51 protein-coding genes and 1 pseudogene (2 of these 52 cut by a window edge) are annotated in these 56679 nt (G+C 65.7%); 30 read left to right on the top strand and 22 right to left on the bottom strand.

Translation table 11 applies throughout. The features are described 5' to 3' along the window. The 3 genes from GGR13_RS10585 to GGR13_RS10575 all read right to left on the bottom strand — a co-directional run. A protein-coding gene (locus tag GGR13_RS10585; protein WP_183213490.1) for a TonB-dependent receptor crosses the window boundary here: on the bottom strand, positions 1 to 2306 show its 5' portion. 646 nt of this gene lie to the left of the window's left edge; only the first 2306 of its 2952 coding nucleotides appear in the window; it begins with the start codon at positions 2304 to 2306; its stop codon lies off the left edge, out of view. A 78-nt stretch (positions 2307 to 2384) separates the two neighbouring features. Continuing rightward, the gene (locus GGR13_RS10580; RefSeq protein ID WP_246347795.1) at positions 2385 to 3389 is read right to left on the bottom strand and encodes a FecR family protein; all 1005 of its coding nucleotides are present in this window, start codon (positions 3387 to 3389) and stop codon (positions 2385 to 2387) included. Between the two features lie 7 nt (positions 3390 to 3396). Continuing rightward, on the bottom strand, positions 3397 to 3882 hold the full coding sequence (locus tag GGR13_RS10575) for an RNA polymerase sigma factor (protein WP_183213489.1): 486 nt from the start codon (positions 3880 to 3882) through the stop codon (positions 3397 to 3399). Between the two features lie 402 nt (positions 3883 to 4284). Here GGR13_RS10575 and GGR13_RS10570 point away from each other — a divergent pair, with 402 nt between their 5' ends. Beyond that, entirely contained in the window at positions 4285 to 4599 is a 315-nt protein-coding gene (locus GGR13_RS10570; protein ID WP_246347794.1) for a helix-turn-helix domain-containing protein, read from the top strand. Positions 4600 to 4769: 170 nt separating this feature from the next. On the opposite strand, the gene GGR13_RS10565 is transcribed toward GGR13_RS10570, so the two are convergent. After that, on the bottom strand, positions 4770 to 5486 hold the full coding sequence (locus tag GGR13_RS10565) for a hypothetical protein (protein ID WP_183213488.1): 717 nt from the start codon (positions 5484 to 5486) through the stop codon (positions 4770 to 4772). Positions 5487 to 5671: 185 nt separating this feature from the next. Here GGR13_RS10565 and GGR13_RS10560 point away from each other — a divergent pair, with 185 nt between their 5' ends. From GGR13_RS10560 to GGR13_RS10540, 5 genes are all read left to right on the top strand, one after another. Beyond that, a complete protein-coding gene (locus GGR13_RS10560; RefSeq protein WP_183213487.1) occupies positions 5672 to 6454 on the top strand; it encodes a hypothetical protein in 783 nt (260 codons plus the stop codon). 12 nt (positions 6455 to 6466) lie between these two features. Then, positions 6467 to 7591 carry an NAD(P)-binding domain-containing protein gene (locus GGR13_RS10555; protein WP_183213486.1) on the top strand — a complete coding sequence of 375 codons (1125 nt, stop codon included), beginning with the start codon at positions 6467 to 6469 and terminating at the stop codon, positions 7589 to 7591. A 162-nt stretch (positions 7592 to 7753) separates the two neighbouring features. Next, a complete protein-coding gene (locus GGR13_RS10550) occupies positions 7754 to 8308 on the top strand; it encodes a hypothetical protein (protein ID WP_183213485.1) in 555 nt (184 codons plus the stop codon). A gap of 103 nt (positions 8309 to 8411) precedes the next feature. Then, entirely contained in the window at positions 8412 to 9845 is a 1434-nt protein-coding gene (pyk, locus tag GGR13_RS10545; RefSeq protein ID WP_183213484.1) for a pyruvate kinase, read from the top strand. A gap of 78 nt (positions 9846 to 9923) precedes the next feature. Then, positions 9924 to 10964, top strand: coding sequence for a DNA adenine methylase (locus GGR13_RS10540; RefSeq protein ID WP_183213483.1), 1041 nt, complete (start codon positions 9924 to 9926; stop codon positions 10962 to 10964). 315 nt (positions 10965 to 11279) lie between these two features. Here the strand turns inward: GGR13_RS10540 and smc are convergent, their stop codons facing one another. The 6 genes from smc to GGR13_RS10510 all read right to left on the bottom strand — a co-directional run bounded on the left by smc (position 11280) and on the right by GGR13_RS10510 (position 18447). Then, a complete protein-coding gene (gene smc, locus GGR13_RS10535; RefSeq protein ID WP_183213482.1) occupies positions 11280 to 14717 on the bottom strand; it encodes a chromosome segregation protein SMC in 3438 nt (1145 codons plus the stop codon). A gap of 18 nt (positions 14718 to 14735) precedes the next feature. Further along, positions 14736 to 15329 carry a thioredoxin domain-containing protein gene (locus GGR13_RS10530; protein WP_183213481.1) on the bottom strand — a complete coding sequence of 198 codons (594 nt, stop codon included), beginning with the start codon at positions 15327 to 15329 and terminating at the stop codon, positions 14736 to 14738. Then, the gene (locus GGR13_RS10525; RefSeq protein ID WP_183213480.1) at positions 15326 to 15931 is read right to left on the bottom strand and encodes a DsbA family protein; all 606 of its coding nucleotides are present in this window, start codon (positions 15929 to 15931) and stop codon (positions 15326 to 15328) included. The genes GGR13_RS10530 and GGR13_RS10525 overlap by 4 nt, the downstream gene beginning before the upstream one ends. Before the next feature lie 3 nt (positions 15932 to 15934). Then, positions 15935 to 16597, bottom strand: a complete 663-nt coding sequence (locus GGR13_RS10520) for a DsbA family protein (protein ID WP_183213479.1) — start codon at positions 16595 to 16597, stop codon at positions 15935 to 15937. 179 nt (positions 16598 to 16776) lie between these two features. Continuing rightward, positions 16777 to 17877, bottom strand: a complete 1101-nt coding sequence (locus tag GGR13_RS10515; protein WP_183213478.1) for a hypothetical protein — start codon at positions 17875 to 17877, stop codon at positions 16777 to 16779. Between the two features lie 210 nt (positions 17878 to 18087). Then, entirely contained in the window at positions 18088 to 18447 is a 360-nt protein-coding gene (locus GGR13_RS10510; RefSeq protein ID WP_183213477.1) for a DUF4440 domain-containing protein, read from the bottom strand. Between the two features lie 336 nt (positions 18448 to 18783). Between GGR13_RS10510 and GGR13_RS10505 the strand changes: the two genes are divergently transcribed. From GGR13_RS10505 to GGR13_RS10495, 3 genes are all read left to right on the top strand, one after another. Continuing rightward, the gene (locus GGR13_RS10505) at positions 18784 to 19953 is read left to right on the top strand and encodes a S41 family peptidase (protein WP_183213476.1); all 1170 of its coding nucleotides are present in this window, start codon (positions 18784 to 18786) and stop codon (positions 19951 to 19953) included. Positions 19954 to 20231: 278 nt separating this feature from the next. Further along, a complete protein-coding gene (locus GGR13_RS10500) occupies positions 20232 to 21023 on the top strand; it encodes a sterol desaturase family protein (RefSeq protein WP_183213475.1) in 792 nt (263 codons plus the stop codon). 124 nt (positions 21024 to 21147) lie between these two features. Then, on the top strand, positions 21148 to 21642 hold the full coding sequence (locus tag GGR13_RS10495; protein ID WP_183213474.1) for an Ig-like domain-containing protein: 495 nt from the start codon (positions 21148 to 21150) through the stop codon (positions 21640 to 21642). A gap of 261 nt (positions 21643 to 21903) precedes the next feature. Here the strand turns inward: GGR13_RS10495 and GGR13_RS10490 are convergent, their stop codons facing one another. After that, positions 21904 to 22194: a hypothetical protein gene (locus GGR13_RS10490; RefSeq protein ID WP_183213473.1), complete on the bottom strand. Its 291-nt coding sequence runs from the start codon at positions 22192 to 22194 to the stop codon at positions 21904 to 21906. A gap of 221 nt (positions 22195 to 22415) precedes the next feature. After that, positions 22416 to 22985, bottom strand: a complete 570-nt coding sequence (locus tag GGR13_RS10485; protein ID WP_183213472.1) for a DUF721 domain-containing protein — start codon at positions 22983 to 22985, stop codon at positions 22416 to 22418. Positions 22986 to 23006: 21 nt separating this feature from the next. Between GGR13_RS10485 and mutY the strand changes: the two genes are divergently transcribed. Further along, on the top strand, positions 23007 to 24032 hold the full coding sequence (gene mutY, locus GGR13_RS10480) for an A/G-specific adenine glycosylase (protein ID WP_183213471.1): 1026 nt from the start codon (positions 23007 to 23009) through the stop codon (positions 24030 to 24032). Here the strand turns inward: mutY and GGR13_RS10475 are convergent. Beyond that, the gene (locus GGR13_RS10475) at positions 24029 to 24355 is read right to left on the bottom strand and encodes an antibiotic biosynthesis monooxygenase family protein (protein ID WP_183213470.1); all 327 of its coding nucleotides are present in this window, start codon (positions 24353 to 24355) and stop codon (positions 24029 to 24031) included. The two genes, mutY and GGR13_RS10475, sit on opposite strands and share 4 nt — an antisense overlap. A 62-nt stretch (positions 24356 to 24417) precedes the next feature. Between GGR13_RS10475 and GGR13_RS10470 the strand changes: the two genes are divergently transcribed. Next, a complete protein-coding gene (locus GGR13_RS10470) occupies positions 24418 to 25149 on the top strand; it encodes a type 1 glutamine amidotransferase (protein WP_183213469.1) in 732 nt (243 codons plus the stop codon). A gap of 87 nt (positions 25150 to 25236) precedes the next feature. Continuing rightward, on the top strand, positions 25237 to 27729 hold the full coding sequence (locus tag GGR13_RS10465) for a hybrid sensor histidine kinase/response regulator (RefSeq protein WP_343060349.1): 2493 nt from the start codon (positions 25237 to 25239) through the stop codon (positions 27727 to 27729). A gap of 12 nt (positions 27730 to 27741) precedes the next feature. Here GGR13_RS10465 and hemF read toward each other — a convergent pair whose 3' ends face one another. The 3 genes from hemF to GGR13_RS10450 form a co-directional block, all read right to left on the bottom strand. Then, positions 27742 to 28629 (bottom strand): oxygen-dependent coproporphyrinogen oxidase, encoded by an 888-nt coding sequence (gene hemF / locus GGR13_RS10460; RefSeq protein ID WP_183213468.1) that lies wholly within the window; start codon positions 28627 to 28629, stop codon positions 27742 to 27744. Positions 28630 to 28677: 48 nt separating this feature from the next. Then, positions 28678 to 29061 carry a VOC family protein gene (locus GGR13_RS10455; protein ID WP_183213467.1) on the bottom strand — a complete coding sequence of 128 codons (384 nt, stop codon included), beginning with the start codon at positions 29059 to 29061 and terminating at the stop codon, positions 28678 to 28680. A gap of 92 nt (positions 29062 to 29153) precedes the next feature. Continuing rightward, positions 29154 to 30116: a DUF808 domain-containing protein gene (locus GGR13_RS10450; protein WP_183213466.1), complete on the bottom strand. Its 963-nt coding sequence runs from the start codon at positions 30114 to 30116 to the stop codon at positions 29154 to 29156. 132 nt (positions 30117 to 30248) lie between these two features. On the opposite strand from GGR13_RS10450, the gene GGR13_RS10445 reads away from it, so the two are divergent. Both GGR13_RS10445 and GGR13_RS10440 read left to right on the top strand, forming a co-directional pair. Continuing rightward, positions 30249 to 31538, top strand: a complete 1290-nt coding sequence (locus GGR13_RS10445; protein WP_183213465.1) for a M20/M25/M40 family metallo-hydrolase — start codon at positions 30249 to 30251, stop codon at positions 31536 to 31538. 46 nt (positions 31539 to 31584) lie between these two features. Next, on the top strand, positions 31585 to 32835 hold the full coding sequence (locus GGR13_RS10440; RefSeq protein ID WP_183213464.1) for a dipeptidase: 1251 nt from the start codon (positions 31585 to 31587) through the stop codon (positions 32833 to 32835). A 15-nt stretch (positions 32836 to 32850) separates the two neighbouring features. Here the strand turns inward: GGR13_RS10440 and GGR13_RS10435 are convergent, their stop codons facing one another. Beyond that, positions 32851 to 33249, bottom strand: coding sequence for a BLUF domain-containing protein (locus GGR13_RS10435; protein WP_183213463.1), 399 nt, complete (start codon positions 33247 to 33249; stop codon positions 32851 to 32853). 185 nt (positions 33250 to 33434) lie between these two features. Here GGR13_RS10435 and GGR13_RS16755 point away from each other — a divergent pair, with 185 nt between their 5' ends. Continuing rightward, positions 33435 to 33560 carry a hypothetical protein gene (locus GGR13_RS16755; protein ID WP_281380574.1) on the top strand — a complete coding sequence of 42 codons (126 nt, stop codon included), beginning with the start codon at positions 33435 to 33437 and terminating at the stop codon, positions 33558 to 33560. Positions 33561 to 33607: 47 nt separating this feature from the next. Further along, complete coding sequence (locus tag GGR13_RS10430) at positions 33608 to 34087, top strand: TspO/MBR family protein (protein WP_183213462.1); 480 nt, start codon at positions 33608 to 33610, stop codon at positions 34085 to 34087. Here the strand turns inward: GGR13_RS10430 and GGR13_RS10425 are convergent. Next, positions 34075 to 34527 (bottom strand): tRNA (cytidine(34)-2'-O)-methyltransferase, encoded by a 453-nt coding sequence (locus tag GGR13_RS10425; RefSeq protein ID WP_183213461.1) that lies wholly within the window; start codon positions 34525 to 34527, stop codon positions 34075 to 34077. The two genes, GGR13_RS10430 and GGR13_RS10425, sit on opposite strands and share 13 nt — an antisense overlap. Positions 34528 to 34720: 193 nt before the next feature. Between GGR13_RS10425 and petA the strand changes: the two genes are divergently transcribed. The 4 genes from petA (at position 34721) to GGR13_RS10405 (ending at position 39281) form a co-directional block, all read left to right on the top strand. Next, positions 34721 to 35287: a ubiquinol-cytochrome c reductase iron-sulfur subunit gene (gene petA, locus GGR13_RS10420; protein WP_183213460.1), complete on the top strand. Its 567-nt coding sequence runs from the start codon at positions 34721 to 34723 to the stop codon at positions 35285 to 35287. Between the two features lie 5 nt (positions 35288 to 35292). Next, positions 35293 to 36621, top strand: a complete 1329-nt coding sequence (locus GGR13_RS10415) for a cytochrome b (protein WP_183213459.1) — start codon at positions 35293 to 35295, stop codon at positions 36619 to 36621. Between the two features lie 5 nt (positions 36622 to 36626). Continuing rightward, the gene (locus GGR13_RS10410) at positions 36627 to 37487 is read left to right on the top strand and encodes a cytochrome c1 (protein ID WP_183213458.1); all 861 of its coding nucleotides are present in this window, start codon (positions 36627 to 36629) and stop codon (positions 37485 to 37487) included. 129 nt (positions 37488 to 37616) lie between these two features. Beyond that, positions 37617 to 39281, top strand: a complete 1665-nt coding sequence (locus tag GGR13_RS10405) for a M28 family metallopeptidase (protein WP_183213457.1) — start codon at positions 37617 to 37619, stop codon at positions 39279 to 39281. A 94-nt stretch (positions 39282 to 39375) separates the two neighbouring features. Here GGR13_RS10405 and GGR13_RS10400 read toward each other — a convergent pair whose 3' ends face one another. Both GGR13_RS10400 and GGR13_RS10395 read right to left on the bottom strand, forming a co-directional pair. Beyond that, the gene (locus tag GGR13_RS10400; protein ID WP_343060348.1) at positions 39376 to 41079 is read right to left on the bottom strand and encodes a lytic transglycosylase domain-containing protein; all 1704 of its coding nucleotides are present in this window, start codon (positions 41077 to 41079) and stop codon (positions 39376 to 39378) included. 88 nt (positions 41080 to 41167) lie between these two features. Next, complete coding sequence (locus tag GGR13_RS10395) at positions 41168 to 41974, bottom strand: uracil-DNA glycosylase (RefSeq protein ID WP_183213456.1); 807 nt, start codon at positions 41972 to 41974, stop codon at positions 41168 to 41170. Positions 41975 to 42166: 192 nt separating this feature from the next. Here GGR13_RS10395 and GGR13_RS10390 point away from each other — a divergent pair, with 192 nt between their 5' ends. The 7 genes from GGR13_RS10390 to glyS all read left to right on the top strand — a co-directional run bounded on the left by GGR13_RS10390 (position 42167) and on the right by glyS (position 51424). Continuing rightward, the gene (locus tag GGR13_RS10390) at positions 42167 to 43819 is read left to right on the top strand and encodes an electron transfer flavoprotein-ubiquinone oxidoreductase (protein WP_183213650.1); all 1653 of its coding nucleotides are present in this window, start codon (positions 42167 to 42169) and stop codon (positions 43817 to 43819) included. 58 nt (positions 43820 to 43877) lie between these two features. Next, positions 43878 to 45743 carry a tetratricopeptide repeat protein gene (locus GGR13_RS10385; protein ID WP_183213455.1) on the top strand — a complete coding sequence of 622 codons (1866 nt, stop codon included), beginning with the start codon at positions 43878 to 43880 and terminating at the stop codon, positions 45741 to 45743. 7 nt (positions 45744 to 45750) lie between these two features. Next, a complete protein-coding gene (locus GGR13_RS10380) occupies positions 45751 to 46650 on the top strand; it encodes a 4-(cytidine 5'-diphospho)-2-C-methyl-D-erythritol kinase (RefSeq protein ID WP_183213454.1) in 900 nt (299 codons plus the stop codon). A gap of 189 nt (positions 46651 to 46839) precedes the next feature. Beyond that, a complete protein-coding gene (locus GGR13_RS10375; RefSeq protein WP_183213453.1) occupies positions 46840 to 47667 on the top strand; it encodes a fasciclin domain-containing protein in 828 nt (275 codons plus the stop codon). An 87-nt stretch (positions 47668 to 47754) separates the two neighbouring features. Next, positions 47755 to 48696 (top strand): glycine--tRNA ligase subunit alpha, encoded by a 942-nt coding sequence (locus tag GGR13_RS10370; RefSeq protein ID WP_183213452.1) that lies wholly within the window; start codon positions 47755 to 47757, stop codon positions 48694 to 48696. A 5-nt stretch (positions 48697 to 48701) separates the two neighbouring features. Next, positions 48702 to 49196, top strand: a complete 495-nt coding sequence (locus tag GGR13_RS10365; RefSeq protein ID WP_183213451.1) for an endonuclease domain-containing protein — start codon at positions 48702 to 48704, stop codon at positions 49194 to 49196. After that, entirely contained in the window at positions 49196 to 51424 is a 2229-nt protein-coding gene (gene glyS / locus GGR13_RS16635) for a glycine--tRNA ligase subunit beta (RefSeq protein WP_246347793.1), read from the top strand. Before GGR13_RS10365 ends, glyS begins: the two co-directional genes overlap by 1 nt. 236 nt (positions 51425 to 51660) lie before the next feature. Here the strand turns inward: glyS and GGR13_RS10355 are convergent, their stop codons facing one another. Then, positions 51661 to 52434, bottom strand: coding sequence for a PhoH family protein (locus GGR13_RS10355; RefSeq protein ID WP_183213450.1), 774 nt, complete (start codon positions 52432 to 52434; stop codon positions 51661 to 51663). A 342-nt stretch (positions 52435 to 52776) separates the two neighbouring features. Here GGR13_RS10355 and GGR13_RS10350 point away from each other — a divergent pair. From GGR13_RS10350 to GGR13_RS10340, 3 genes and pseudogenes are all read left to right on the top strand, one after another. Next, positions 52777 to 53169: pseudogene (locus GGR13_RS10350) on the top strand (gamma carbonic anhydrase family protein); the annotation flags it as partial. A 225-nt stretch (positions 53170 to 53394) separates the two neighbouring features. After that, complete coding sequence (locus GGR13_RS10345; protein ID WP_183213448.1) at positions 53395 to 55041, top strand: M28 family peptidase; 1647 nt, start codon at positions 53395 to 53397, stop codon at positions 55039 to 55041. Between the two features lie 34 nt (positions 55042 to 55075). Next, a complete protein-coding gene (locus GGR13_RS10340) occupies positions 55076 to 55588 on the top strand; it encodes a hypothetical protein (RefSeq protein ID WP_183213447.1) in 513 nt (170 codons plus the stop codon). Positions 55589 to 55591: 3 nt separating this feature from the next. On the opposite strand, the gene ychF is transcribed toward GGR13_RS10340, so the two are convergent. Further along, positions 55592 to 56679, bottom strand: the 3' portion of a protein-coding gene (ychF, locus tag GGR13_RS10335) for a redox-regulated ATPase YchF (RefSeq protein ID WP_183213446.1). Its footprint extends 10 nt past the window's final position; 1088 of the gene's 1098 nt are visible here — the last part of the coding sequence; the start codon falls outside the window, past its right edge; the stop codon is at positions 55592 to 55594.

Genomic DNA, 56679 nt, shown 5'->3' with positions numbered 1-56679 from the left:
AGGGCGTTGGTCAGGTTCTGGATGACCGGGTTGCCGATCCGGTCGTCGAACCGCGTGCGAAACCAACCGCCCTCCAGACGGAAGCCCTCATAGGCGGCCGGGGTCCAGACGAACCCCGCCGTGATCGAGTCGGCCGTCTCCGGCCTCAGGTCCGGGTTGCCGCCGTACTGGATGAGCGAAAGAACGCTCCCGCCGTTCCGGTTCAGGAAAGTCGGGCCGATGGCATAGGCCGTCTGCAGCTCGCGCAGCGACGGAGCCCTGAACGAGGTCCCGTAGCTTGCTCGCAAGAGCAGGCCTTGCGTCGGACTGTAGAGCACGCCGACCTTCGGATTGGTCGTCTCGCCGACGCCTTCGTGCTCTTCGTAACGAGCTGCAAGCGAGAGCTCGAGTCGCTCGAGACCGGGCCTGGCGTTATCGGCGCTCACGAGCGGAGCGCGGATTTCGAAGAAGGCCGCTGCCACGTCGCGCGCGAACTCCGTGTGGGCCGCGACCCGCGGGGCTGTGCCGGACAGGAAACTCACGCCGTCGGTTTCGAACTGCTCCTGTCGGAAGTCGAACCCCAAGGCCATTTGCAAAGGCCCGCCGGGGAGCTCCAGCAAGGTCCCGTCGGCCTTGACGTTGAAGGAGCTGACGGTGCTGACATTCTCCGCCCAGCTATAGCCGGAGCCAATATGCGCCAGGATCGCGGGCGAGTTGGCGGCGGGGTCTCCGAAGGGATTGAAGAAGCCGTCCCTCGCCGTGGTGAAGGGCGTGGTCGGGATATCGGCGCGTGATCCCAAGGCTTCTGCGAGAAAGGTAGTCTGGACGCGGTTCGACAGGGTGCGGCCGTTAATCTCACGACCTCCGCTCGCATAGGCAGAGATGTTCCATCCGAACAGGTTGCCATCAATCCCAAATGCGCCCCCGAGGCTCTCCGTCTCGCCGTTCGTGCGAGCGGGACCCAGGTCGTTGATCCAGGAATAGGCGATATCGTGGGAGACTGAGCCGTTCGGGGACACGAAGTGAGGGTTCGCCGAGGTAACCGTGAAGGTTCCGAAATCCGCGTTGGTCCTCAGGATGTAGCTGCGGTCGGTGTAACGGATGTCGCCGTCAAGGCTGAACCCACCCGGCAGGTTCTGGCGGCCCGCCAGAAACAAGCTCTGGCGTTCCTGGTGCGGGAGAAACCACTGCCCCTCGATCGGGCTGGTTCGGTTGACCCGTCCGGCGATGAAGCTGGCCGGGGTCAGACCCACGCCGTTCTGAATTTCGGGAATGGCATAGATCGGCGTGTAGATACCCGTAGCGGCGTCGAATCTCATGATGTTGCCAGGGGCGGAAAACGTCTGGCGGCGATCGGACCCGCCCAGACGGCGTAGGTCAGCATCTCTTGTCGCGCTTCGGTCCGCTCCTTCGAGCTCGCCGCGATCATGGTACTCGTAGGCCGCTACGAGGCTGCCGCTCGCCCAGTTGAACCCGCCAGTCTGAGAGAAAAGAAGTTCCTCGGCGCCGCCATCGCTGGTGCCGCCGATGCGAAGCCGGCTCTCGGCGCCGTCGAACCGCGACTTCAGAATGATGTTTACGACGCCGCCGACGGCGTCGGCGCCATAAAGGGCGGACGCCCCATCCAGCAGCACATCTGCGCGAGAAATCGCACTGGAGGGAATGTTCGAGATGTCCGCGAAGTCGCCGGCATTGCCGGTCCCGGCGACACGTCGTCCGTTCACCAGAACGAGCGTTGCATCGGCTCCGAGGCCTCGGAGGTTTACGCCGGTCGCTGAGCTGACATTGCGGCCCGAGCGATCGGCGCCTGTATTCGCGGAGCCCTCATAGGCTGCGCCGGTGAAGTTCTGCGGCAGGGCTGCCAGCGCCTCCGCGACGGTTGCACGACCCTGACGGGCCACATCGTCCTGGGTGAGCACGGTGACCGGCGACGGGCTGTCCACGCCTCGCAGATAGCTGCCCGTTACGACGACTTCGTCCAGTTGGGTGGTGTCGAATTCCGCTTCAGCGCGCTGGGCAGGATCGACGAGGACGAAGACGTTCGGCCGTGTCCGGCGATACGTGAGTCCGGTGTCGCGCAGGACCTGTGCAAGCGCACCTTCCGCAGAGTAGCTGCCAATCACGCCGGCCGAGCTTCGTCCAGCCACCAAGGCGCTCGGATAGAGGATCTGCAGGCCGCTTTGGCGGGCGAAAGCTGTCAGCGCCCGATCGAGGGGGCCGGACGCAATCTGGTACTGGCGGACAGGTTCAGCCGTCTGCGCAAAGGCCGGGACCGTCGTCGCCAGAAGCACCGCAGCCAGCGCCGTTGATCCATATCCAATACGCATGTCTTTCCCCCTCCAAGGTGCCCGCGTGTTTGCGGGTGGGGAAGAGACAATCGAGACGTAGGCGACCTCTAACTCCGCCTACGAATTATTTTCAGCCGTGGCGGCAGCCGCTGCCGTCACTGTGATGGTTCCGTCGCTCTCCCTCGTTGCCGACACGCCGTAGAGATCGACCAAAGCAGCGAGGAAGCCGCCCTGATCGTCGCTGTCGAAGACGCCGTTGACCGCGATGCCGGCGAGGGATGGCGCCCGCAGAACGATCGGCTGGTCGCTGTAGCGATTGATCTCAGCGATCGCGTCGTCGAGCCGCGTCTGATGAAAGGTCAGTCGACCGTGCGTCCAACTGGTCGCTCCCGCAGCGTCGGTCGCCTGGACGACCGGGGCCGTTGCATGGGTGGAAATCTGCTGGCCGGGACGCAGGGCCCAGGATCGATCGCCACTCTCAGCCTTGCGCACCAGGACCCGGCCTTCGACCAGAATGACGCGGGCGCCGTCATCGACGCGACGGACATCGAAACGGGTGCCCGTGGCGGTGACATTGGTGTCGCCCGCCTTGACGACGAAGGGGCGGGATGGGTCTCGCGCCACGTCGAAATACGCCTGTCCTGCCGTCAAGGTCACAATTCGGTTCGAGCCGGTGATGCGAACCGTCGCCCGGGAGGCGGTATCCAGCGTCAGCTGAGACCCGTCGCTCAGGCGAACAGTCCGCTGTTCGCCCGTCGCCGTCTGATAGGCGGCAGGGCGTGTCAGACTCCAAAGTCCGGCGCCGCTGATGATCACGACGGCTCCGACCACCACTCCCACAGGCTTGAGCAGGTACGACCAGCGTGGCGCCTCCCTGTGGGATTGCGCCGGCCCGATCTTGGCCTGGGCCGTGAGAGCGGCCATCTCCGGGTCGACCGAGAGCGTTTCCGCCGCAGCCCAAAGCGCCTCGACACGCTCGTAGGCCGCCGCGTTCTCCGGCGATCTTCGCCACTGGCTGAAGCCCGTGACGTCCTGGGTCGTCACCTTGCGTTGGTTCAGGCGGGCAAACCAGGTGGCGGCCTCCTGCCGCCGGATGTCGTGGTCTGTGTCGACCGTCATCATGACCTGCCTATTCGTCCAGCCGAGCAGTGCAGTGTTCAAGCGCCTTGGACATCCTCCATTGGACAGCCTGGACGCTGAGCCCCTTAAGGTCGGCGATCTCTTGGTACGTCATACCGCCAAAGCGACTCAAAACGAACACGTCCTGGTAGAGGGTCGGCATGGTGAGAATGATCTGCTTCAGCAGCACTTGCTGCGACTGGGGCGCTGAGGTGGTGTCGTCCGATCCAAAATCGCGGCGCGCCGAATCCATCAAGGCCTGACGCCGGTGATTGTTGCGCATGAGGTTGGTGGCCACGCGCAGCAGCAACGATTTGGGATGGCGGATCGTGTCCGTCGCCATCGGGGCGATCCGGAGGTAGGTCTCCTGGACGATATCTGCGGCGTCTTCCGCATTGACGTGCGTGCGAAGGCGGCGGCCCAGCCATGCGGCATAGCGCCTGTAAAGGCCGCCAAGCCCATCGCCCTCCGGTTCAAGCTCCTTTGCGTCGCTCAATTCACTCTCCACCCTCGAACTGGCCGTGGGAATCCGGTGATGGCGACAAGGCTCGACCGCGCCCGGGCAAGCGCACGGGTTCGGGCTGCCGTTAAGCAGCGACCGCCAAGGGCGGATCCTTGTTCAGGCATCGCACAGGGGATTCCACGCCCCTGACGGCGCAAGCGCCGACGCCGAAGCATGAATCAAACGGAATCCCGGCGCAAGGCGGAGGGGTCGGGCGTTGGAATCCTCTGCGACGAGGCCCGCTGCTTCAGCGGGGAGCGCTGCCTCCGCCATGGGCGAGCCCTGGCTCTTGCTCCCGGCCTATATCGCGGCGCCCGACGGCCTGTCTCTAGTCCGGTCCGCTGGTTGCCGACAAGGACACAAGCGCGGCATCCAACGACCGCAAAAAACTGGCGGATGGCCCGCAAATCACTGTCGTTGCCGGTGACGCCGCTGCGAATTATGTCTGGGAGTGTTCAACTCGGAGTAGTCATGGACGCGCGGCCTCAAAGCGAAAGTTCGCCGGACCTGCCGAGCCTCAGCCGGCGCGAAACGGAGTGTCTGGAGTGGGTGAGCCGCGGCAAGAGCTCGTCCGACATCGGAGCGATCCTTGGGCTCTCGCCCCGCACCGTGGACAGCTACCTTGAGAAGGTCTGCGCGAAGCTACGGGTTCGAACGCGCATCGAAGCGGTGGCCTACGCGGTTCGCACGGGGATGATCGACCCGGACTAGGGAGAGGGGGCGGGCCAGGAACTTCTGTGTGGAAGCCCGGCGTTTCACCGTCAATCGCCGCCGACGCACAAGGCGTCCCCCGGCTCTAGATTGGCGCCTATCGTCCCGGAGCCCGCCAGGTCCACAGGTATCGCGTGCATCGCGATCTGGCTACCCAGAGGCGAGACGGATCACGTGGGACCGGATGGGGCGAGGACCAAGGCCTTTGCCGGGTCGTTGGGATGGATGAGGACCACGCGGTCAAAGCCGAGCAGATCGACATGATCGCCGATTGATCGCCGCTCATCCATGTTGAGATCCGGCCCGATCCTGTCGGGCAGCACGAGCCACCATTCGGCGTACCGGTCGCGGTACGGGGCGATCTTTCGGGTCTTCTCCGCCACGCAGAGGTTGAGGTTGCGGATGATCTCCGACGCGACAAAGCCGCCGGCGTCCCAGTCAGCATAGCCCCCCAGCATGAAGTGGTGCTCGACGACGATGGTCGCCGGGCGGATCTCCAGCTCAAAATTGGGATCGAGATGAACCTGCAGTCCGGCTGGGGCAGGATTGGTTCTGAATGCCTCAAGGGCCGCCTTCATCTCGCGCTTGACGACTTTCCAGTCGAACGGTCGCCAGAAGTAGAAGAACACCCACCAGCCTTTGCCGGCCGGCGCTTCGCCGAAGGTTGGAAGAAGGCGGTCGACGAACTTGGCCACCGGCGCCTCGACGTGTTCCAACCCCTGATATCCGCCGTCGGATTCAAAGTTCTGGTTCAGCCGCCGTGCTTCGACGGCGATCCTGCCGCCCACCAGGAAATCCGGCGGCACATTTCCATCCGGCTCGAAGCAGACCGAACCCAGACTCAGTCCTTCGAGGTAGCGCGCGACACCCTGCTCTGATCGGTCCATATCCGTTGTATAGTTCCAGGACGCGCCCGCTTCACCGTCGCGAGTGCGGGCTCTTGATCGCAGGGCCAAGGAAACCTCGAGGCGCGATCGGTAATGCCCGCAGGATTTTACGCCAGCCGGGCTGTCGCTTCTCCCCGACGAGCGCCATCTTTCACCCTCGACAGAAGCGGAACAGGACTCCAGACATGATGCGAGGAACCGAGCTTCGTGACCTTCCGGCTGAACTAGCGGATGTCATCGGCTCGACCCAGAATATCGCCCGAGCCTATCTCGCGGGGCTGGGGTTCATCGTTCAGGACACGGCGCGAGACCCGTCCTATCTTGCCAATCATGTCCTGTCGTACCTCGCCCAGGACCTGCTCCAGTCCGGCGTGTCCATCATCGCCCTCGCGCGTGAGGGCCTGCTCAATGTGGCCAAGCGCGAACTTCGCTTCCTTCTGGAAGCCTCGATCAAAATCGCCTTCGTGCAGCAGGAGGCCTACGGCTCGACCGTTCAGGAGAAGCTTGAGCTGTTCGAGGACGAACTCGCGTCTTCAAAGATCTCGATCAAGAAGGACCTGACGCTCGCCCAACTGCCCGAGGCGCTGCGTGAACCTTTCAAGGTGGAGCTTGGGAAGCTTTTCCACGAGACGTCCGCTTACGTTCATCTGACCCCGATGCAGATTCTCCAGTCCATAGACGCGGCCGAAGCGGGGGTCAGCGCGGGCAACGAACGGCCATCGTATGTGGCGGACCTCAACAGCATCGCGGAGCGCGTGATGGCCGCCTCGCTTGTCTTGCTCTTTCATAGCGTCCCGCAGTGGGTCGGAGGCGATTGGCTGGTTGGAGGGGAGGGTGCCACGATCGACTGGCATTTCACCCGGTCTCGCTTCATCGCGGCGATGGACAGCGAGTACGACTACAAGCACGAGCGGCAGAAGACCCTGGTCGAAATCCGGGCCGCGCGCGAAGCGCGGATCGCGTTCTAGACCGTCGCGATCATGGCCACGGATAGCCCTGTCTCCGGTCCTTCTACTTCCAAGGCGACGGCGCGGGTCGCGATCAAGGTCGACATCGTCGTCATCGGCGCCGGCCAGGCGGGGCTGTCGTCGGCCTATCATTTGCGTAATCTCGGCTTCGAGCCGGATCGCCGCTTCATTACCTTTGACCAGGACACAGGGGCGGGCGGCGCCTGGCAACACCGCTGGCCGTCGCTGACCCTGACGACAGTCAACCGCGTCCACGATCTGCCGGGCATGAGGTTCGACGAAGCGGTGGAGACCGAAGACGGCCAGGTGAAGGCCTCGGTCGCGGTGCCGGAGTATTTCGCGGCCTATGAGAAAGCCTTCGATCTACGCATCCACCGGCCCGTGTCGGTGAAGGCGGTCTGTGACCGCAGGGAGCGATTGCGGGTGGAGACCGACCAGGGCGTCTTCTCGGCTCGCGGGGTGATCAACGCGACGGGGACCTGGGAGGCGCCGTTCATTCCGGAGTACCCCGGGGCGGCGGACTTCAAAGGCCGGCAGCTGCATACGAGGGACTATCGGACGGCCGACGAGTTCGCCGGCCAGCACGTGATCGTGGTCGGGGCCGGTATCTCCGCGATCCAGCTGCTCGACGAGATCTCGCAGGTCACCTCGACCACTTGGGTTACGCGCCGTGAGCCTCAGTTCCGCGAGACGCCCTTCACTCAGGAGGATGGCCGGGCGGCCGTGGCGCGAGTGGAGGAACGGGTCCGTCAAGGTCTTCCGCCGGGCTCGGTCGTCTCGGTCACGGGCCTGCCGATCACCCCGGCGATCTTGGCCATGAGAGAACGTGGGGTGCTTTGGCGACTGCCGATGTTCGCGGAAATTACCGAAACCGGTGTCCGCTGGACCGACGGATCGGATCAGGCGGCGGACGTCATCCTCTGGTGCACCGGGTTCCGCAGCGCCCTCGATCACCTGGCACCCTTGCAGTTGCGTGAGCAGGGCGGCGGGATCGTCATGGCCGGCCGGTTGGCGACGCAGGTCGCCAAGGACCCCCGTATCCACCTCGTCGGCTACGGTCCGTCGGCCTCGACGATCGGCGCCAATCCCGCGGGAGCCGCCGCCGCCAGAGAGTTGACGTCCTATCTGGGGCTATGAGGGGTTCTGGCTTACACAGTGCCTTACACAGCGGCTTCCAAAGGCTAAAAAACCTGCTATAACCAATACCTTGGAACGAGACGTGTGTGACTTAAAATCCGTCGACTTCGGTCATGCGGGTTCGACCCCCGCCGCTCGCACCATCTGACGAAGGGACGTTTCGTGACTTTGCCGCTGCTGCCGGATCGGGACTGCGGCGGCTGCGTCGAATGCTGCCGGTTTATCCCGCTGGACCTGCCCGAACTGGCCAAGCCGACGGGCGAACTCTGCGCCTACTGTGTCGACGGCGCGGGCTGTGGCGTTCATGCGATCCGGCCGCAGACCTGCCGCACCTGGTTCTGTGTGTGGCGGATGGTCGAGCTTTCGGAAGACTGGCGTCCGGACCGTAGCGGCATCATCGTCCGCCCGGACGGCCTGACGACGGGCGAGATCACCCTCTATGTCATTCGGGATACCGATTTTCTCGGGTCGACCGACTTTTTCGACACCCTGGCCGGGTGGATCGACAATGGTATTGCCTTGGCGCTGAGCCGGCCCGGTCCGCTCGGCACCCTGCCGGTCCGCGCGATGGTCACGGAGTATCTGGGACCGGCACTGGCGGCCGGAGACCGTCCGATGTTCGATCTGCTGCTGCGCAACGCGCTGGACAGCCTGGATGGCCATGACTGGGAGTCCGACGGCATCACGGCCCGTTATACAGTGCACGGGGCTGTGTAACCGACCGTAACTTCCTGTTTCCCGTCCCATGGTGGGCTTACACCCGTCACGGATCATTGGCACAAACAGTCGCAGGGAAACGCGACCGGCAAACGGGACGATCATGATCAGGGCAAGACGCGCGCGCATTGTTGCAACCCTCGGGCCCGCCAGTCGGGCACCGGGCATGGTCAAGGCGCTGGCCGAGGCCGGGGTCGATGTCTTTCGTCTGAACTTCAGTCACGGCTCGCACGAGGACCACGCCGCAGCCCTGAAGGCCGTGCGCGGCGCGGAGCTGGCGCTGCAAAGGCCGCTAGGCGTCCTTGCGGACCTGCAGGGGCCAAAGCTTCGGCTCGGCCGGTTCGCCAATGTCGAGATCGACATCAAGCCGGGCCACAAGATGCGGTTCGACCTGGACCCCACGCCCGGCGACGCGACCCGGGTGGAGATGCCGCATCCCGAAATCTTCCGGGCCCTGCGCACCGGCATGTTGCTGCTGCTCGACGACGGCCGTGTCCGGCTGCGGGTCAATGACCGCACCGACGAATGGGCGGACGTCACGGTCGAAAGCGGCTCGAAACTGTCCGATCGCAAGGGTGTCGCCGTGCCTGAGGCCGTGGTGCCCGTCTCGGCCCTGACGCCCAAGGACCGCGAGGATCTGGCCTTCGCCTTGCGCATCGGCGTGGACTGGGTCGCCCTGAGCTTTGTCCAGAAGCCCGAGGACATGGCCGAGCTCAAGTCGATCGTGAAAGGTCGCGCCGCCTGCCTCGCCAAGATCGAGAAGCCCCAGGCGCTGGCCGATCTGGAGGCCATCCTCGACTATTGCGATGGCGTCATGGTCGCGCGTGGCGACCTGGGCGTCGAGATGGACCCCGAGGAAGTTCCTGTCGCCCAGAAGGCCATCATTCGCGCCGCGCGTCGGCGGGGCGTGCCTGTGATCGTCGCGACCCAGATGCTGGAGTCGATGACGGCCTCACCCGCCCCGACCCGGGCGGAGGCGTCGGACGTCGCCAATGCCGTCTATGAAGGCGCCGATGCCCTGATGCTGTCGGCAGAAACCGCGTCGGGCGACTATCCCCTGGAGGCCGTCGGCATCATGAACCGGATCATGGAGCGGGTCGAAGCCGATCCCCTGTGGCCCAGCCTGATGGATGCCGAACACGCCGGCATGGACGACATCGACGCCGACGCCCTGGTGGCCGCCGCGCGCAAGGCCGGCGAGGCCCAGTCGACGGCCTGTATCGTGATCTTCACCACCCTGGGCGGCACGGCGCGGCGGATGTCGCGCGAGCGGCCGCTGCAGCCCATGCTGGCCCTGACGCCCAAGCCGGAAACGGCCCGGCGTCTGTCCCTGGTGTGGGGACTGGAGCCGCGCCTCGGCAACGAGCCAACTTCGCTGGAAGATGTGACCGACAATGCAGTCAAGTCGGCCATGGATTTCGGGCTGGCCCAACCGGGCCAGCGGATCCTGATCCTTGCCGGCACGCCCTTCGGTGCGCCGGGGGCCGCGAACCTGCTTCGGCTGGCCCACGCCCCCGCTCGCAAGGGCAAACGCTGAGGCCTCTGCTCGCCTTGCGGGGCAAAGGGTTCCATTTTTCGGGCGTTGCGTAGACACTCACCGGGTGAGTCCGCAACATTGATCAAATATATTGGCTCCAAACGGGCTCTGCTGGACCCGATCCTGTCGTCGGTGCGCGGACTGCTGCCGGACGGCGGCATCGTCTGCGACCTGTTTTCCGGCAGCGCCCGCGTCGGCCATGCGCTGAAGGGGCAAGGCTACCGGGTCTGGTCGAACGACCACAATGCCTATGCCCACACCCTGGCGACAGCCTATGTCCAGGCTGATCGGAACCGGTGGGCAGACCAGGCCGCCGTCGTGCTGGCTGATCTCGCGAGTACCGCACCGGCCGAGGGCTGGTTCACCAAGACCTTCTGCGAGGATGCGCGGTTCTTTCACCCGGCGAACGGCGCACGCATCGATGCCATGCGCGACCGGATCGATGCCATGGGTCTGGAGCCGGAGCTGAAGGCCATAGCTCTGGTGTCGCTGATGGAAGCCGCCGACCGGGTCGATTCCACGGCCGGCGTCCATATGGCCTATATGAAGCGCTGGGCTGACCGGGCTTTGAACCCTCTGACGCTGCGGATGCCGGACCTCCAGCCTGCAACGGAAGCCGGCCCGTGCCGTGCGACCCAGGGTGACGCCCTCGACATTGCCGGTCAGTTCGACGGCGATCTCGTCTATCTGGACCCGCCCTATAACCAGCATTCCTACCTCGGGAACTACCACGTCTGGGAAAGTCTGGTGCTTTGGGACAAGCCCGAGACCTACGGCATTGCCAACAAGCGCGTGGATGTCCGGACGCGCAAGAGCGCGTTCAACTCCCGACCGGGGATCGGTCCGGCCCTCAGCGCCGTGGTCGACGCCATCCGGGCCCCCAACCTCATCGTCTCGTTCAATGACGAAGGCTATCTGTCACGCGATGAACTGGAGCGAATGCTGTCTGCTCGCGGCCATGTGCAGGTGATCGACATCGCTCGCCCCCGCTACGTCGGGGCTCGGATCGGCATTCATAATCACAAGGGCAAGAAGGTCGGTGCGGTCGGCAGGCTCAGAAATGTCGAGCATCTGTTCGTCGTCAGCGACCGTCCGATGGCCCTGCCGGTGGCGGCCTGATCCAGCCGACTTGACGCCATCGAAACTGTGGCGCTGAAGTGGCGCTTCTCCGTGATGGAAAGACCTCATCTTGGCCACCCCCCGTATGTCACGTTCCGTGAGCGAGAACTTCCAGGCTGCAGCTTGGCGCGCGCCAGCATCGCCGCGCTTCGACAGCCGAGCGGCGAATGACGACGCTCACCGCGTTGAAGTTTCCGCCCCCGTGGGGTCTGAGGGTGCGGTGAATACTGACGTGATGCCGCGCTGGACCATTGCGATCGCTGGGGGTTTGATTGTGGCCATGGTGGCTGTCTTTGCCGCCCATGCGATGACGCCCTAGGCCACCAGCTTTTCGGCCTGGGTCAGGTCCACGCTGACCAGCTGCGAAACTCCCCGCTCGGGCATGGTAACGCCGTAGAGGCGATCCATCCGGCTCATGGTCACGGGGTTGTGGGTGATCACGATGAACCGCGTGTCGGTCCGGGTCCGCATGGCGTCCAGCATGCGGCAGAAGCGGTCGACATTGGCATCGTCCAGCGGCGCATCGACCTCGTCCAGCACGCAGACCGGGGCGGGGTTTGCCAGGAAGACCGCAAAGATCAGGGCCGCCGCCGTCAGGGCCTGTTCACCCCCACTCATCAGCGACATGACCGACAGACGCTTGCCGGGCGGGCAGGCGAAGATTTCCAGTCCGGCTTCCAGCGGGTCATCGCTCTCGACCAGTTTCAACTCGGCCTGGCCCCCGTCGAAAAGCGTTTCGAACAGGCTCTTGAAATTGTCGTTGATGACATCGAACGCCGCCACCAGCCGTTCGCGGCCCTCGGCGTTCAGCTCGTCGATCCCGTCACGAAGCCTCGCGATGGCTCCTGTCAGGTCGGACCGCTCCAGCCGCATGGTGTTCAGCCGCTCGGCATACTCTTCGGCCTCGTCCTCGGCCCGCAGATTCACGGCCCCCAGATGCTCGCGCTCGCGCTCCAGCCCATGCAGCAGGCTTTCGGCGCCTGCCGCGTCCGGCGGCCGGGCGATGGCGTCATCGGTCAGCTTCTGGCCCAATTCTGCGGGCGAGAGCCCAGCTGTCTCGACCAGTGTGGCCTCGGCCTCGCCCAGCCGCTCGGCCACCGCCTCGGCGCGTGCTGCCAGGCCGGCACGCGCCTCGCGGGCAGCGGCGGCAGCCGTGTCCGTGGCGCGGCTGCTGCGGTCCGCCTCCATGGCTTCGCCTTCAGCAACGGCGAGGGTGTCGGCAGCGGCCTTCCGGCGGGTCTCGGCAGCGGTCAGGGCGTCCAGCAATTTCGATCGCTGGGCCGCCAGGACCTCCGGTGCCCGTCGAGCCTGGGTCAGGAGGGCGGACGCCTTCTCGGCATCCGACTCCAGAGATACGATCCGACCCGCCGCGTCCCGGGCGCGAAGGGTCCAGCTGTCGCGCTCGCGGGTCAGGGTCGTGAGGCGCTGGTCCCGCCCCAGCCGTTCGCGGGCCTCACCATCCCTGTCAGCCCGTGCCTGGGCCGAGGTGGCGCGGGCCTGATCGGCGGCGGCGCGGGCATCCGTCAGTTCCGTTCTGAGCGCGTCCAGCGTTTCCGATGGCGCATCAACGGCCTGCGCCTCTGCCAGGGCCTGTTGCGCACCGTCCAGATCCTCTCTCAACCGCCCCAGGCTTTCGTCCAGGGCCTGGGCCCGGGCTTCGCGACGGGCCTGATCGCGCGACAGGGCCTCGACCCGGTCCCGGGCCGCGGTGACCGCCTTGTCGGCCGCAAATGGCGCGAGGCGGGCCGTCTTCACAGCCTCTTCCGCCGCGCGGAAGGCTTCGGTGGCTGATTTGAGCGCCGCCTGTGCCGCTTCCAGCGCAGGCTTGCCGCTATCGATCTCCGTCTCCAGCTCGACCAGCCGGGTCCGCTGGCCCAGCCGGACGGCGGCTGGGCGGGGAGCCTCCGCGCGGGAGACGAACCCGTCCCAGCGGTAAAGATCGCCCTGTTGCGTCACGAGCCTGGCTCCGACCGGAAGCGACCCGACCAGTCCGCCCACTTCAGCCTGAGAGGCGACGCCGCACAGGGCCAGACGCGCCGCCAGTTCAGGCGGGGCGGAGACATGGTCGGCCAGCGGCGTGATCCCGACAGGCCAGACCGGGGCGGGGACCTCGGCACCCTTCCAGTAGGCGGCGGCCCGGCTGTCCAGTGCGGCATCCAGATCGTCGCCCAGGGCCGCGGCCAGCGCCGCCTCATACCCCTTGCCCGCCGACACCCTGTCCAGCGCCGGTGGATGGTCCCGCTTGCTCGAGACCAGCAGGGCCGCCAGGCCGCGTGCCTCGGTCTGAAGTCGACCCAGCCGGTCCTCGGCAGCGCGGGCCGTCGTGCGGGCGTCGGCCTCGGCCCGGGCCAGGTCGCCGCGCTGTGCTTCTGCCTCCTCGACCGCCGACCGGGCGGAGGCGAGGGCGGTGGTCGCGGTCTCCAGCGCCGTCCTGGCCGCAGCAAGCTCAGGCGTGTCCAGGGGGCCCAGAGCCTCCCGCTCGCGCCGGGCCTGGGCCAGGGCGGCCTCGGCCCGGGCTACGCGGCTCTCGCCATCGCGTCTGCGGGCCGTTTCGGCATTGGCTCGCGCCTCGACAGAGGCCAGCATTCCGGCAAGCCGCTCGACTTCGGCGTCCGCTGCGCGTCGAGCATCCTCGGCCGCGACAAGCGCCTGCTCCAGTTCGGGGCCGCGTGCCGGTGCGGCTGCGATCTCGCTGGTCAGGACTTCGAGTGCAGTGGTCAGGCGCGAAAGCTCGCCAGCCGCGTCCCCCGACATGGACATCTCGCGTTCAATGTCGCTGGCGATGCGGCGGGTTTCGGCAGACAGGCGCTCGACCTCGGCCCGGGCCTGCTGTTCGGCCATGTCGAGCCGGTCCCGTTCGAGGGTCGCGCGGTGCAGCAGCGCGGCAGCGACCGCATCTTCCTCGCGCGCCGGCTTCATGGCCTCCTGCGCCTTCAGGGCAACCGTCTGGGCGGCGGCGGCGGCCGTGGTGGCTTCGGCCACGGCGCGGTCCGCCTCGCGCAGGTCCTTGGACGCTGCCTCGGCGGCGATGCGGGCATCGTTCCAGCGCACGAACAGCAGGGCCGATTGCAGGGCCCGGATCTCGGCGCTGATCTTCTTGTATTTCTCGGCCTGCCGGGCCTCACGGCGCAGTCGGGTCAGGGCGGTCTCCAGCTCCTTGCCGATGTCGTCGAGCCGTTCGAGATTGGTCTCGGCAGCCCTGAGGCGCAGCTCGGCCTCGTGCCGCCGGGTGTGCAGCCCCGCGACGCCGCCCGCCTCCTCGAGGATACGCCGGCGGTTCTGCGGTTTGGCGGCGATCAGTTCGCTGATCTGGCCCTGACGCACGAGGGCAGGGGAGTTTGCACCGGTCGAAGCGTCGGCGAACAGCAGCTGGACATCGCGCGCGCGAACCTCCTTGCCATTGATCCGATAGGTCGAGCCCTGGCCCCGATCGATCCGGCGCGACACCTCGATGATGGCGGCGTCGGTGAACGGCTGCGGGGCCCGTCGCTGGGCATTGTCGATGGTCAGCTGAACTTCGGCGTGGTTGCGGGGCGGTCGGTCTGAGGCCCCGGCGAAGATCACATCGTCCATGCCCTGGCCGCGCATGGCCTTGGCGGAGTTGGCCCCCATGACCCAGCGCATGGATTCCAGCACGTTCGACTTGCCACAGCCATTCGGCCCCACGATCCCGGTCAGGCCGGGTTCGATGAAGACCTCCGACGGATCGACGAAGGACTTGAAGCCGACGATACGGAGGCGCTGGAACTGCATCCCGCTCCGATCAGCGCATCAGGGCAGGAGGGGAGTGATGGCCGACGACAGACCGTCCAGCGTCCGATCCTGAACGGCTCGGCCGTTCACGAAGAAGCTGGGGGTCGACTGCACGCCGGCCGCCGACGCGGCTTCCATGCCAGCCCTCAGGTTGGCCATGGTCGCGGGGTCCGCCAGACAGGTCTCGATCTGGGCCGGGGTTTTGCCGCTGACCGCGATGGCGGCATCGTACCAGGGACCGACCTGATAGCTGGACCGCAACTGGGCCTGGCCGGACATGAAGCTGGAGGCCACGGCATAGAACCGGTCGGGAGCTGCGCAACGGGCGATGGCGGCGGCGGTGGCGGCCACCTGGACGGGGTCGGTCGGCAGGTCGCGGAACACCAGCCGGACCTTGCCGGTATCGATGAACCGGGCCTTGAAGTCAGGCAGGACGGTGTTGTGCCAGTCGGCGCAGTGCGGGCAGGTGAAGGAGGCATACTCAACCACCGTGACCGGGGCGTCGGCGCGTCCCAGCACCCGGTCGCTGGCGGTGACGTCGAGCGGACCGGCGTGGGCAACGCTGGCGAACAATCCAAGGCAGAGTGCGATCAGCAGTCGGCGGATGATCATTTGGCCAGTTCCGCATCAATGGCTGCGGACAGTTCTTCCAGGGACCGCCCCGTTGTCACGCCATTGACCAGGAAGGTCGGCGTGCCGCTGATCCCGGCGTCGATCGCGGCGCGCGACCGCGCTTCCAGGGCTGCGATATTGTCGGGGTTTGTGACGCACTGGGTGAACTGTTCCTCGCTCAGGCCGGCTGCGTTCGCGACACGCAGGAGGACGGTCCGGGGATTGCCGCCGCCCAGCATTTCCTGCTGGCTGGCCATCAGTTCGTGAACGACATCCAGATATTTGTCCTCGCCGGCACAGCGCGCCGTCAGAAAGCCCGCTGCGGCGACCTCGACCGGACCGGTCGGAAATTCGCGGAAGACGAAACGCACCTTGCCGGTGTCGATGTATTTGGCCTTGAACGCTGCATAGGTCTGGGCCTGCCAGGCCGCGCAAGCGCCGCAGGTGACCGAGGCGTATTCGATGACCGTGACCTTGGCTCCGGCGGGTGCGCCGGTTCCGATGTCCCCTTCGGCGGCCGTGGCTCCCCCCGATGCGGAACAGCCACCGATGAGCGCGGCCATGACGACTGCAGCGGCGGCGATGACGTTACGTCTCAGCATGGATCAACCCTTTGCCAGTTCAGCATCGATGGCTTTGGACAGGTCTTCCAGCGTCGCGCCCTCGCTGCCGGGGCTGACGACCTGGGTTCCATTGACGAAGAAGGCCGGAGTGCCCGTCACGCCCGCTTCCTGCGCTGTGCGAACGCGCGCTTCCATCGCTGCGATGGCGTCCTCGTCGGTGACGCATTCCGTGAACTGTTGCTCGCTCAGGCCTACACCATTGGCGATGCGCAGCAGGACGGTCCGGGGCGGCGTTGCACCGCTGAACATCTCCTGCTGTCTGGCCATGATCTCATGGATGACGTCGAAGTAGCGGTCTTCGCCCGCACACCGTGCGAGCAGGAACCCTGCGGAGGCAATCTCGACCGGTGGGGTGGGCAGCTCGCGGAAGATATAGCGGACCTTGTTCGTGTCCACATATTTCGCCTTGAACGCCTCATAGGTCGTGTTCTGCCAGGCGGCACAGTGCGGGCAGGTGACCGACGCGTATTCAACGACCGTGACCTTCGCGCCTTCCGGTGCGCCCATGCCCATGTCACCTTCGGCCCTGGCTCCCGTCCCGGAGGCCCCGCACCCGGTCAGGGTTGCCATCGCGGCCAGGGCGGCGGCGGTCAAGGCTGCCCGGCGGCTCATGGAACCGAAAGTCAAAGGCTTGGTGGCACGCATGGTGACTTCCTTGAATGAACGTCCAGACCATCGCGCGATTCCCCCGCGCGAGGCGACTAGCAACCGTTGTCGAGAACAGGTGCGGCACCAAGAAGGCAAGCCCCCCGGTCAGGGATTCTCGATTTTTTTCGTGTGAGGAGCCGTGTTCGCGTTGCCAGTGCCAAGCTTGGTCGTCCGCGTCATGGCTCGTGGTCGCGACCACGCAGGCTGACCTCGAAATCCATGAAGATGTCGATCAACTCGTCGACGCCCGGCGGGGATGCCTTGGGGCCAAAGCGGAAATTCCAGAAACTCACGATATGCTGGATTGCCCCGAGCTGGTCGCCGAGCCGTGCAAACAGCGCCGGGGCTTCCAGGAGGAAGTCGCGGAACCCCACGGGATTGCCGTCCTGGGTCAGGCCCGCATAGGCTTCGTCATAGATCTTGAGTGTCCTTCGCACCTCGACGCAGGTGCGCACGATCTCGCCCTTGAGAACCTCTCGGCCGCGGGCGATGTATTCCTTGGCGGCCTGGTCCATCGGCCCCACCGGCTTGATGGTCGCGACATCGCGCGCAACCGAGCCGATGTTGCTGGTCATGCTGCCGAGGCTCCATTTGTAATAGAGGAAGCCTCTCCAGCAGAAAACGCCTTCCTGATACTGTTCCGGGTCGAGCCTCAATGTCTGGCCCAGGGCGTCCATCCGGTCGCCAGGAGCGTTCGAAAGGATCTTGGCCGCCATCCGCTCGATGGAGCTGGAACCGGTTACAGCGCCGCCCAGACTCAGCTGGACCAGGGGCGTGATCTCCGCCTTCACGAAATTGAGCATCTTCTGCAGGTCAGCCTCGCTGAGCGCGAAGTAGCAGGGGGCCGCGACAACGCCCGATCGGCCAAGCTGTTCGCGGAGTAGAAAGGGATCCAGCGACGGGAGCTTGTCGATCAGCCTGAGGGTCTCGACATCCGGATGATCGGACGGAACCCCGAACACTTCCATCAGGGTGCGTTCGAAATGGATCTGGTTGACGAAGACATAGCGGCCTCCGCTCTTCAGATCCTGGCCGTCAATGGGGATGATCACCTTTGTTGCCACCTGACGACGACCCCGAAACAGATCGGATTCATTCCTGCGCAAGCGATGCTTGATGATCAGGGAGGTGTTGAGACCCACCGTCTTGAACAGCGGCTTCTCACCCCAGTCCGCCGTATTGCCGTGAGCCTTGGAAATCTGCAGCAGGTTCAGCACACGTGCCGTGGAGGCCGATTTCTCCAGGTTCTCCAGGCTGCGGACGGCGCGATCGGACATACAACGCTTACAAACAATGGGTACTGACAACCCTAGATATAGCGCTGAGTTTTACGATAACGATAACGGGTCCCAGGCCAGGATGCCGCAGACGGCCTGGCAACATCAGCCCGGTGCCTGGTCGGGACCGGGACACCAGGCTCTGTTGTTGATGCAAGCGGGGCGGGCGAACTGATCCCCCATCCCATCGCCTTTCGCTCGCCGTGCGGCTTAACGGAGGGAGAGAGGCGGAGTCTGTTGATGCTGAACCACCCGCCACACATCATGCTCGAGCCGCCGGTATGTCGACGTGCACCAGGCCTCGTAGCCCGCTTCGCCATCTTTTTCTGCGTGCGCCTTGTAAGCCACGACGATCAGGCCTTCTTCAGGGCGTGAGATCTGGCCTTCCGTGATGTCTACGCTCGTCCAACGGGGTGTCTTTGCTACGGCTTCAATCGCCGCACTGCCGCCCAGGATGTAGGGTTCCGCTGGCAGAACCATGAGGCAGTCTTTGTCGACCAGCTCACGATAATGATCTGCGTCACCGGTCCAAAGGCCCTGCTCGAAGGTCCACACGCGTGCGTCGTCCATGACGGTCTCCTCAATGATGTCGTCCTGACAATCCGGCGTAGGCGGCAATGTTCCGCGACACAGTCGTGGCCGAGTGTCTCAACCCCCGAAGGCGCGGTATAAAAAGTGCCTTTCGGGCGTACCAGCACTGGCCACCCTGGGGCGACGTCAGACAGCGAATCCCGCCATCAGGTCGGACCGGGACCGGGGCGTTTGGCTCGAGAGTGGACCTTCCTGACGAGACTGGGGTGGCTGACGGAACTTCGTTGGAACTTCAGCTCGTTGTCCGCTCCTGAAGCGCACGATCGTTACCAAGATTTCAGTTGCTACGGTGCCGTTGGTGCAGGAGCGTGCGGAATGCGTCATCGTTTTTCCGGCCTGGTTCTGGCTGCGGCTATCCTTTCCATCGCTCCTCAAGTCTTCGCCCAGACCGCGGAGGACTATCGACGGGATGCGCTGTCGGTCGATCCGTTGATCGCAGAGAATTATGCCTATCTCGATCGTTTTCCGGCAGAAGCCGCGCCGTCGAGCGATCGGCTTCGCGCAGAAGCCGAGGCCGTTCATGACGCACGTTCGTTGGTCCGTTACGCAGAACGACGCCTTTCCACGCTGGCGGATCCGCACGCGATCACGAACCGCTCTCTCGGCGATAGCTGGGCACTGACGCCAAGCTATGCCGATCTCTGGATCGAACACGAAGCCAGCAGCTATCGCGTCACGGCGGTCCGCCCGAACACGCAAGCCGCGGCGGCGGGCATCGTGAGCGGCGATGTCCTTCTGGAGATCGAAGATGTCGCTATGTCGGAAGCGATCGATGCCTACTGGCACGACCTGGGGGTCGAAGCCCCCCCGGACGGTGCCGGATATGCCGCGCGTGTGCTCGCGGCGGGACGGCGGGATCGCCCGAGACGGATGGCCATCCGAAACGCCGCCGGCGAGGTTCGCACCCTGAACCTGCCCAACCTTTACGCCGTGCCGCGAAATGACAGGCCGCCTGTTTCCGTCAGTCGCAGCGCCGAGGGACTGACCATCGTGTTCAACGACGCCCTGGGCGACAATGCCACCCTTGCAGCCTTTGATGTTGCGATGTCTCAAGCCCGTCCGGGTGAAACCGTCATTCTCGATCTGGCAGATACGCCAAGCGGCGGGAACACCGTTGTCGCGCGCGCCATCATGGGCTGGTTTGTCTCGGAAGCGCGGCCCTATCAGATTCACCGACAGATCGCCGAGGAACGCCTGACCGGCATCCCCCGCCAGTGGATCGAGGAACTGCTGCCGCGGGATGGCCGACATCATTCCGGCCCCGTGAAGGTCCGGGTCAGTCGCTGGACCGGCAGCATGGGCGAGGGGTTGGCGATCGGAATGGATGCCATCGGTGCCGAGGTCTCCGGATGCCCCATGGCAGGCCTGCTGGGTGCCGTTTATGATTTTCGCCTCGAGCACTCCGGGCTGGTCCTCAAGCTACCGACCGAGCGCCTGTCAGCCGTCAACGGTCTTCCGAGAGAAGATTTCGCCTGCAGCCCCTGAACCGGTTTGAGCAGAGGGATGTCAGCCGGCGGCCCTTTCTGATTCATCGGGCATCCGTAATCGGTCGAGACGGGTGATGGCCCGGAAAGCGAGATGCTGACATTCGCTCTACCGACCGAAGGCGGCCCCTCCGAGCGTCGACCGGGTGTGGCAATCGGACCGCCCTTGAGGACGATGGTTTAAGCTGCGCCGTGTAGATGTATCTACCGGGTTGCGGCATTCTCTTGCCAAGTCTGGCCTGCCAGCTTGATCAATAAACGGGGGAACCTGCGGCACCCATGTCCGATCTCATCTTTGAGTTCAACCGCTGGCAGCTCGCAGTGGCGGCCGTCGTGTTCGTCCTGTCTGTCGGAGCGGAACAGCTGTGGCCTCAGGTTCGCGGCCGGGACGCCCAGCGCAAGCGCTGGGTCGTCAATCTCCTTCTTTTCGTCGTGGGGTTTGGAGCGGTGGCGCTGCTGGCCCCGTGGATCCAGCAACTGGCGGTCGTCGTCGACCGGTTCATTCCCTTCCCGCCACTGGTCGCCATGGATTTGCCGGTCTGGCTTCTGGTCATCGTGTCGTTCCTGCTGATCGACCTTCTGGCCTATCTGAGCCACCTGGCCTTCCATGCGGTCCCGTTGCTGTGGCGTCTTCACCGGACCCACCATTCGGACCAGCTGATGGACGCCTCCACGGGCGTACGACATCATCCGCTGGAGGCCATCGTCGGTGGCGTCGCCCAGCTGTGCATCCTCGCCGTCCTGGGCGTACCCTTGCTCGTGATCATGGGTTACGGGGTCATGGTCGGCATCTGGCAGTTCGTCACCCATATGGACGTCGCCTTGCCGGAGCCGATCGACCGCGTCGCCCGGCTGGTTGTCGTCACGCCGGGCATGCACCGCGTCCATCACTCGGTGCGGATGGACGAGGGCAACAGCAATTTCGGAATGATCCTGTCCATCTGGGACCGGATGTTCGGCACCTATCGTCGTCGCGTGGCCAACGAACGCCCCATGATGCCGATTGGCGTCGAAGGCTTCACGCCGGGTCCGGGCGTCCTCGGCTGCCTGCAGGAACCGTTTCGACGCTGACGACACCTCTCGCAAGAACAAGCGTCGATGAGTTCTGTTCTGCGCTTGTTTTCGTCCAGACCCTGCCTAACGTGATCGTCGATTCGCGGGGGTTGGTTCCCCGGGATTTTTTTCGAAGGTATCCATGCTGAAGTTCCGCTCAGCCGCCATCGCGGCCTCATTCGCCTCCGCCCTTGTGGCCTCGACCGCATTGGCGGGGGCCCCAGGCACAGTCACGACAATCACCAGCCAGAGCCCGAATCCGTCGACCGTCGGCGCGTCTGTCAACCTGACAGCGACAGTCACCAACCCCTCCGCCGCCCAGTGCTTTGGCGCGATTCAGTTTCTCGACGGCGGAACGCCATTGGGGGGTGCAGCCGCGCTGACGACCGTCGATCCGGGCAGTTCTTCGGTGACGGCGAGCCGCGTCTTTCCGACGGCCGGCGCACGCAGCGTCACGGCTTCATATACCTCTACCAACGGCTGCCCAACCAGTGCGTCAGCTGCGGTCACCCAGACCGTCAATGCCGTTGCAGCCGCGGTGCCGACCGTCGGCGAATGGACCATGTGGGGCCTCGCGGGGCTCATCGCACTGGGCGGCGGCATCGTGCTGTCCCGTCGGAGCCGTCGCTTCGTCTGAAGAATCTACTCGGCAGAACAATGGGGCGGCGGATCGCTTCGCCGACCCTTTTGTGTTTTCAGCAGAGGACCAACGCTGCGACGGTGAGGCTGAAACCAAAAAGTTTTTGGCAAACAGGCAACTCCGTCCTGGGTTAGCGCCCACACCAAAGTCGTCCCGTTCAGCGACAGCACCATGACGTCCCGCAGAGGGGCTCGCTTGTCCGGTCCCCCTGCCGAAGCCGCCCGCCATCCGGGGCTGCAGGTTGGGGGCCGAAGGGGTTCATGTGCCGGACTGGATCGACCAGCGGAGGCTTGTGAGCGTGACGTTCAAGCGGGCGGCCGTCGCCCTGTCCGCGATCTCGTCCACGGCTTCTTCCGATGAGGTTGAAAACACGGCCCGGCCCTGTCCAGCACTGTGTGTGACGACGGCGTCGGGATCTAGAGATCGCTCGGCCGCGACGAAGCGGCTGACGTCGTCTGGCGATCCGGCGACTTCGACCCTGTGGTCCGATTTCTGTGAGAAACAGCCCGACAAAGCCAGTGCGACAAGAACAACCCAAAATGACTTCATCTTCGTGCCCCTTGTAAGTCAGGGTTGAAACCATAAGGGGGCTGAATTGCCTCCGCAAGTCGGCAACCCGCGAAACACGCTTCATGCCGGAAACTCGAAAACCAACCGTTCAGCCGGAAGCCCTCGTTGCGCAGAGCGGGAGGGGCCGATGACAAAGGCATGGCGTCCATGGGTTGCCCACAGCCATTTTCGCGTGTCAGACCACGTCTGCCGTGTCGCTGTCACCGCCCTCTTGGCGACCGGCCCTTGGCTTCATCCGACAGGACCGCACGCCCCAGGTTGGCCAGTGCCGCCTTCAGGGCGTCCGGGGCGGCTTCCACCGAGCGGGCCAGTTCGGCCTCGGCGGCGGCGTCGAGCGGGTCGATGCGCCGCCGCGCCCCCTTGGTCGAGGCGGCGGGCAGGGTCAGCGGCTTGACCGGTCCCTGGGCGATGCGCAACGACTGGACGCTGCCGGGGCCCAGAAACAGGTTCACGCGCGCCAGGATGTCGGCGGATTGGTGCTGGACCAGCAGGGCGGCGGGGCCGGCGACGCGCAACTCCAGCGTTCCGCCCGCACCGGCCCGGCCCTTGGTCAGCTTCTGGGGGCGGGTGACGCGGGCCAGCTGGTCGCCGACGATCTCGCGCCACCGCGGCTCCAGCGCCGAGGCACCGCGGCCGAATTTCGCATCGAGTTCCTTGATCAGCGGGGCCAGCGCGCGACCGGCAGGCGGCGCGGGCCGGGGAGCCGGCCGAGTCCGTCGCCGCGACAGGATTTCGCGGGTCTCGCTTTCCGTGGGCAGGTCGCGGGCCATGGTGCTTATATAGCGCGACCGATGACCGACGTCGCCTCCCTCCGTTCCGATCTGCTGGCCTGGTACGATGCCCGGGCCCGGACCCTGCCGTGGCGCGCGCCGCCGGGGTCCGGGGTGCGCACCGATCCCTATCGGGTGTGGCTGTCAGAGGTGATGCTGCAGCAGACCACGGTCCCGCACGCCACCCCCTATTTCCTCAGCTTCACGAAGCGCTGGCCGACGGTCGCGGCGCTGGCGGCCGTCGACGACGGAGAGCTGATGGGGGCCTGGGCGGGGCTGGGCTACTACGCCCGCGCGCGCAATCTGCTGGCCTGTGCCCGGGCCGTCGCGAACGACCATGACGGCGTGTTTCCGGATACGGAAGCCGGGCTGCTGGCCCTGCCCGGGGTCGGGGCCTATACGGCGGCGGCCGTGGCCGCGATCGCCTTCGACCGCCCGGCCAATGTCGTCGACGGCAATGTCGAGCGGGTCATGGCCCGGCTGTTCGCGGTCGATACGCCGCTGCCCGGGGGCAAGGTCGAGCTGAAGCGGCTGGCGGGGACGCTCGTGACCGACGACCGGCCCGGCGACTGGGCCCAGGCCCTGATGGATCTTGGTGCAACCGTCTGCCGGCCCCGGTCACCGCTCTGTCTGGTCTGTCCCGTCGCGCGGCATTGCCAGGGTCTGGCCAGCGGAGAACCGGAGCGATTCCCGGTCAAGGGCGCGAAGGCGCCGCGCCCTCACCGCACCGGCGTGGCCTGGGTCATGCGCGACGGTCAGGGGCGGGTGGCCGTGGTGCGCCGGCCGGACAAGGGTCTTCTGGGCGGGATGATCGGGCTGCCAACCTCGGACTGGGGCGAGGGGCCGGAAGTCACGGACCCGGTCGTCGCCGACTGGCGCGATGCCGGGGCGATCGAACATGTCTTCACCCATTTCTCGCTGACCCTGCAGGTACGGGTGGCCACGGCGGCAGCGAAGGATGTGATCTGGCTGGAGGAGGCCGAGGCCATGTCCGCCCTGCCGACCGTCTTCGCCAAGGCGCTGGTCCGGGCCGGGGGCGAGCGCTAGTCGATCAACTCGCCGGGCTCGTAAAGATTGGGTTCGAAGGTCGCGATGGCCATGATCGGGTTCATGGCGGCAGAGACGTCCGGGTTCCGGGTCATGGCCCTCCAGTCCTCGACCGATCGCCAGACAGCATGGTTGGCGACCGTCCTGCCGTTCAGTCCGCGATGCAGAGTGGCCGAGACGAAACCGGGCAGGTCGCGCTGGATACCCATCAGACCGGTGAGAAGCTCCAGCAAGGCTTCCTGCTTTTCAGGCTGACATTTCAGGACATTGATGAGGACGACCGGCACGTCATCGGAGTCCTGGGTCGCTCGAACATCATTCATGGGAGCGGCCATTAGCGAATCTGGCTTGCGGCGTCACGCCGGATCGCCTTCCAGTATCGGGCATGAAACCCATCGCCATTCTGGAGACCGGCAAGCCGCCGGCTGCCCTGACGGATTCCTTCGACGACTATCCGGCCCGGTTCCGGGCCCTGCTGGGGGAGGGCGTCGCCACCCGCCGGTTCGATGTGCAGGCGGGTGAACTGCCGGTGGATGCCTCGGCCTTTCAGGGGGCGATTGTCACGGGGTCGTCGGCGGGCGTCTACGAGGATCTTCCCTGGATCCCACCCCTGCTGGACTGGTTGCGCACGGCGCGGGGGCGGACACGGCTGGTCGGCATCTGTTTTGGCCATCAGGCCATGGCGCAGGCGTTCGGTGGTGAGGTTGCCAAATCGGACCGCGGGTGGGGCATCGGCCTGCATCGCTATGACGTGGTCGCACATGAGCCGTGGATGTTCCCCCGCGCCAACGCGATCGCCATCCCTGTCTCGCATCAGGATCAGGTGCTGGCGATCCCTAAAGACGCCCGGGTGATCGCGGCCAGCCCGTTCACGCCGCATGCCGGTCTGGCTTTTGGAGAGGACGCCATGTCCTTCCAGTGCCATCCGGAGTTCCAGCCCGAATATGCTGCGGCCCTGATCGAGAGCCGGCGTGGAGACCGGTTTTCGAGCGATCTGGCCGACGAAGCGCTGACGACCCTGCGCCGTCCCAATGACCGGGCCGTGCTGACGGCCTGGATCCGGGCCTTCCTGCTCCTGACCCCCCCGCCGGTCGAGGACCAGGGCAGTGGCATTTGAGGTTGATCCGGATTTTCCCGTGGCTTGCTAAAGGTTGCTCAACCTCTTTCGTGTCCTATGGAGCGCTTGGGGATAAGGGTTTCAATAGTGTTGTATCGCGCCGTTGTGGCGATGGCGTGTGTGCTGTTTTTCGGGCTGGCCTGGACGCCTGCGCGCGCAGCGTCGCCCGAACTCGCAGTGGCTCCGCTTGAAGACGCGGAAGCGCTGGCCCGGTTCGTGGAGCGCCGCGCTGCATCCACCAGCTTTGCCGAACTTGAAACGTTCGGGCGCACGGCCGCGGCGCGCAATGACCGCGAGGGCCTGAATCGCCTGTATCATGTCACCTGGACGATCCTGAACCAGGGCGAATTCGAGCGCGCGGCGGCCTGGAACCGTCGTCTAGCCGATGCCGCCGAAGCGCAGAAGGATGACCGCTACATCGCGATCGCGGCCCTGAATGACATGACCATCCGATACGACACCGGTGACGTCGGTGCCGCTTCGGGGATGATCGCCTATACCCGGCCGGGGCGCGACTGGTTCGTGCGGGCCCATGCTGCGCGGCTGATGGCGCTGCATCTGGTGGATCAGGGAGAGATCGGGGCCGGCCTTCGACTGCTCGCCCAGGCCCAGGCCGACATTCCCGATCGTGATCCCTATGCCGCCACCGCCCGTGCGGGAATCTGGGAAGTCGTGGGCATGGGATTGAAGGATCTGGACGACGTCGAGGGTGCCACAGCAGCCTTTCGCAAATTCGAGATCGATTTCTCAAATCCGGCCTACCCCCGCCCGGATTTCGACAGCCTGTACAACCTGACCAAGATGGCCCTGCGCATCGGTGATCTGGATCGCGGGCGCGCCTTTGCCCGCGCGCACAATGCGGTGGCCGTCCGGTCGGATCTGCCCGCCCTCGCGATCTACGATGCCGCACTGTGTGCCCTTGTGGCCGATGCCAGCCGCCAGGCGCAGGGTGTGCTGGACTGTCTTGCGCCGTACGGCGAGTCCCTGGGAGATGCCGCCTTTCTGGCGCTTGATGTCCTGCCGCTGCGCGCGATGGCCCGGGCGAGGGCCGGGGATGTCGCAGGCGCGGCCCGCGATCTGTCGGCCCTGCAAACGCTGAACGTTCAGGCCGGCGATGGCTCCCGTCTGCGCGAGGTCGAGGCCGAGATCCTGTTTGCCCAGGGTCGCCCGACGGAGGCCTATAACCTGCTGCGAGCCTACAAGGTGGATCAGGACCTCGCCGCTGCCAGGGCCTTCTCTGCCGGCGTCCACCAGGTCACGGGCGACATGCAGCAGCAACTGTCCGACCGACGCGCCCAGCTGGACACGGCGCGCGCCAAGACGCGCCTGCAGTGGCTTGTCATCGCCATTGGCGTCGTCTTCCTGATCTCGATCGCAGCGGGGCTCGTCTGGCAGATGCGGCAGGGCCGCAAGCTCAAGGCCGCGCAGGAGCGCGCAGAAGCCGCCAATCGGGCAAAGTCCGAATTCCTCGCCAACATGAGCCACGAGATCCGCACGCCGCTGAATGGCGTCGTCTCCATGGCCGACGCCCTTTCACGAAGTGATCTGGATACAAATGCCCACCAGATGGTCGATCTCATCCGGTCATCCGGGGCGACGCTGGAGCGGTTGCTGACAGACATTCTCGACAGCGCCAAGATCGAGGCCGGCCAGGTCACGCTCGAGCCGACCGTTTTCGACCTGAAGCACACCATTGGCGACATCGCCCTGATGTGGCGCGCCAAGGCCGAGGACAAGGGTGTGGCCCTGGTCTTTGACTTCGATCCAGCGGCGCCACGCTGGGTACAGGGCGACGCCGTGCGACTGCGTCAGATCCTGACCAATCTGGTCTCCAACGCCCTGAAGTTCACGGACCGGGGCAATGTGACGATTGCCGTCTCGACGACGGAGGGTGACCGGATCACCTTCGCCGTGCGTGACACCGGCATGGGCTTTGATGCCGAGCAGAAGGCCCGGATTTTCCAGCGCTTCCAGCAGGCGGATGGCTCGATTACCCGGCGGTTCGGCGGCACGGGGCTCGGCCTCGCCATCTCGACCGCCCTGGTGGAGCTGATGGGCGGCGAGCTGGATTGCGCCAGCGTGCCGGGCCGGGGATCGGAGTTCGTCTTCGCGGTCGATCTGCCCGCAGCAGCCCCGCCCGTCGCCGTTGCCGAGGCCGCCGAAGCCACCGACATCGCCGCGCTGCCGCTGCGCGTCCTGCTGGCAGACGATCACCCCGCCAACCGAAAGGTCGTGGAGATCATGCTCGCTGCCACGGCCATGGAACTGGTCGCCGTCGAGGATGGTCGTCAGGCGCTGGATGCCTTTATGGCCAGTCAGTTCGACCTGGTGCTGATGGACATGCAGATGCCGGTCATGGATGGACTGTCCGCAACAGCGGCCATCCGCGCCTTCGAGGCTTCGTCCGGTCGCGAACGGACAGCCGTCCTGATGCTGACCGCCAATGCCATGGCCGAACATGTCGCCCAGAGCCTGGCAGCGGGTGCCGATGGGCATCTGACCAAGCCCATCACGCTGGCCGGCCTGTTTGCGGCCATGGCAGACGCCCTGTCAGGCCAGGAAGTCCGGCAGGCCGCCTGACAGCCGGTCAGCCTAGGGCCATTTCACGATCGGCGGCATCGAGCTGAGGATCGATTCGACGTTGCCGCCGGTCTTCAGCCCGAACATCGTGCCGCGGTCGTACAGAAGGTTGAACTCCACATAGCGGCCGCGACGGATGAGCTGCTCCTCGCGCTCGTCCTCGGTCCAGGCCTCGGTCATGCGGCGCGCGACGATGGCGGAATAGGTGTCGAGGAAGGCGGTGCCGACGTCCCGGGTAAAGGCGAAATCCTTGTCGTAGTCGCCGGTGTTGTGGTGGTCGTAGAAGATGCCGCCGATGCCCCGCATCTCGTTCCGGTGCGGCAGGAAGAAATACTCGTCGCACCACGGCTTGTATTTCGCATACCAGGTCGGGTCGTGGGCATCGCAGGGGGCCTTCATGCCAGCGTGGAAGGCGAGCGTATCCGGGGCCTCCTGGGTCCGCTCGACGTCCAGCACCGGGGTCAGATCCGCCCCGCCGCCAAACCAGCTCTTGGTCGTGGCAATGAAGCGGGTGTTCATGTGAACGGCCGGCACGCGCGGGCTGACCGGGTGGCAGATCAGGCTGATACCGGTAGCGTAGAAGCGCGGGTCTTCCTCGGCGCCGGGCACATTCTTCGCATAGTCTGGGGGAAACTCGCCGTGAACGGTCGAGACATGGACGCCGACCTTTTCGAAAAGCCGGCCGGACATCATCCCCATCACGCCGCCGCCGCCGTCATGGCGGCTCCAGGGTGTGCGCACGAACCGACCGGGCTCGCCCGGAAACAGTTCGGCCGGAGCCGCGTCTTCCAGCGCCTCGAGACCGGCATGAATACGATCGCGCAGGGTCTCGAACCAGGCGCGGGTTTCGACCTTCTTGAGGTCCAGGGGATCGGTGTCGGAAAGGGGGGCGAGGCTCATGACCGGGTTGAACCACGGATCGAAACCCGCGTCACCCGGTCCGATCGATCATCCGGCCTGGGTCAGGCTCAGGACATTGCCATCGGGGTCTGGAAAGAAGGCCACCCGGGCCGATCCATCGGGTGAGGTCCAGATGCCCCGGTCGTCCTGGCCCATCCCGGGATAGATCGTCATCCCGGCACCCGCTGCCACCAGTGCGCTCACCGTGGCCTCGATATCGTCGACCATCCAGCCAAGCACGGGATGCGCGCCGGCCTTGAAATCGGGCACATGCGTGATCCGCAGCGTCGCTCCCCCCAGGTCATAGACCGCAGCAAACCCGTCGTCGTGGGGCGGGCTCAAGCCCAGCACGTTCGAATAGAAGGCCTCTGCTGCGGGGCGGTCGCGGGTGAGGATGAAGGTCACAGGGCGGGCATGCGCGAGGGAAGCCATGTCGGAACCTCTCTGGTGTCAGGCCGACACAATATCATAGCCTGACGGTCTTCGCATGGACCGGGCCACCACCGTTCGTCTGGACCCGGCTGTCAGTGAGCCGAAGGGTCTGCAGCCTCGGGCTTGCGACGCATGGTCCCGATCTGATGCACGATGACGGCCAGCACGCCGCCGACGATGACGCCCACAATGCCCGCGCCCAGGGCTGTCACCAGCCATTCCGCCACCGGGCCGCCGAATGGCAGGGCGGATGCCACGGCCACGGCGGCGTCGTGAATGATCTCCTCGGGCCAGACGAAGCCGAAGGTGTGCGCACCATGCACCAGAATGCCGCCACCGACCCACAGCATGGCCGCGGTGCCGATGGTCGCGATGGCCGACATCACGACGGGCATGCCCTTGACCAGCCCGCGCCCGACGCCGCGCAAGGGTGCAGAAGAACCCTTGGCCATGTGCAGGCCGATGTCATCCATCTTCACGATCAGGCCCACGACACCATAGACGCCGACCGTGATGGCCAGCCCGACGATGGCCAGGACCATGCCCTGAACCAGGATCGGACGGTCCGCCACGTCATTCAGGGCGATCGCCATGATCTCAGCCGACAGGATCAGGTCGGTCCGGATCGCGCCCGAGACCTTCGCGTTTTCGAGCGCCACGAGATCGTCGAACGCTTCCTCTTTTGCATCGTGGTGACCGCCTCCGAAGGCCTCGATCAGCTTTTCGGCCCCCTCGAAAGCCAGATAGGCCCCGCCGAGCATCAACAGGGGCGTGATCGCCCATGGGGCAAAGGCACTGAGCAGCAGGGCTGCGGGCAGGAGGATCAGAAGCTTGTTCTTGAGCGACCCGATGGCGATCTTGCCGATGATCGGCAGTTCGCGGGCAGGGGACAGACCGACCACATAGCGGGGCGTGACGGCCGCATCGTCGACGACAACGCCTGCGGCCTTCGCCCCGGCCTTGCCGGCCGCCGCACTGGCGTCGTCGAGCGACGTTGCCGCCAGCTTGGCAATCGATGCGACATCGTCGAGCAGTGCCGCTAGTCCCGAGGGCATGATGATTCACCAGTTGGAGGGTCAGTAACCCACAGGGTGGCACGCGCAGCGGCCGTCGCCAATCCACACCGGCTTTACTCGCGACGATGCCTCAGCCACGGTCTGCACCGTTATTGAACCGGGGTTGTCCTGATGCGTCGTTGCCTGCTGGCCCTGTCCTTGATGGCCCTAGCCCTGCCGGCCCTCGCACAGGATGCGGAACGAACGATGCTCTCGACAGTGGTCGCCGAGCACGACAGGCACGTCGGCCTGCTGGAGCGGATGGTGAACGTCAACTCCGGCACCCTGAACTTGGCCGGTGTCCGCGCGGTCGGGGAGATGGTCCGCGCCGAGCTGGAACCGCTCGGCTTTGACGTGAAGTGGGTCGACATGGCCGAAACGGGCCGGGCAGGGCACCTCATCGCCACCCACCCGGGCAACGGCAAAAATGTCTTGCTGATTGGCCATCTGGATACGGTGTTCGAGCCGGAAAGTCCGTTCCAGACCTTTGTTCGGGACGGCTCGCGCGCGACCGGCCCGGGCATTGGAGATGACAAGGGCGGGGTGGTGGTCATCGTCGCTGCCATGCGGGCCATGCAGGCTGCTGGCACGCTGGATGATGCCAATGTGACCATTGTCCTGACCGGAGACGAGGAGCGGATCGGGACGCCCCTGAGCATCGCCCGGCGGGACCTGATCGCGGCGGGCCGTGCGGCGGACTATGCTCTCGAGTTCGAGAACCTCGCCAGCGAGGACGGGGTCGATTTCGGCACCATCGCTCGCCGCAGCAGCGCCAACTGGACGCTGCAGACCTCCGGCCGCACCGGCCACTCCAGCGGGGTGTTCAACGATACCCTCGGCTATGGCGCAATCTACGAGATGGCCCGCATCCTTGATGGCTTCCGGCGAGACCTGCCGGAGCCGAACCTGACCTACAATGTCGGGGTCATTGCCGGAGGCACCCCGGCGGCGATCGATGCGGAAGGCTTCGCCGTCACCGCGTCCGGCAAGACCAACATCGTCGCCTCGACCGCCATTGCACGCGGAGACCTCCGCACCCTGACCCCGGAACAGGACGCCCGCGTCCGTCAGCGGATGCAAGGCATCGTCGACCAGCACCTGCCCCGGACCGATGCCGAGCTTTCATTCGGGGAGGGCGGCTATCCGCCCATGGCACCGAGTGACGGCAATCTGGCGCTGCTGGCCCGGCTCAATGCGGTCAACCGCGATCTCGGCCTGCCGGAAATGTCGCCCTATGACCCCGCCCGGCGCGGTGCGGCCGACAGCGGTTTCGTCGCTGCCGACGTTGCAACCCTCGGCGGTCTTGGCGTCGCGGGCGGCGGAGCCCATGCGGAAGGGGAGTGGATCGACCTGGACAGCCTGATCCGACAGTCCCAGCGGGCGGCCGTCCTGATCACTCGCCTCAGCGCCGGTGAACCCTGATCGTCCTCCGCTACCATCGTCCAGCCCCTGTGCCTCCGAGGTCCCCATGCTCCGCGCCTGTCTGATTGCCGTCTCGCTCACCGCCCTGGCCCTTCCGGCCGCTGCCCAGGACGACGCGGCCCGCGCCCGCCGTATCCTGGACCGGACGCCGCTGATTGACGGACACAACGACCTGCCGTGGGCCCTGCGCCAGAACCACGGCAATGATCCGCATGCCGTCGATCTGAGCACCGATCTCGAGGCATCGACCGAGCTTCACACCGACATTCCGCGTCTCAGGGCCGGGGGCGTGGGCGGGCAGTTCTGGTCCGTCTATGTCCCCGCCACCCTGACGCCGGTCGAAGCGGCCAAGGCGACCTTCGAACAGATCGATACGGTCAAGCGGATCGTCGCGGCTCATCCCGATGTGTTCGAGCTGGCCACCACGGCCGATGACATCGTCCGCATCCACAGGGCCGGAAAGATCGCCTCGCTGATCGGCATGGAGGGCGGCTATTCGATCGATGATTCGCTTGGGCTTCTGCGCGAGTTCTTCGACGCAGGGACCCGCTACATCACCCTGACCCATTCCCGCACCACCACCTGGGCCGACAGCGCGACCGATGCGCCGAAATGGGGCGGCCTGTCGCCGTTTGGCGAGGAGGTTGTGCGCGAGATGAACCGGCTGGGCATGCTGGTCGACCTGTCCCATGTGTCGGAGGAGACGATGCTGGACGCGATCCGGGTCTCGCAGGCCCCGGTCATCTTCTCGCATTCCTCGGCCCGCGCGATCACCGCCCACCCCCGAAATGTCCCCGATCGTGTTCTTCGTGAAACGCGCGCGAATGGCGGTCTGGTGATGGTGACGTTCGTGCCCGGTTTCGTGTCCGAGACGGTCCGGGCCTGGAACGCCGGAAGGGCTGCAGAGGACGCGCGACTGAAGGCGCTCAACCCCGGCGATCCGGCGGCCGTGACTGCGGGTCTTGCGGCCTGGACGACCGCCAATCCCATCCCGACGGCCTCGATCGGCGACGTGGCGGACCACCTCGACCATGTGAAGGCGGTGGCCGGAATCGACCACGTCGGTATCGGCGGGGATTTCGACGGGGTTGATGCCCTGCCGGTCGGGCTGGACGGCGTTGACGACTATCCGGCGCTGCTGGCCGAGCTGATGCGCCGCGGCTGGACCGAGGCCGACATCCGCAAGCTGGCAGGCGAGAACATCCTCCGGGTCATGCGGGCCGTCGAGGCCCATGCGGCGACGCAGGCGTCAGTCCGCCCCAGTCTTGCTCGCCTCCCGGATGCAGCCCCCGAATAGATTTGGCAGGATAGATCAGACGGGTTCGGCCGCGATCCGGGCGAACACGGCGATAATGTCGGCCTCGCTGGCCAACTCCATGGTTCCGGCTGCGATCTCGTCGGGGCTCCAGATCCATGACCGGGCCGGATCGTCGCGCATCGCCCAATTCGGGAACAGCCGCTCATCGACTGACCCTTCCAGCAGGCACCGGACGCCCAGGTGGCGGTGATCGCGCGCGATGCGGGCATAGGCCCCGCGAACCGCCGGCTCGGGCCCTTCAAGCCACTGCAGATAAAGATCTGCCCGGCAGATCAGCGCCCCTGTGATGTCGTCCCGGGCATTGCAGCGACGGGCGTCTGCCAGGATGCCGTTGAGCATTGCCTGATCGAAGCCGAAGGGCTGGGACGCATAGACGACACGGTGCAGGACCATGATGACTCCGGCCCGGAGCGCGTCACGGCCGTGACGGTCGTGAGGCAACACACCCTAGCCCGAAACGCATCGAAACGCACTGCGACTTTGCCCCGGGAAGGTATTTGGGAACGTCCTCGTGCGACGGGACGCCGCGTGACAGTTTGAACACTGCTTCCTGTCCCGCAAATCGCCGATCGGGGAGGATGACAGAAAAACCTTCACCGGCTCCCGCGCCGTCTCGCCTTGTCCGCACCCTTGGCTGTCTGGTCTATCCGGTCGGCTTCGGCATCGTTGTTGCGCTGGCCCTGTACATCAAGTCGCTGGTTTGAGTCCGCGCGGGGTGGGCGACGTCGCCTCTTCCCTGTAAGCGAGGCAGATGGATCAGGCCGACTGGATCGCACTCGCTGTATTCGCCGGGCTGAATGTGGCCTCCGCGTCGAGCGGAAGCGTATTCAAGCCCGGAGAATGGTACGCCGCACTGCGGAAACCCTCGTGGACGCCGCCCAACCTGGCCTTTCCGATCGTCTGGGGCGTGCTTTTCGCCATCAACGCCACGGCAGGCTGGCTCGTCTGGGAGGCCGTCGGCACGGCGTCACCCCTGGCCTTCGGGCTTTACGTCGGCTCGCTGGTCCTGAACGCCGGCTGGTCCTGGCTGTTCTTCGGGCGTCGTCGCATGGACCTGGCGCTCGTGAATGTGGTGCTGCTCTGGGTTTCACTGGTCGCCATCATGGCGGTTTTCTGGGAGCTCAGGCCGTTGTCGACCCTGCTGCTCATTCCGTACCTGACCTGGGTCACCATTGCCTCGGTCCTGAATCTCAGGATGCTGCAGCTGAATCGCGGCCCTCAGCCGACCTGAGTCCGCGTTTGTCGCAATGCTTCGAACAGGCCGATCCCTGCGCTGACGGAAAGGTTCAGTGATCGCGCCTCCGGCTGGATCGGGATGTAGACGCGCGCGTGTGCGGCGGCATGCACATAGTCCGGCGCACCTGAGGTCTCCTTGCCGAATAGCAGGGTGTCATCAGCCTCGAACGAGAAATTCCTGATTGAAGTCGAGGCCTTGGTGGTGAAGAGGACCAGTCGGCCCGGACCCCGGTCCTGCTGGAAACGGGTCCAGTCAGCGTGCGGGATCATGTGGCCGAGCGGCCCGTAGTCCAGCGCAGCCCGCTTCATTGCCCGGTCGTCGAAGGCGAAACCCGTCGGCTCGATCACGTGAAGCTCAACGCCGAAACAGGCCGACAGCCTGATGCAGGCTCCCACATTCTGCGGGATGTCCGGTTGAAAAAGGGCGAGACGCATTCTATGGCCCTCATACGCGCAGACCGAGGGCCTGTCGCGGCCTGAATTGCGAGTGTTTCTCAAGCGAACACGGACATTCTTGCGGCGATGGGCCGCAAAATGAGGCCGGGCAATTTCATCTGCCTTGCGCTAGATAACCCGCACGCGCGGACGCCTTCATGCGTCCCGTTTCGCGTTTTTCAGAGGTGAGACCTTGGCCGAATCGGTCGTGACGAACGAAGCCCACCACGGAGCACCCGGGGGGCCGGAAGGCGAGGCAACACGCCGCGACTTCATTCATATCGCTGCAAGTGCCGCGGCGGTCGGTGCCGGTGTCATGGTGGCCTGGCCGCTGATCAACTCGATGAACCCGGCGGCAGACACGCTTGCCCTGGCGACCATCGACTTCGACGTGTCCAAGGTCATGGAGGGCCAGCAGGTCGTCATCACCTGGCAGGGCAAGCCCGTGTTCGTACGCCATCGCACCGCGGCCGAGATCCAGCGCGTGATCGCCGACAACAATGCCTCGGATCTCAAGGAACCGCAGACGGACCAGGAACGCACCAAGGTGGGCCATGAGCCCTTCCTCGTGGTCGTTGGATCCTGCACCCATCTGGGCTGCATTCCGACCTTCGGGACCGGCGACTTCGGTGGCTGGTTCTGCCCTTGCCACGGGTCGCATTACGATGCGTCCGGCCGCATTCGCAAAGGCCCTGCACCCCTGAATCTCGTGGTGCCCCCCTACGAGTTTACCACTGACACCAGCGTCAGGATCGGCTGAGGATCATGAGCGGACACGAATCCACCTATGTGCCCAAGACGGGCGTTGAGAAATGGCTCGACACGCGGCTGCCGATCGTTCGGTTCGGCGCCGACTATATGTCGCTGCCGACCCCCAAGAACCTGAACTACTGGTACACGTTCGGGGCCATCCTGACGGTCTGCCTGATGATCCAGATCATCACCGGCATCTTTCTGGCCATGAACTATGTGCCGACGACGGCCGGCGCGTTTGCCTCGGTCGAGCGCATCATGCGTGACGTCAACGGCGGCTGGCTTCTGCGCTACGTCCACGCCAACGGGGCGTCGATGTTCTTCATCGCCGTCTATGTCCACATGCTCCGCGGCCTCTATTACGGGTCCTACAAGGCCCCCCGCGAGATGATCTGGATCCTGGGCTGCGTGATCTTCTTCCTGATGATCGCGACCGCCTTCCTCGGCTACGTCCTGCCTTGGGGCCAGATGTCCTACTGGGGTGCCGAGGTGATCACCAATCTGGTCGGGGCGATCCCGCTCATCGGCGAGCCGATCCTGATCTGGCTGCGTGGCGGCCCGGCGATCGACAATGCGACGCTGAACCGCTTCTTCTCGCTGCACTATCTGCTGCCATTCGTGATCTTCGGCGTGGTCGTGCTGCACCTCTGGGCGCTTCACACTTCCGGCCAGAACAACCCCGTCGGTATCCTGATCCCCAAGGATCGGGAGAAGAAGGACATGATCCCGTTCCACCCGTACTACACGGTCAAGGACGGCTTCGCCCTGCTGCTGTTCATGACCATGTTTGCCGTGTTCGTGTTCTTCATGCCCAACGCCCTGGGTCACGCCGACAACTACATTCCCGCAAACCCGCTGCAAACGCCGGCTCACATCGTGCCCGAATGGTACATGCTGCCGTTCTACGCCATCCTGCGGGCTGTGCCTGACAAGTTCGGCGGCGTGCTGGCCATGTTCGGCGCGATCGGCGTCCTGTTCGTCCTGCCCTGGCTGGACACATCGAAGGTGCGCTCCATGCGCTACCGTCCGACCATGCGCATCTTCTACATCGCCTTCGTCATCAATGGCCTGATCCTGGGCTGGTGCGGTGGCCAGTTGCCGGACGCGCCGGTCATCGGAAACTTCTCGACCTTCAATCTGATCGACGGGGACCTGAACTCCTTCCTTTGGCTGACGCGGTTCGCGACGCTGTATTACTTCGCCTTCTTCTTCGTGCTTCTGCCGTTCGTCGGACTGAAGGAGACCCCGCTGCGGATCCCGCTGTCGATTTCCGAACCCGTCCTGCGCGGTCCGGATGCGATGTCGGGCGCCGTGCCTGCCCAAGCCGAAAAGAAGGGCTGATCGCGATGACGATTTCCATCCGTAAAGTCCTTGGCGTTGCGGTCGCCGCGACTGCCCTGGCTGTTTCCGCCGCTCCGGCTTCAGCCGCTGGCGGAAGCAAGGAGCCTCGCAAAGCCGGATTCTCGTTTGAGGGTCCGTTCGGCACCTTTGATCAGGCCCAACTCCAGCGCGGCTACAAGGTCTACCGCGAGGTCTGCTCGGCCTGCCACAGCATGGAACTGATGTCGTTCCGGACTCTCGGCGAGAAGGGCGGACCGTTCTATGATCCCAAGGCCGCCAGCCCTGCCGACAACCGGTTTGTCCGTGCCCTCGCGGCAGAGGCCACGATCAACGACATCGACACCGAGATCGGTGAGCCGATGACGCGTCCTGGAACGCCAGCGGACAAGTTTCCCAGCCCTTATCCGAACCGTATCGCGGCAGCCGCTGCGAACGGCGGTGCCGCTCCGCCAGATCTGTCCGTCATGGCGAAGGCGCGTCATGATGGGGCCAACTACATCTATTCGCTTCTCAGCGGGTACGTCGACCCGCCAGCAGGTCTGACGGTCAACCCGGGGCAGTACTATAATCCGTACATGGCGGGCGACATGACGCCCTTCTGGACGGGCGATCACGATGCGGTCCCCAAAGGTGGTTTCATCGCCATGCCGCCGGTGCTGAATCCGGATCAGGTCACCTTCGATGACGGGACGGCAGCGACCGTTGACCAGATGGCCAAGGATGTCGCAGCGTTTATCGCCTGGTCATCCGAGCCCAAGGCCACCGAGCGCAAGCAGGCCGGCATGGGCGTTCTCGCCTTCCTCGCGATCTTCACGGGTCTGACCTACGCCAGCTATCGCAAGATCTGGAAGAACGTCGGCCACTAGGCTCGCGACCTTCCGAATTCGATTAAGGCCCGCCGCAACCCGGCGGGCCTTTTTCGTTGCGGCGTCGTGATCGACACGGATCGCCCCAGTGCCTAGGGTCTGCCCCTGTTTGTCGATCGAGGGTCCTGCATGCGCCTGTCCAAGCCCGTTCTCGCTGCCCTGGGATGGGCGTCCATCCTGTCCGCCTGCGCCAGTGCGCCAGGGGCAGAGCCCACGACCCCCGCCACCTTCGATGCTGCCCGACTCTCCGAACACATCCGGGTGCTCTCTGCCGATGACTTCCAGGGGCGCGGCATTGCGACTCCCGCCGAAGACAAGGTCATCGCCTATCTGTCGGAACAGTTCTCAAAGGCCGGGTTTCAGCCCGGAGGCGAAAACGGTGGCTGGACGCAGGCCGTCACCCTCAACCGCTTCACGGCCGCCAATGGCGTCGCCCGCCTGCAGGTCGGCGACTGGTCGCGGCCCCTGACCCCGGGCGAGGACATCGTGATGTCCAGCCGCCTGCCGGGTAATCATGTCATGCTGATGGATGCCGAGCTGGTCTTCGTCGGCTACGGCATCACAGCCCCCGAGCGTCAGTGGGACGACTTCAAGGACGTCGACGTTCGCGGCAAGATCCTGGTCGTCCTCGTCAACGACGCCGATTTCGAGGAACCCGCGCTGAACACCTTCGGCGGCCGCGCCATGACCTACTATGGCCGCTGGACCTACAAGTACGAGGAGGCTGCGCGTCGGGGCGCTGCGGGTGTCATCATCGTGCACGAGGACGCCCCGGCGTCCTATGGCTGGACAACCGTCCGGAACTCGTGGTCCGGGCCCCAGTTCGACATCGTCCGGGCCAATGCCGCCCGTGAACGCGTCGCTCTGGAGGCCTGGCTGCAGCGGCCGCTGGCGGTCGAACTGTTCCAGCGGTCCGGTCTGGATTTCGAAGCCCTGAAGGTTCGGGCCCGCAGCCGTACCTTTCGCCCGGTCGTCCTTGAGGGGGCTTCGTTCAGCGGAATGTTCGATGTCGCGACGACGACGGTCGAAACCCACAACATCCTGGCCCGTCTGCCCGGGACCACCCGTCCGGACGAGACCGTGCTCTATACCGGCCACTGGGATCACATTGGCGTGGGCACCCCCGACGCCAGCGGCGACGCCATCTTCAACGGAGCCATCGACAATGCATCCGGCATTTCGGGCATGATCGAGCTGGCGCGGGTGTGGGCGGCCGGGCCCCGTCCCGAGCGATCGATCGTGATGATCGGTTTCACGGCCGAAGAGAGCGGACTGCTGGGATCGGAGTACTATGCGGCCAACCCGATCTATCCACTGGAGAAGACCGTCGGCGGGTTCAACATGGACTCGGCCAATGTCTATGGCCGGACCGCGGGCTTCAGGGTCGTCGGGTACGGCCAGTCCGATTTCGACGACCGGATGGCCACGGTCGTTCAGGCCCAGGGACGGGTGGTCGAGCCGGACGGAAACCCGGCCTCGGGCGGTTACTTCCGTTCGGATCACTTCCCGCTGGCCAAGCGCGGTGTCCCGATGGCCTATGCGGCCAGCGGCGGAGAGTTCCGCGACGAACCCATCGCCGCCCGCAACGCGGCCCGGTCCGACTATACGTCGCGCCGCTATCACCAGGCCGATGACGAATGGTCGGCGGACTGGGACTATACGGGCCAGATCGAGGATCTGAACGTCTATTTGGCGGTAGGTCGTGATCTGGCCAACAGCCGGGCGTGGCCGCAATGGAAGCCCGGTTCGGAGTTTGCCCCGGCCCGGGCCGCCAGCGACGCCGTGCGCCAGTAGGCGAGAGCCGAGGGCCGATTTCGCACGCGGTCCCGGATCGCCGTGGTCACGTCGGTGACCACGGCCCTCGTCCGGTCTGGCGTGGGGCGACGGTCTAGGGCGCGCCCACTGGTGGAGCGACGGACGCCATCATGGGGCTGGTCGGCAGGGGTGCGACATAGTCGAGACCGATCGGAACCAGACGGGCCCCGCCGGCAACGGCATCCAGCGTGTTCAGGGGGCCGCCGAACATGCGCTGGTAGATCCAGTAGGCGGCCATGACTTCCTCGACGTACTGACGCGCCTGGGGCACGTCGATCGTCTCAATCAGCAGCAGGGGGTCGGCATCTGGACCCAGCTTGCGGATCGCGCTCAGCATGGGGCCCGGTCCGGCATTGTAGGACGCGACGGCGCGCAGGACGTCGCCCCGGAAGGCCGGAAGTGCCAGCATCTTGTTGATATAGGCCTGGCCCAGACGGATGTTGGTTGCGGGCACCAGCAGGCGTTGCGGGTCCGTGGCAAAGCCGCGATCTCCGGTCAGTTCGGCCGCCGTGGTCGGCATGACCTGCATGATCCCGAACGCACCGGCACCCGAGCGCGCCTCGGGGTCAAAGCCAGTTTCCTTGCGGGCAATGGCGTAGACGAGGGCCTTCTCGATGGTGAAGCCGCCTTCCGGCTCCAGAACCGGCTGGGCGTAGCGGGTGGCGTCGATCCGGGTCACGTCACTGCTGGTGTTGAAGCGCAGCGCCCGGGCAAGCCCGGCCCACATGCGGCGCGCTGTGTCCCCGGCTGCGCCCCGCAGGCCGGTGCGCAGCTCGCTCTGGGCATCGGTACGACGACCGACCTCGTAGAAGGCGACGGTCCGGCGCGCTTGTGGGTCGGACTGGATAAAGGCGTTCAGCTCACCGAGGTCCACGCCGATCGGCTCGGCGGGCTGGTAGGTCGCCTGACGCACAGCGGCCTGATAGGGGCGGGGGCCCAGGTTCTCGATCGCCGGCTCCTCGCCAAGCTGGCGAAGGGCGATCTGGCCATAGAAGGTCGCGGGCCAGCGGGCGGCGAGGCGCTGGTATTCCTGAATGCGGTCCTGACGGCCCGACAGTCCTGCGGCCTTCGAGGCCCAGACGGCAGCGCCGGCCCTAACCCATGCGTCCTCGGTGGGGTCAAGCGCGACCCGTTCGAAGGCCTCGAAGGCAGCACTGAAATCGTTCAGGCGATACTGGGCGAGGGCAACGGTCCACCAGTCACCGATCTGGCTGCCCAGCATGACCGCGCCGGACAGGTCGTCGTTGTTCAGGGCGACGCGTGCGGCCCGAGCGGGATCGTCCTCGGTCGAGCCCCCTCCGGCATCGACGACGCTGTCCCAGGTGCGCCCGCCCACGCCCCGGGGGCGTCTGGGTTCAGGGGCACCGTCCGGCCGACGCCGAAGGGCGAGGCTATAGACACGCGGCGCGGTGGGCAGGTCGGCATAGTCTTCGAGCCAGGCCGCCAGTTCGTCGTATGTTGCGGTGTGCGAGCGGTGGAACAGGCGCTCGAACTCTACCTGACCCAGCAGGACGCGATCGTTGGCCAGCCGGGCCGATGTGCGGGCCAGCTCCAGATCGCCGCGCCGCAAGGCATCGAAGGCCGTGGTGTAGGTGAGGCGATCGGACGGGCTCAGCGCGACGGGGCCATTCTCCGAACCCGGAAGCGCAGATAGGACCGGGCGCTCCTCGGCAGCGTGCGCCGAGACCGAAAGGGTCACCAGCGGAAACGACACGGCGAGCGCGAGAAGCGCACCAGGAAACTTCAATGACAAAGCGGCGGCCTCTTCGTGCTGCACGTCTCCCGTCTCGATTCAGGATCGGCGCGCGGTCTGCGATTGGTCGTCAGTGGTCAGTATGCGGAATTCGCCTCATTGGGGCAATCTTTTAAGGGTTAATGATGTCCGGCGCGTCAAGTCGGGCTGCCAGATTCAGCATGTCGGACCAGACGACGCGCTTGGCCTGGGGCTGTCTCAGCAGGAAGGCCGGATGCAGCGTGGGCAGGGCCGGCGCCGAAACGTCGCCCTCCGGCAGCCGCCACTCCCGCCATTCGCCCCGCAGTTTCATGATCCCGTCCTCGGTCCTGAGCACCGATTTCGAGGCGGCGGCTCCGAGCAGCAGCACGACTTTCGGCTTCAGCAGCGCAAAGGCCCGTTCGACAAAGGGCGCGCTGATGGCCTGTTCAGCCGGTGTCGGTGTGCGATTCCCGGGGGGGCACCAGAAGACGGTGTTGGTGATGAAGACCCGGTCGGTCAGCCCTGCGGCAGCAATCATCCGGTCCAGCAACTGTCCGGCCTTGCCGACGAACGGCTCACCCTGAGCGTCTTCCTCGGCCCCGGGTCCTTCGCCAATGATCAGCACCGGGGCTGTCGGGTTGCCCCGGGCGAAGACCGACTGACGGGCTCCCATTTCACGCAGGGGACAACCCTCGAAGGCGGCAACGGCGGCGGCCAGTTCGTCGAGCGTCCTGCACGCCGAGGCCAGACGACGTGCCTCCTCGGCTGATCCTGCGGTATCCTGGGGGACCACGACACTGGCCGTGGCGCGCGCAACCGCCTTCAGCGCGAGCGGGGGAACATAGGTTCGATCGACCGGCGCGTCCTCGAAACAGGCGTCGACCCCCGCATCCGCCCAGAAGGCGAGAAGGCTCTCGGCTGCAGCCCTGTCGAAGGGAATGTCGGAAACGGCGTTCATGGTCTGCGACAGGGATAGGCCTTGACCGCCGTCGCGTCACCTATCGATAAGGGTCGAAATCCCATGCACCACGAGGAACAGCGCCGAATGGCCGAGGAAGCGATCGAAGGCGGCACCGAGAGCCCGGCCCAGGAAGCCATCCTGGACAATCTGCCGCCTCTGGAAGCGCTTCAGGGCGTGGAGCGCGAGGTCATGGAGTATGACGTCGTCATCGTCGGGGGCGGACCGTCAGGCCTGTCTGCCGCAATCCGGCTCAAGCAGAAGGCCGCCGAGGCCGGGACCGAAATCTCCGTCGCCGTGCTGGAGAAGTCGGCCGAGGTCGGGGGGCATATCCTGTCCGGTGCCGTGATCGATCCGCGCGCCCTGACCGAGCTGTTCCCGGACTGGAAGGCCATGGGGGCACCACTGGAGACCCCGGTGACCAAGGACAAGTTCATGGTGCTTGGCCCCATGGGCCAGGTCTCCCTGCCGATGTTCGCCCTGCCGCCGATGATGCACAACGAGGGCTGCTACATCGCCTCGCTGGCCAATGTGACGCGCTGGCTCGGCGAACAGGCCGAGGGTCTCGGCGTCGAGGTCTATCCCGGCATGGCCGCCAGCCATGTGGTCTGGGACGAGCCATCGGGGCGGGTGAAGGGTGTCGTGGCCGGGGTGTTCGGCATCGACAAGCACGGGAAGCCGACCGACGATTTCCAGCCCGGGATCGAGCTGCACGGCAAATACGTCTTTATCGCCGAGGGCGTGCGCGGGTCCCTGGCCAAGACCATTATCGCCCGCCACAAGCTGGCCGAGGGCAAGGAGCCGCAGAAATACGGCATCGGCCTGAAGGAACTCTGGCAGGTCCCGCCCGAGAAGCACCAGCCGGGTCTGGCCCAGCACACCACCGGCTGGCCGCTGGACGAGCACACCGGCGGCGGCAGCTTCATGTACCATTTCGGCGATAACTACGTGGCCATCGGCTACGTCGTGCACCTGAACTACAAGAACCCCCACCTGTCGCCCTTCGACGAGTTCCAGCGGTTCAAGCATCACCCGGCCATTGCCGAGCACCTGGAGGGCGCGACGCGCATCTCCTATGGCGCACGGGCGATCACCGAGGGCGGGTTCCAGTCGGTTCCCAAGCTCAGCTTCCCCGGCGGGGCCCTGATCGGCTGTTCGGCGGGCTTCGTGAACGTTCCCCGCATCAAGGGCAGCCACAATGCCATGAAGACCGGCATGCTGGCCGCCGATGCCGCCTATGAGGCCGTCATGGCCGGGCGTGCCGGTGACGAACTGGTCGAGTACCAGGCCGCTTATGAGAAGAGCTGGGTCTACAAGGAGCTGAAGTCCGTCCGGAACGCCAAGCCCCTGCTGTCGAAACTGGGTACGACGCTGGGTGGGGCGGCCGGTCTGTTCGACCTGTGGACCAACCATCTTACCGGTCTGTCGGTGTTCGGTACCCAGAAGCACGGCAAGACCGATGCGGCCTCGACGGAACTGGCCTCGAAGCACAAGCCGATCGTCTATCCGAAGCCGGACGGAAAGCTGTCTTTCGACAAGCTGTCCAGCGTGTTCATCTCGAATACCAACCATGCCGAGGAACAGCCCGCGCACCTGAAGCTGATCGACCCGTCGGTGCCGATCCGGGTCAACCTGCCCAAATATGGCGAGCCCGCGCGGCTGTATTGCCCGGCCGGAGTCTACGAGGTGCTGTATGCGGACGAGGCGACGAAGTCCGAGCCGCGCTTCCAGATCAACGCGCAGAACTGCGTCCACTGCAAGACGTGTGACATCAAGGATCCGTCCCAGAACATCGTCTGGACGACGCCAGAGGGTGGCGGCGGGCCCAACTATCCGAACATGTGATGGCCATCAGCGGGTGTAACGCTTGCGGTCCGATCGCAAAGCGTGAAGGTTCGCGTCCATGCCCATGAAGTCATTCCGTATCGCCCTGCTGGGCTTTGTCGCACCGCTGGCCCTGGCCACGTCGGCGCTGGCGCAGGAGGCTCCACCGCCGGCCCCGGCGATCACGCCGGGCGTGCTGACGGTGCCGAACGTCGCTCCAGCCCCTGCTGCACCGGCAGAGCCCGTGGTTGCGCCGATCCCGGAAGTCTGGGCTCCGGTGCCGCGCAACAGTCAGGGGCGGACGGCCTATGGCCTGTACCTTGCCGGACGCTCAGCCCTGGCAAATGGTCAGGGGTCGCGCGGTGCCGACTATCTGGCCGAGGTGTCGAGGCTGACGCCGGAACAGCCGTCGGTTCGCCAGCAGACCTTCATGGCAGCGCTGATCAGCGGCGACCTGGACGATGCCGCGCGCACGGCGCCGGCGGGCGAGGGTGTCTCTCCGGTCATCGGCGAGGCGGGCCGACTGGTTTCGGTCGTGCAGACCTTTGCCAGAGGTGACGCCCGCAAAGCGCTTGCCGACCTCAAGGCCGACCCCATCCAGCCACCACATGCGCTGGGTGCGACCCTGGTCACGCCCTGGATTGCAGCAGAGGCCGGCGACTGGGATCTTGCGCTTGCCAACCCGGCCGAGGGGTCCGGCGCGGAGGTGAGCCAACTGCAGCGCTACAACCATGCGCAACTGCTCGAGATCCGGCGGCGCTATGACGAGGCCGATGCCGGCTTCAAGGCGCTGGTCGACCTGGCTCCAACCCAGACGATCTTCCGGGTCGAATATGGAGCCTTCCTCGAGCGCAGGGGGCGGCGCGAGGAGGCTCTGGCGGTCTATGCGGCTGCACCGGGGGCGGGGGCACAGACGATCTTTGCCCCCGTGATCGCCCGGGCTCAGGCCAGAGGCCGTCCGCCCAAATTGACCACGATCCGCGAAGGTGCGGCCGAAGCCCTCAACAACTCCGCTGCCGTCCTGGGAGGCGTCGGTCTGGGCGAGTTTGCGGCAGTCTATATCCGTATGGCGTTGAGTGTTGCGCCTTCGGACGGCCTGCGCATGAAGCTGGGCGAAGCCCTGACCGAGGCCCGGCTGGCATCGGCCGCACGCGCGGCCTATGCCGAGGTCAGCCAGGCCGACCCGCTCGTCTATGCCATCGCCCGGACCCAGATCGGTCTGAGCCATGCCCAGGAGGACAGGTTCGAGGAGGCCCTTGTCGAATACCAGAACGCGCTTGCAGCCATTCCCGACAATCCCGGGCTGGCCCAGCAGGTGGCAGGCATGCTGCTGCAGTTGCAGCGTTATGACGAGAGCCTTGCCATCCTGAACGCGCCGGTCCTGGCCCGTGCCGGTCAGGGTGCCGAAACCCATTTCCTGCGGGGCGCGGCCTATGAATCCCTTGGGCGCACGTCCGAGGCCGAAGCGGAACTCTGGGCGGCGCTGCAACTCCAGCCCAACAATCCGACAATCCTGAACTACCTTGGCTATCTTTGGGTCGACAGCGGGACGCGGGTCGCCGAGGGAGCCGCCATGATTGCCCGGGCACATGCCGCATCGCCCAACGATGGCAATATCCAGGACTCACTGGGCTGGGCCCAGTTTCGTCAGGGCCAGTACGAGATCGCGGTCGCCACCCTGGAGGAAGCCGTGGCCAAGGAACCGGCCAATGCTGAAATCAACGACCACCTTGGCGATGCCTATTGGCAGGTGGGGCGCCAGCGCGAGGCCGGATTCCAGTGGAACCGCGTCCTGACCCTGGATCCGGATGCCGAACGCAAGGCCGGGGTCGAGAAGAAGCTGGTGGAGGGTCTGGGGCCCCTGCAGCCCGTATCGGCTGACACCGTGTCCGCTGACACGGCGTCCGGGGCCATAGGGCCGGCCTCGGGCGCAGCCGCGAACTGATCGTGCGATGCGGCTGACGGGACTGGCCCCGGCCAAGGTCAATCTGTTCCTGCACGTTGGACCCATCGAACCCGATGGCTACCATCCGCTGTGCAGTCTGGTCGCCTTTGCCGATGTCGGGGATCGGGTGAGCGTCGAACCGGCCGATCGCCTGACCCTTGAGGTGACAGGTCCGTTCGCCTCCGCCCTGTCGGAGCAGGGTGGCGGGGAGCGGGGCGACAATCTGATCCTGAAGGCCCTGCGCGCGCTGGGTGATGCCGCAGGGCTCGGTGAGCCGGGCCTGAGGGTCATCCTGGACAAGCGGTTGCCGATAGCGGCAGGGCTCGGCGGCGGATCGGCGGATGCCGGCACCTCATTGAAGCTCGCCAACCAGATGCTGAAGCTCGGCATGGACGAGGCGTCGCTGGAAGCCGTGTCCCGGGTCGTGGGTGCAGATGGGCCAATGTGCCTGCGCGGGCGCACCGCCTGGGCCGAGGGCTACGGGGAAAAGCTTTCCGATGCGGATCTGATGCCGCCCCTGCACGCCGTGCTCGTCAATCCCGGCCTTCCGTCGCCAACGGGCGCTGTCTATCGGGCCTATGACGAAGCACCTCGCATTGCGGATCGGCCGGACCCGCCCTCCGACTGGTCCATACCAGCAGTGATCGACTGGCTGGGCAGATGCCGCAACAATCTCGAACTCCCGGCAATGGGCCTGACACCGGGGATCCGGGCGGCCATGCAAGGCGTTGCCGAAATTGAAAACGTTCGCCTGACCCGCATGTCAGGGTCAGGAGCCACGGTTTTCGGGCTGTTTGACAACGAGCGGGACGCGCGGGCTGCAGCGGAGACGTTGGCTCATCGGCAGGCAGGATGGTGGGTCGAAACCTGCATTCTGGGCGGTGTTGCGGCGGATAGAGCCGATTAAGGCGATATATCGGCAGTATTGAGGGCAGTGCCTTTCAATAACCGCCAGATCACCCTTGCCTGAACTTATGTTCACAAAATCGCGATGCGATCTGGAACCAGTCCTGACCCTGGTGCTTTTCACTTGGGTAAGTAACAGGCCGCGCCCTCCCCACTCGGGCGGCCATTTAGATTAAAAGGAACATTCGTCATGCTTCGCACACGACTCCTGACCGCTACTGCCGCCATCGCTCTGTTTGCTGCACCTGCTGCCTTTGCCCAGGATGCATCGACTGGCTCCATGACGCCGGAACCCGCGACATCGGAAGCTTCGGCGCCGCAGGCCACGACGGCACCCGCCCAACCCACGTCCGACGGCGCGGAAACCACGCCCGCCGCTGGCGGTAACGTCATCGACACGCTGAAAGCGGATGGCCAGTTCACGACCCTGCTGGCTGCGCTCGAAGCCGCGCAACTGACGTCGACGTTGCAGACCCAGCCGGCGATCTCGATCTTCGCCCCGACCGACGCGGCTTTTGCGGCCCTGCCCGAGGCGGAGCGCACCCGTCTGATGGATCCGGCCAACGTCAACGAACTGCGTCAGATCCTGCTGTATCATGTGATCGTCGCTGACGTGAATTCGAGCCAGATCCAGGGTGCCAAGGGCGGCGTCGAGACGGCAGCCCGTTCGCAGGTCCAGCTGGACGGTACCGGCTCGACGCTCAAGATCGACGACGCCACCATCGTCCAGGCTGATATCGACGCCTCGAACGGTGCCGTGTTCATCATCGACAAGGTGTTGAGCCCGGAGGCATCCCAGGCCGCCATGGGCGACGAGGAAGCCCTCCCGGCAGCCGCTGATGCGGCCACCGCCCCGGCCGCTGATGTCCCGGCCACGCCGCCGGCCACGACGGATGCGCCCGTGACGGAAGAGGTCACGCCGACCGAAACCGACCCGGCTCAGACGCCGCCGGTTGAGGCCGATGCCGATGCCGGTGCCGAAACGGCCCCGGTCCCGACCCCCGCGCCCCAGGCCTAATCTGCCTGACGACCGCGCGTCGTGTTGAAGTTGAAGGCGGTGGGCCCTAGGGTCCGCCGCCTTTCTCTTTGCCTAAAAGACACGCCCGTGGCCGAACCGTCCGAACCGCTTGCCTTCCAGGATCTGATCCTCACCCTCCAGAAATACTGGGGCGAGCGGGGGTGTGCGATCCTTCAGCCCTATGACGTCGAGGTGGGGGCCGGAACGTTGCACCCGGCGACCGTGCTGCGCGCGCTGGGGCCCCGGCCCTGGAAGGCGGCCTATGTGCAGCCGTCGCGCCGTCCGGGTGATGGCCGCTATGGCGAGAACCCCAACCGCCTTCAGCATTACTACCAGTTTCAGGTGATCCTGAAGCCGAACCCCGACGACCTGCAGGAGCTCTATCTGGGCTCGCTCAAGGCGATCGGGATCGATCCGAAACTTCACGACATCCGCTTTGTCGAGGACGACTGGGAGAACCCGACCGTCGGGGCCTGGGGTCTGGGCTGGGAGGTTTGGTGCGACGGCATGGAGGTGACGCAGTTCACCTATTTCCAGGGCGTCGGCGGGATCGAGGTCGATGTCGTGTCCGGCGAGCTGACCTACGGTCTGGAACGGCTGGCCATGTATGTGCAGGGCGTCGACAACGTCTACGACCTCAAATTCACCAGAGACGGCACGACCTATGGCGAGGTCTTCCTCGAGAACGAACGCCAGCAGTCCCAGGCCAATTTCCACGGCTATGACGTCGAGGGCCTGAAGCGCCGGTTCGAGGACATGGAGGCCGAGTCGACCCGGCTTCTGGCCATGACCGGCCCCCAGGGTCAGCAACTGGTGCTGCCCGCCTATGATCAGGTCCTGAAGGCGTCGCACCTGTTCAACCTGATGGACGCTCGCGGGGCGATCGCCGTCGCCGAACGGCAGAGCTACATCGGCCGCATCCGCGACCTCTGCAAGGCGTGTGCGGTCGCCTATGTCGAACAGGAGCGCGAAGCTCTTCTCCCTTCCCCTCGAGGGGGAAGGGCCGGGGATGGGGTGGAGGCACATTGATCCCCATGTCCCCGCAAGACTCCGAACCCGGTCCCGACGACGGCTTTCCCGGCATCCTGATCGACAGGTTTGCCCGCGCCGCGAAGATCAAGGACGGCGGAATCCAACGCGCGCGCAAACTCCGCGCAACGCCGACCCATGCCGAAAGCACCCTCTGGAAGCGGCTCCGTCAGCTACCGAACCGGGTCCGGCGTCAGGCCCCGATCGGTGCCTATGTCGTCGATTTCGCCTGTCTGCCCGCTAAGCTCGTGATCGAGGTGGATGGCGGGATCCATGCCCAGCCGGACGTAGTGTTGCGCGATTCCGAGCGTGACGCCTGGCTCGATGGCCAAGGCTTTCGGGTCATGCGAATACCGAACAAGCGCATCGATAGCGAGATCGACGCCGTGGTGGCCGAGATCACCAAAGCCATCAGAGTCTCGGTGCCTCTCACCTCCGTCAATGCCTCCACCCCATCCCAACCCTTCCCCCTCGAGGGGAAGGGCTCTAGCGAAATCTGATGCCCCAACTTCTCATCGAACTGTTTTCCGAAGAAATTCCTGCACGGATGCAGGGGGCGGCGGCGCGTGATCTGGAGCGGATGGCGAGCGAGCGGCTGAAGGCTGCCGGCCTGACCTGGGATGCACTGACGACCTATGCCGGGCCCCGGCGGCTGACGCTGGTGGTCGAGGGACTGCCGGTGGCGACGCCGGACCGTGAGGAAGAGGTCAAGGGGCCTCGGACCTCGGCCCCCGAACAGGCGCTGGAGGGCTTCCTGCGCAAGACGGGTCTGACCAAGGAACAGCTGACCGACCGCGATGGCGTCTGGTTCGCCGTGGTGGCGTCGCAGGGCGTGCAGACCACGGCCGTGGTGCCGGAGATGGTCGACCAGATCGTGCGCGGCTTCCCCTGGCCCAAGTCGATGCGCTGGGGCTCCGGCACCCTGCGCTGGGTCCGGCCGCTGAAGCGGATCGTGGCCCTGTTCGACGGGGCCGTGGTGCCGTTCGACATTGACGGCATCCCCAGCAGCGACATGACCGAGGGTCACCGCTTCATGGGCTCCGGCCAGCCGTTCGCGGTCAGGGATTTCGCGGACTACCGCGCCCGGCTGGAGCAGGAATTCGTCCTGCTGGACGCCGCCGACCGACGCCTGCGCATCCTCGAGGCAGCGAAAGCGGTCTGTGCCGAGCGGGGTCTGGTCCTCGTCGACGATGACGGGTTGCTGGAAGAGGTCGCGGGCCTTGCCGAATGGCCGACGCCGATCCTGGGAGACATGGACCCGGCCTTCCTTGACCTGCCGCCCGAGGTGATCCGGCTGTCGATGAAGGTGCACCAGAAATATTTCGCGGTGCGCGACCCGGCCCGCGACGGCCTGGCACCGAATTTCGTCGTCGTCGCCAATGTCGAGGCCTCCGACGGGGGCCGGGCCCTGGCTGGCGGCAATTCGCGAGTGCTGTCGGCGCGCCTGAACGATGCCCGATTCTTCTGGGACGAGGATCGCAAGGTCGGGTTCGACACCTGGTTGAAGAAGCTGGAAGGCGTGACCTTCCATGCCAAGCTGGGAACCCTGGCCGACCGTGTCGAACGGATCGCCGCCCTCGCCCGCGAGATCGCCCCTCTGCTCGGGGCCGATCCCGACCAGGCCGAACGCGCCGCCCGTCTGGCCAAGGCCGATCTGGCGTCCGGCATGGTGGGTGAGTTCCCCGAACTGCAGGGCATCATGGGTGGCTATTATGCGCGTGACCTTGCTGCTCCCTTCCCCCTCGAGGGGGGAAGGGTCGGGGATGGGGGTGGAGGCACGGCGTCGCCTGTATCCCCGCAAGACTCTGCTGCGGGTTCGACCGACGACCGGGTGAACGCGGCCGACCGGACGCAGGCTGCCTCCACCCCCACCCAACCCTCCCCCCTCCAGGGGGAGGGCTCAGCCCTGGCCGACGCCATCCGCGACCACTACAAGCCGCAGGGGCCAAACGACACGGTCCCGACCGCGCCGCTCACGGTCGCCGTGGCGCTGGCGGACAAGCTGGATACGCTGGTCGGGTTCTTCGCCATCGACGAAAGGCCGACGGGGTCGAAAGATCCGTTCGCGCTGAGACGAGCGGCGCTGGGGGTGATCAGGCTACTGATCGCTAACGGCTGCCGCCTGAAAGTAAGTTCAGTTGTTAGAGTTCATTCGGCCCACTTCCCAAGACGCTTTGGCGAAAGTGATCTTTCCCAAGCTGGCGAAGAGGTAGAGCTTCTTCTTTTCTTCGCCGATCGCCTGAAGGTCCTGCTCCGCGATCAGGGCCAACGGCATGATCTCGTCGATGCCGTCTTCGCGCTCGGCGATGACGACCTCGTCCGCATCGTCCGTCGGGTCGAAGCGCTCGGCACCTTCCTCGCCACGGACGACGGCACCAATCTGCTGGCCGGCTACAAGCGCGCGTCCAACATCCTCAGGGCCGAGGAGAAGAAGGGCCCCATTCCGACAGGGATGGTCGACCTCAACCGTCTGGTCCTGCCGCAGGAGCAGGCGCTGGCCGCCTCGGTCCAGAGGGCCCGGATGGATGTGGAAACGGCCGTCGCTGCCGAGGACTTCGCCGGGGCCATGCGGGCGCTGGCGGCCTTGCGGGCTCCGGTCGACGACTTCTTCGTCGGGGTGATGGTCAATTCCGACGTTCCCGAGGAACGCGACAACCGCCTGAAACTGCTGGGCCAGGTCCGTGACGTCATGGGCCAGGTCGCCGACTTCGGCCTGATCGCGGGGTAGGGGTTTCCCAGTCCTTCTCCCCCTGCGGGTCGAGGAGGATCGCATGCGATCCTCCGAGGGGTGCCCCGGAGGGGCGGATGAGGGGTCAGGCGGGATTTTGACGTTGGGCCTGGACGAAACGAAACGGACGAGGGTTGCAACCCCTCATCCGTCACGCTTCGCGTGCCACCTTCTCCCGCAAGGGGAGAAGGAAGATCAGCCGTCCAACTTCTCCCGCAAGGGGAGAAGGATTTCCGTCAGAGCACCCCGATCATGCTGGCCACCAGCGGGTGGCGGACGATGTCGCCTTCGGCCAGGCGGACCACCGAGATTTCCGGCACCGCCTCCAGTCGCGCCGCGATGTCGGCAAGACCCGACAGCGAGGGCAGCAGGTCGGTCTGGCCGGGGTCGCCAGTGACCACCATGGTCGAATGCCAGCCCAGCCGGGTCAGCAGCATCTTGAGCTGGACGTAGGTGCAGTTCTGGGCCTCGTCGATGACGATGAAGGCGTTGTTCAGCGTGCGACCGCGCATGTATCCCACCGGCGCGATCTCGATCAGGCCCTCTGCCATCAGGGCCCCAACCCGTTTCATCGTCAGCCGGTCCGACAGGGCGTCGTAGAGCGGCCGCAGATAGGGGGCCAGCTTGTCCTCCATCGCCCCGGGCAGGAAGCCGATCGACTCCCCGGCCTCGACCGCCGGGCGGCTCAGGACGATGCGTCCGACCTTGCCGGCCTCCAGCGCCTCGACCGCCTTGGCCACGGCCAGATAGGTCTTGCCGGTGCCTGCAGGCCCGAGCGCCACGCACAGGTTGGAGGTATCGATGGCGTTCAGCAGGGCGGCCTGGCCCTCTGACTTGGGTTTCAGCGTCTTGAGATAGCCCTGCTCGCGGTCATCGTTCGACGGATGGGGCGACCACCCGCGGTTCGAGGCGGTCGGCAGGCGCCGCACCTTGGAATCCTGACCATAATCGGGTCCGTCGAAGGCTCCGCCTTCGCGAGATTGACGCTTGATGGCTGCACGCTTGGTCATCACGGCCTCATGGCTGGGGAGACGCCGTCCGGAGGGCCCGGTCGGCGCTGGACAAGAAAAAAGGCGATGCCGGAATGGCAACGCCTTGAGCGGTATCGGGGAGGAGAGCGGAGGCGCAGACGCCACATCCGGGGTCGGGAGAAGAACCAGCTTCCAGTGGGCGAACCCACCGCCGAACCCAACGCGACACTCGCGTCTCCTTGCGGCCTGGCCGGACCGGGCTTGATCCGGCTACGGATCCGGGGCCAGTAGGCGTGGCCTCGAATCGCAAACACACTCTGATGCTAGCGTGGTTTACGAAGGCTTAAAGCGCTCATTTTCCAAAGTTATGACGGTGATGTGATGACGATCTATACGCTGGGTGACAAGTCTCCGGACCTTCCGTCGCAGGACGAATACTGGATTGCGCCCAATGCGACTGTTGTCGGTCATGTCATCCTGAAACCCGGGGCCAGTGTCTGGTTCGGGGCCGTGCTGCGCGGGGACAATGATCCCATTACCATCGGCGAGAACTCGAACATCCAGGACGGCAGTGTCCTGCACACCGATGCGGGCGAGCCTCTGATGATCGGGCGCGGCGTGACCGTCGGGCACATGGCGATGCTGCATGGCTGCGAGATCGGCGACAACACCCTGATCGGGATCGGGGCGGTCGTGCTAGGGCGGGCGAAGATCGGCCGGAACTGCCTGATCGGTGCCAATGCCCTGATCACCGAGGGCAAGGTCATCCCGGACGGGTCGCTGGTGATGGGGCAGCCGGGCAAGGTGGTGCGGGCGCTCGAACCCGGCCAGATCGCGGCACTGGAGGCTTCGGCCGAACACTATGTGCAGAACTGGAAACGCTACGTCCGGGACTTGAAACCCGTCTGAGCCCGCCACGCTGGATGACAAAACCGTAAGGGACACGGTGGGTCGAGGTGCCTAAGGTGCGCGCCGAAACCTTTCGGAAAGCGAGACCCCATGTTGCGTCGTATCCTGTGTGGCGTGTCCGCCGCGACCCTTCTGCTGTCAGCCGGCGCGGCGATGGCGCAGGACTTCTCGGCCGAGCGGATTTCCGAGGAAATCCGCACCATCTCAGCCGATGATTTCCTGGGTCGCTATCCCGGTACCGAGGGCGAGAAGAAGACCCTCGACTGGCTGCAGGCCCGCTATGAGGCCATGGGCATGGAGCCGGGCGGACCGAATGGTCAGTGGCTGCAGCCGATCGACCTGAAGCGCTATACCCCGGTCGCGGATTCGGCCTCGGCCAGCTGGACCGGTCCGGATGGCACTGTTCACGCGCTTCAGGCGGGGACGGACATCATCCTGCGCGCCGCGACCAACGACGGTCAGGCCCGGGTCAAGAATGCCGGTCTGGTCTTCGCCGGCTACGGAATCCATGCGCCGGAGCGCTCGTGGGACGACTATGGCGACATCGATGTGCGGGGCAAGGTGGTCATCGTCCTGTCCGGCGAGCCGACCGCGGAGGGCGTGACCGAGCGGTTCAACGGGGCCTATCCGACCGCCTACAACAACGGCTGGTACAAGGCCGACGAGGCCTTCCGGCGCGGCGCTGTGGGGATCATCACCCTGATGCCGGTGGCCGCGACCGATGCCGGCTGGCTGCGGATGGGCCAGTTCAACAATCGCCAGCGGACCCTGTCGCCGGGGGCTGCTGACCTCGAGTTCAGCGGCGCGATCAACCATGATCTCGGGGCCCAGTGGGCCGCTGCCGCCGGTCTGGACATGGCGACTCTTTCCGATACGGCGACCGGCGAGTTCAAGGCAAAGGCCCTGACCGGCGTCACCCTGTCGGTGGCGGCAGCCGAGACGATCGACACCCTTCGCACGCACAACCTGCTGGCCAGGATCACTGGCACCGAGCAGCCGGACGAGACCATCGTCTTTTCCGCACACTGGGACCACGTGGGCGTCGGTTCTGACCACGTCAGTGAAGTCTCGACGACCACGGACAACATCTACAACGGGGCCTGGGACAATGCCTCGGGCACCGTGGGCATCCTGGAGATGGCGCGTCAGCTGAAGGCGGCTCCCGCGCCGAAGCGGACCATCGTCTTTGCCCATATGGCGGCCGAGGAAATGGGTCTGCTGGGGGCCTATGGCTATGTCGCAAACCCGGTCTATCCCCTGGAGACGACTGTGGCCGACATCAACATTGATATGCTGCCGCTGTCGGCTCCGACACGGGACCTGCCGATCTTCGGCAAGGGCCAGAACACCCTAGAGGACAAGCTGCAGGTCCTGGCTGAGGCCGAGGGCCGCTATGTCACCGATGATGGCCAGCCGGAGCAGGGCTTCTACACCCGGTCCGACCACTTCCCCTTCGTGCGGGCCGGCGTCCCGGCCCTGATGACCTGGCACGGCGTGGATCTCGACGAAGGCGGGACCGAGGTCGGCAAGCCGGCCTATGACGCCAAATTCCGGGCCGACTATCACAAGGTCTCGGACGAATGGTCGGCGGACTGGGACCTGCGCTCGGCGGTCGAGAACCTGACTCTGCTGTACCGGCTGGCCCTCGACCTCGCCAATGGGGATGAGTGGCCGACCTGGAAGCCGACGTCGGAATTCGGCAGCACGCGCGCCCTCAGCGACGGTGCGCGGCAGTAATCGAACCGCCCGGGCTGGCGAGCGTTCGGTGGGGATGACCAGACCGGACCTCGCCCTCGGGCTGCTGCTGTCAACCGCCTTGCTGGCGGCCTGTGGGCAGGAAGCGGCCGTCAATTCCCCGACCGAGCCGGCTCCGGCGATCGAGACGCCGGCCATGGCTACGCCGGGTGTCGACAGCGGCATCGCCGGCTCGGGTGCCATGCCCGGCACGGGGCCGACCAGTTTCGTCGGCCGCTGGTCCCGCGATGTCAGCTGGTGCGCCGATCCGGCGGGTAATCCCCGCACCCTCGCGATCACGCCCGTCCAGTTCGCGGGCGATGGCCAGCGCTGCGAGATCGCCAGCATCGACCAGGCCGTCAATGGCTATGACGCCAACCTCCAGTGCCAGACCGGCACCGGGCCCCGAACGGAACGGGTCAGCATGACCGTTGCCGGACAGGTGCTGACCCTGACCTGGCTGGATCGTCAGGACGATCCTGTCACCCTGACCAAATGCACGACGCTGGGCGACAACTCGACCAAGGCTCCGGCATTGCCGGTGCCCTGAGCCTCAGCCGCTGAACAGGAAGTTCATCACGTCGCCGTCCTTGACGACATAGGCCTTGCCCTCGGCGCGCAGCTTGCCGGCCTCGCGAGCCTTGGCCTCGCCGCGCAGGGCGACGAAGTCCTCATAGGCGATGGTTTCGGCCCGGATGAAGCCCTTCTCGAAGTCCGTGTGGATCACGCCCGCCGCCTGCGGGGCCGTGTCGCCAACGTGGATGGTCCAGGCGCGGGCCTCCTTGGGACCCACGGTGAAATAGGTCTGCAGCCCCAGCAGGGCGTAGGCCTCGCGGATCAGGCGCGTGAGGCCGGGCTCTTTCAGCCCCATGCTCTCGAGGAACTCGGCCTGTTCGGCGGGGTCGAGCACGGCCAGTTCGGAATCGATCTTGGCCGAGATCACGACGGACTTGGCATTGTCCTCGGCCGCGCGTTTGGCGACCCGGTCGGAGTATTCATTGCCCTTGTCGGCCGAGTTCTCATCGACATTGCAGACATAGAGGGCGGGCAGGGACGTCAGCAGCTGGAGCATATGCCACGCCTTCTCGTCCTCCTTGCTGACCTCGACCACGCGGGCAGGCTTGCCGGCCCGGAGCGGCACCAAGGCGGCATTGATCAGGCGCAGCGTCGTCTGGGCGTCCTTGTCGCCGCCCTTGGCCTTCTTCTCAACATTGACGACCCGCTTCTCGAGGCTTTCGAGGTCGGCCAGCATCAATTCGGTCTCGATGATCTCCAGATCGCTGACGGGATCGACCCGGCCCTCGACATGGGTGATGTCGTCATCGACGAAGCAGCGCGCCACGAAGGCGACGGCGTCGCAGTCGCGGATGTTGGCCAGGAACTGGTTGCCCAGGCCCTCGCCTTTGGACGCGCCCCGGACCAGTCCGGCGATGTCGACAAACGTGATGCGCGACGGGATGATCTCCTTGGAGCCCGCGATTTCGGCCAGCGCCTCCAGCCGCGGCTCGGGCACGGCGACGTCGCCGGTGTTCGGCTCGATCGTGCAGAACGGATAGTTGGCCGCCTGGGCCGCCGCCGTCTTGGTCAGGGCGTTGAACAGGGTGGACTTGCCGACATTGGGCAGGCCGACGATCGCGACTT

Origin of the sequence: Brevundimonas variabilis (assembly GCF_014199945.1) — a bacterium.
Lineage (GTDB): Bacteria > Pseudomonadota > Alphaproteobacteria > Caulobacterales > Caulobacteraceae > Brevundimonas > Brevundimonas variabilis.
This window is presented reverse-complemented; position numbering and strand designations above follow the sequence as displayed.

Excerpts from the sequence above, each read along its gene's own strand:
- GGR13_RS10470 (WP_183213469.1), top strand. The coding sequence starts at position 24,418 with ATGAAACCCATCGCCATTCTGGAGACCGGCAAGCCGCCGGCTGCCCTG.
- smc (WP_183213482.1), bottom strand. The coding sequence starts at position 14,717 with ATGCAGTTCCAGCGCCTCCGTATCGTCGGCTTCAAGTCCTTCGTCGAT.
- GGR13_RS10355 (WP_183213450.1), bottom strand. The coding sequence starts at position 52,434 with ATGACCAAGCGTGCAGCCATCAAGCGTCAATCTCGCGAAGGCGGAGCC.
- GGR13_RS10390 (WP_183213650.1), top strand. The coding sequence starts at position 42,167 with ATGGAGTATGACGTCGTCATCGTCGGGGGCGGACCGTCAGGCCTGTCT.
- GGR13_RS10380 (WP_183213454.1), top strand. The coding sequence starts at position 45,751 with ATGCGGCTGACGGGACTGGCCCCGGCCAAGGTCAATCTGTTCCTGCAC.
- pyk (WP_183213484.1), top strand. The coding sequence starts at position 8,412 with ATGATCAGGGCAAGACGCGCGCGCATTGTTGCAACCCTCGGGCCCGCC.
- GGR13_RS10415 (WP_183213459.1), top strand. The coding sequence starts at position 35,293 with ATGAGCGGACACGAATCCACCTATGTGCCCAAGACGGGCGTTGAGAAA.
- GGR13_RS10560 (WP_183213487.1), top strand. The coding sequence starts at position 5,672 with ATGATGCGAGGAACCGAGCTTCGTGACCTTCCGGCTGAACTAGCGGAT.
- GGR13_RS10505 (WP_183213476.1), top strand. The coding sequence starts at position 18,784 with ATGCGTCATCGTTTTTCCGGCCTGGTTCTGGCTGCGGCTATCCTTTCC.
- GGR13_RS10490 (WP_183213473.1), bottom strand. The coding sequence starts at position 22,194 with ATGAAGTCATTTTGGGTTGTTCTTGTCGCACTGGCTTTGTCGGGCTGT.
- GGR13_RS10435 (WP_183213463.1), bottom strand. The coding sequence starts at position 33,249 with ATGGTCCTGCACCGTGTCGTCTATGCGTCCCAGCCCTTCGGCTTCGAT.
- GGR13_RS10410 (WP_183213458.1), top strand. The coding sequence starts at position 36,627 with ATGACGATTTCCATCCGTAAAGTCCTTGGCGTTGCGGTCGCCGCGACT.
- GGR13_RS10405 (WP_183213457.1), top strand. The coding sequence starts at position 37,617 with ATGCGCCTGTCCAAGCCCGTTCTCGCTGCCCTGGGATGGGCGTCCATC.
- GGR13_RS10425 (WP_183213461.1), bottom strand. The coding sequence starts at position 34,527 with ATGCGTCTCGCCCTTTTTCAACCGGACATCCCGCAGAATGTGGGAGCC.
- GGR13_RS10580 (WP_246347795.1), bottom strand. The coding sequence starts at position 3,389 with ATGATGACGGTCGACACAGACCACGACATCCGGCGGCAGGAGGCCGCC.
- glyS (WP_246347793.1), top strand. The coding sequence starts at position 49,196 with ATGCCCCAACTTCTCATCGAACTGTTTTCCGAAGAAATTCCTGCACGG.
- GGR13_RS10485 (WP_183213472.1), bottom strand. The coding sequence starts at position 22,985 with ATGGCCCGCGACCTGCCCACGGAAAGCGAGACCCGCGAAATCCTGTCG.
- GGR13_RS10450 (WP_183213466.1), bottom strand. The coding sequence starts at position 30,116 with ATGCCCTCGGGACTAGCGGCACTGCTCGACGATGTCGCATCGATTGCC.
- GGR13_RS10515 (WP_183213478.1), bottom strand. The coding sequence starts at position 17,877 with ATGTCCGATCGCGCCGTCCGCAGCCTGGAGAACCTGGAGAAATCGGCC.
- GGR13_RS10365 (WP_183213451.1), top strand. The coding sequence starts at position 48,702 with ATGTCCCCGCAAGACTCCGAACCCGGTCCCGACGACGGCTTTCCCGGC.
- GGR13_RS10385 (WP_183213455.1), top strand. The coding sequence starts at position 43,878 with ATGCCCATGAAGTCATTCCGTATCGCCCTGCTGGGCTTTGTCGCACCG.
- GGR13_RS10345 (WP_183213448.1), top strand. The coding sequence starts at position 53,395 with ATGTTGCGTCGTATCCTGTGTGGCGTGTCCGCCGCGACCCTTCTGCTG.
- GGR13_RS10565 (WP_183213488.1), bottom strand. The coding sequence starts at position 5,486 with ATGGACCGATCAGAGCAGGGTGTCGCGCGCTACCTCGAAGGACTGAGT.
- GGR13_RS10525 (WP_183213480.1), bottom strand. The coding sequence starts at position 15,931 with ATGCTGAGACGTAACGTCATCGCCGCCGCTGCAGTCGTCATGGCCGCG.
- GGR13_RS10340 (WP_183213447.1), top strand. The coding sequence starts at position 55,076 with ATGACCAGACCGGACCTCGCCCTCGGGCTGCTGCTGTCAACCGCCTTG.
- GGR13_RS10520 (WP_183213479.1), bottom strand. The coding sequence starts at position 16,597 with ATGCGTGCCACCAAGCCTTTGACTTTCGGTTCCATGAGCCGCCGGGCA.
- GGR13_RS10555 (WP_183213486.1), top strand. The coding sequence starts at position 6,467 with ATGGCCACGGATAGCCCTGTCTCCGGTCCTTCTACTTCCAAGGCGACG.
- mutY (WP_183213471.1), top strand. The coding sequence starts at position 23,007 with ATGACCGACGTCGCCTCCCTCCGTTCCGATCTGCTGGCCTGGTACGAT.
- GGR13_RS10445 (WP_183213465.1), top strand. The coding sequence starts at position 30,249 with ATGCGTCGTTGCCTGCTGGCCCTGTCCTTGATGGCCCTAGCCCTGCCG.
- GGR13_RS10500 (WP_183213475.1), top strand. The coding sequence starts at position 20,232 with ATGTCCGATCTCATCTTTGAGTTCAACCGCTGGCAGCTCGCAGTGGCG.
- GGR13_RS10570 (WP_246347794.1), top strand. The coding sequence starts at position 4,285 with ATGGCCCGCAAATCACTGTCGTTGCCGGTGACGCCGCTGCGAATTATG.
- GGR13_RS10375 (WP_183213453.1), top strand. The coding sequence starts at position 46,840 with ATGCTTCGCACACGACTCCTGACCGCTACTGCCGCCATCGCTCTGTTT.
- GGR13_RS10510 (WP_183213477.1), bottom strand. The coding sequence starts at position 18,447 with ATGGACGACGCACGCGTGTGGACCTTCGAGCAGGGCCTTTGGACCGGT.
- GGR13_RS10475 (WP_183213470.1), bottom strand. The coding sequence starts at position 24,355 with ATGAATGATGTTCGAGCGACCCAGGACTCCGATGACGTGCCGGTCGTC.
- GGR13_RS16755 (WP_281380574.1), top strand. The coding sequence starts at position 33,435 with ATGACAGAAAAACCTTCACCGGCTCCCGCGCCGTCTCGCCTTGTCCGC.
- GGR13_RS10430 (WP_183213462.1), top strand. The coding sequence starts at position 33,608 with ATGGATCAGGCCGACTGGATCGCACTCGCTGTATTCGCCGGGCTGAAT.
- GGR13_RS10495 (WP_183213474.1), top strand. The coding sequence starts at position 21,148 with ATGCTGAAGTTCCGCTCAGCCGCCATCGCGGCCTCATTCGCCTCCGCC.
- GGR13_RS10440 (WP_183213464.1), top strand. The coding sequence starts at position 31,585 with ATGCTCCGCGCCTGTCTGATTGCCGTCTCGCTCACCGCCCTGGCCCTT.
- hemF (WP_183213468.1), bottom strand. The coding sequence starts at position 28,629 with ATGAGCCTCGCCCCCCTTTCCGACACCGATCCCCTGGACCTCAAGAAG.
- GGR13_RS10455 (WP_183213467.1), bottom strand. The coding sequence starts at position 29,061 with ATGGCTTCCCTCGCGCATGCCCGCCCTGTGACCTTCATCCTCACCCGC.
- GGR13_RS10530 (WP_183213481.1), bottom strand. The coding sequence starts at position 15,329 with ATGATCATCCGCCGACTGCTGATCGCACTCTGCCTTGGATTGTTCGCC.
- GGR13_RS10395 (WP_183213456.1), bottom strand. The coding sequence starts at position 41,974 with ATGAACGCCGTTTCCGACATTCCCTTCGACAGGGCTGCAGCCGAGAGC.